Here is a 57220-nt window from a genome sequence, read left to right as displayed (position 1 = left end):
CGCGCCGGAGAGTTTCTCGATGTCGCTCAGGCCGACAGCAATGCCGAAACCGTCGCCGCTGCCTCGATAGCCGTGGCCGAAGCGCGCGCCATCAGCACGGAGATTTCCCTGGCCGCCGGCAGCACACTGTTCGAACTGGCGGGCAGTCAATCCACGCTGGCGGAACACGGCCTGGATCGCCACTGGCGCAACGCGCGCGTTCATACGCTGCACGACCCGGTACGCTGGAAGTTTCACGCCATCGGCAATTACTACCTCAACGACACTAATCCTCCCCTGCGGGGGACGATCTGATGGCGCGTAAAAAGATCCTCCTCAACGCGTTCAACATGAACTGCATCGGCCATATCAACCATGGCCTGTGGACCCATCCACGGGACACCTCGACGCAATTCAACAGCCTGGAGTACTGGACGGACCTGGCGAAACTGCTCGAACGCGGGTTGTTCGACGGCCTGTTCATCGCCGACATCGTGGGCGTGTATGACGTCTATCAGAACTCGGTGGACGTTACCCTCAAGGAGGCGATCCAGTTGCCGGTCAACGACCCACTGCTGCTGGTCTCGGCGATGGCAGGGGTCACGAAACACCTGGGCTTCGGCCTGACCGCCAACCTGACCTACGACGCGCCCTATCTGTTCGCCAGGCGCATGTCGACGCTGGACCACCTGAGCCGTGGCCGGGTGGGCTGGAACATTGTCACCGGCTACCTCGACAGCGCGGCGCGGGCCATGGGCCTCAGCGAGCAGAACGAGCATGACCGCCGTTATGATCAGGCCGACGAGTACCTGGAGGTGCTGTACAAGCTCTGGGAAGGCAGTTGGGAAGACGATGCCGTGATCAATGATCGCGAGCAGCGCGTCTACGCCCAGCCGGGCAAGGTGCATAAGGTCCGGCACCAGGGCGAGTTCTATCAGGTCGAAGGTTATCACCTCTGCGAACCGTCGCCGCAACGCACGCCGGTGCTGTTTCAGGCCGGCAGTTCGGAGCGCGGCCTGCAGTTTGCGGGACAGAACGCCGAATGCGTTTTCATCAGCGGGCAGAACAAGGCAGCGACCCGCGAGCAGGTCGACAAGGTGCGCGCCAGTGCCGTGCAGGCCGGGCGCAACCCGGACGACATCAAAGTGTTCATGGGCCTGAACGTGATCGTCGCGGCCACCGAAGCACTGGCTAGGGAGAAGCACGCCGAATACCGCCGCCATGCCAGTGCCGAAGCCGGCGTGGCGCACTTCGCCGCGTCCACGGGCATCGATTTTTCTGAGTACGAACTCGACGAACCCATTCAGTACGTGAAAAACAACGCCATTCAATCGGCGACCAGGAACCTGAAAAACAACGACTGGACGCGCCAGAAACTGCTCGACCAGCACGCCTTGGGCGGCCGTTACATCACCTTGATCGGCTCGCCCGAACAGGTCGCCGACGAACTGGAGTCCTGGATCGACGAAACCGGCCTGGACGGCTTCAACCTGACCCGCATCGTCACCCCGGAAAGTTACGAGGACTTCATTGATCTGGTGATCCCGGAGCTGCAACGCCGCGGCTCATACAAGACCGCTTACGAAGAAGGCAGCCTGCGCAAAAAACTGTTTCCGGAAGGCACCGACCGTTTACCGCAACGGCATGGGGGGGCGACACACCGGCCTATTTGATGAAGACATGCGCCCCACGCCGAAGCACTTGGCGTTGTACACAGTTTTTGTGGGAGCGAGCTTGCTCGCGAAAGCGATTGCCCAGACGCCTTGTTTTCTGCGGCTGCACTGGCCTATTCGCGAGCAAGCTCGCTCCCACAGGGCCTATGCGCTGCGGGGGATGCACACCGGCGTAGTTNTTTCTGTGGCTGCACTGGCCTATTCGCGAGCAAGCTCGCTCCCACAGGGCCGATGCGCTACGGGGATGCACACCGGCGTATTGATGACGACATGCGCCCCATGCTGAAGCGCTTGGCGTTGTACACAGTTTTTGTGGGAGCGAGCTTGCTCGCGAAAGCGATTGGCCAGACGCCCTGTTTTCTGCGGCTGCACTGGCCTATTCGCGAGCAAGCTCGCTCCCGCAGGATCGATAAGCGCAAGACGTGGGAACGAGACTTAGGGATTTTTAAAAGGACCACATCATGAGCAAAACCCTCGCTGCACTGGCCCTCGGCCTGTTGACCCTGACCGCTTACGCTGACGATAAACCCCTGAAAGTCGGGACCACGGCAGCCTTCGCGATACCGCTGGAAGCCGCTGTCGAAGAGGCTGGCAAGCAGGGCCTGAAGGTCGAGCTGGTCGAGTTCACCGACTGGATCGCGCCCAACGTCAGCCTCGCTGCCGGCGATATCGACGTGAATTATTTTCAGCACATCCCGTTCCTGACCAATGCCAACGAAGCCGCTGGCTTCGGTTTGGTGCCTTACGCACCGGGGATCATCAACAACGTAGGTCTGTACTCGAAAAAGTACAAAAGCTTCGATGAGCTGCCGACCGGCGCCACCGTGGCCATCGCCAATGACCCGATCAACAGCGGACGCGGCCTGCAACTGCTGGCCAAGGCCGGGCTGATCACGCTCAAGGAAGGTGTTGGTTACAAGGCCACCGAAGAAGACATCACGGCCAACCCGAAAAAACTCAAGCTCATACAGGTCGAAGCCGTGCAACTGGTGCGAGCCTACGACGATGCCGATCTGGTGCAGGGCTACCCCGCCTACATCCGTCTGGCCAAGACCTTTCCCGCTGACTCGGCGATCCTGTTCGACGGCCTGGACCACCCGGAATACGTGATTCAGTTCGTGATCAAACCTGATCACAAGGATGACCCGCGGTTGGCGAAATTCGTCGACATTTACCAACACTCGCCGGTCGTCCGCGCTTCGCTGGACAAGGTCAACGGCAAGCTTTATCAGGCCGGGTGGAAAGAATGACTGCGACCGCGCAACGCCAGCGGCCACTCGACACTGCGGGCGCAGGTCAACGGGCGCAACAGGCCGAGCTGCACCCGGAGCTGAATCGCGCGCATGTGCGCTTCATCAACCTGGGCAAGACCTATCACGGCAAGCAAGGCACGGTGGAGGCGCTGGGCAATATCGATCTGGCCGTCCAGCGCGGCGAGATCTTCGGCATTATCGGCCGCAGCGGCGCAGGCAAATCCTCGTTGATCCGCACCATCAATCGCCTGGAACAACCGAGCAGCGGTCGCGTATTGATCGATCAGGTGGATATCGGCGAGTTCGACGAAGACAAGCTGGTTGAGCTACGCCGACGCATCGGCATGATCTTCCAGCACTTCAACCTGATGTCGGCCAAGACCGTCTGGCAGAACGTCGAACTGCCGCTCAAGGTTGCCGGTGTGGCCAAGGAGCAACGCGCGCGCAAGGTCGCGCAGTTGCTGGAACTGGTGGGTTTGCAGGACAAGCACAAGGCGTACCCCGCGCAACTGTCCGGCGGGCAGAAACAGCGTGTCGGCATCGCCCGCGCGCTGGTACACGACCCGGCGATTCTGTTGTGCGACGAAGCCACTTCGGCGCTGGACCCGGAAACCACCCAGTCGATCCTCGGCCTGCTGCGCGAGATCAACCAGCGCCTGGGCCTGACCATCGTGCTGATCACCCATGAAATGGCGGTTATCCGTGATATCTGCCACCGCGTGGTGGTGCTGGAACAGGGGCGAGTCGTCGAGCAGGGGCCGGTATGGCAGGTGTTTGGCGACCCGCAGCACGACGTCAGCAAAACCTTGCTGGCTCCGCTGCAAACCGGGCTGCCGAAAGAGTGGGCAGAGCGCCTGAGCGATCAGCCGCAACGATCCGATGCGGCCCTGCTGCTGGACGTGCATTTCACCGGGGTCAGTGACGAAGGGCCGGATCTGGCCGCGCTGTTTGCCGCGCTGGGCGGCAAGGTGCAATTGCTGCAGGGCGGCGTCGAGCGGATTCAGGAGCGGCCCATCGGGCATCTCATTCTGTCGGTTGCCGGCTCGCCACACAGCCGGGAAGAACTGCTGGCGCGCGCCCGCACACTGGCGCCACGCGCGGAGGTATTGGGTTATGTGGGTTGATCGCTTGCTGCAAGGCACCCTCGACACGTTTCTGATGGTCGGTGTGTCGTCATTGATCGCACTGCTGCTGGGCATTCCGCTGGCAGTGATTCTGGTCACCAGTTCCAAAGGCGGCATCTACGAAGCACCGGGGATCAACCGGGTGCTGGGTGGCTTCGTGAACCTGTTTCGTTCGATTCCGTTTCTGATCCTGATGGTCGCGCTGATTCCGTTCACGCGGATGATCGTCGGCACCACGTATGGCGTATGGGCAGCCGTCGTGCCGCTGACCATTGCCGCCACGCCATTCTTTGCGCGGGTCGCTGAAGTGAGCCTGCGGGAGGTCGATCATGGTCTGATCGAGGCCGCGCAAGCGATGGGCTGTCGGCGCTGGCATATCATCTGGCATGTGCTGCTGCCGGAGGCGCGTCCCGGTATCGTCGGCGGCTTTACGATCACGCTGGTGACCATGATCAACTCATCGGCCATGGCCGGTGCCATCGGCGCAGGCGGGCTGGGCGATATTGCCTATCGCTATGGCTATCAGCGCTTCGACACGCAGGTGATGTTGACAGTGATTGTCTTGCTGGTAGCGGTCGTCGCGCTGGTGCAGCTGGGCGGGGACCGGCTGGCACGCAGCTTCGACAGGCGCTGAGCAGCCGCAACGCAGCGAGGGTATATTGGCGGTCTTCCTTTACCGGACCGCCCTTGATGAAACTCGATCCACAGACCCTTGCGCAGATCACCTCCGCGACCCTCGACAATTACAACCGCGTGGCCGACGACTTTCGCGAAGGCACCCGCGACCACGACGTCAGCCAGAACATCGACGCCCTGCTGCGGCATATCGAAGGACCGGCACCCTGGCAGATTCTCGATTTCGGCTGCGGGCCGGGCCGCGACCTGAAAACGTTTACCGCGATGGGCCATGTGGCGGTCGGGCTCGACGGGTCCGAACGTTTCGCCGAGATGGCCCGTGCCGAGACCGGATGCGAAGTGCTGCAACAAAACTTCCTCGAACTCGACCTGCCGCACGGCCGCTTCGATGGCGTTTTCGCCAACGCGGTGCTGTTTCACATCCCCAAACAGGAGCTGCCGCGCGTCCTGCGTCAGTTGCATGACGCGCTCAAGCCGGGCGGCGTGCTGTTCAGCTCCAACCCGCGTGGTGAGAATCAGGAAGGCTGGAACGGCGAGCGTTACGGCGCTTATCACGACCTGGAGTCATGGCGCACATTGCTGACCGAAGCCGGCTTTATCGAACTGGAGCATTACTACCGCCCCGCCGGATTGCCGAGAGAGCAGCAGCCGTGGCTGGCGAGTGTCTGGCGGCGTCAGTGATGTCCGGCGCTGTGCAGTCCGCGTGCTGTTACTTCTGACAGTATCGGCAAATACTCACGCGCCTTAGGATGGACTCCCATCCGCCTACGCAGGCGGCTGGCAATGGAATCCATTTGAACCGATCAAAGGAACTGATCATGGCGACCGAATTCGTGAAAAACGGCAACTTCAGCGACGATCTCAAGTACTGGGCAGCACCGGAGGGCTTTGATCCTGACTTCAAGCCTTGGCCCGCAGGGGATGGGCAGAGCATCAAACTGGATGCGACTGGAGTGACCGTAAGCCAATTTATCAATGCGCTGCCTGACTCTACCCTGCATATCGAGTTCGATGTGCATAGCGCAGACCTGAAATTAGACGAGGCGCTCTTTGTTATAGCCGTGGGAGGTTACAACAAAGAGGGCGCGCTGAATCTGACACCGGTCATTGGCCTCGCCACTGAAGAGTGGGAACATTTTTCAGGCGACGTTACGTTCGGAGAAGCGCTTGAAAAATGCTTCGTGAATCTGTCGGCGCCTTCGAACACGTTCCGCTTCTCGCTCTCAAACTCAAGGCTGGCTTCACCGTACGGCCCGGTACGGTTCGCCAACCTCAGCCTGTCCACGATCGACGTCAAAGACGCAGACGAGACCGACTGATTGCCGGGTGGGCAGCCCTGCCCCGCGTCACAGGCGGCAGGGCACGCCGACCTCAATGCGCTGGCTGCGCGTGCTCGCCGTCATCCTTGTCAGCTGCTTCGCGACGCTGTTCATCGGTCGGTTCCTTGATGCGATACCAGGCCACGTACAACGCTGGCAGGAACAGCAAGGTCAGCAGCGTGGCGATGATGATGCCGCCGATCATGGCGTAGGCCATCGGCCCCCAGAACACCTCTCGGGCGATTGGAATCATACCCAGGCTGGCCGCTGCCGCCGTCAACAGGATCGGACGACGGCGATGCTCGGTGGCTTCGACCACAGCGTCCCAAGGCAGATACCCACTGCGCTCATAGGCATCGATCTGGGTCACCAGAATCACCGAGTTGCGGATGATGATGCCGATCAGCGCCAGCACCCCGAGAATCGCCACGAACCCCAGTGGCGTCCCCGTCGGGATCAGCGCCAGCACCACACCGATTAGCCCCAGAGGCGCGACACTGGCCACCAGAAACATCTTCTGAATGCTGTGCAACTGAATCATCAGGAACGTCGCCATGAGGAACAGCATCAGCGGCGCAACGCTGGCAATCGGCCCCTGCGCCTTGCTGCTTTCTTCGACCGTACCGCCGGTTGCAACCTTGTAGCCGACCGGCAGACCTGCGGCAAACTTGTCGATTTCCGGTTGCAGCTGCTTGACCAGATCAGTCGGCTGAATTGCATCGCGGACGGCGCCTTTCACCGTGATGGTCGGCTTGCGATCGCGGCGCCAGACCAATGGCTGCTCCAGCTCGTAACCGACCGTGGCGAACGCCAGCAGCGGGATCGACGTGCCGGTCGGCGTCACGATCTGCAGGTTCTGCAGGGTTTCCGGTGTGCCGCGCTCGGCATCTTCAGCACGCCCGATCACGTTGATCAGGTAGATATCATCGCGCACCTGGGTCACGGTAGAACCACTGACCACGCTGTTCATCAGCTTGGCGACGTCTTCCGACGACAGACCCAACTGCCGGGCCTTGTCCTGGTTGATGTCGATGCGCAGGACCTTGCCCGGCTCGTTCCAGTCGTAGATCACTTCGCCCACATGCGGGTTGTGATCGAGCAGCGTAGCCAGTTCGATAGCGTGCTGGCGTACCTTGTCGATGTTCTCGCCGCTGACGCGATACTGCAACGGACGACCCACCGGCGGGCCCATTTCCAGCGCCTGCACATAGGACCCGATGCCGACGAAGTCATCACGCAGGCGTTTTTGCAGACGGGCAGTCAACGCGCCACGCTCCTCCAGGCCTTTACTGACAATCACCAGCTGGGCGTAGAACGGATTTTCCAGCTGCTGATCGAGCGGCAGGTAGAAACGCAACGCGCCCTGGCCGATGTAGGTGCTCCAGCGCTCGATGTCCGGATCGTCCTTGAGGCTCGCTTCAAAACGATCCACTACCTTGCGCGTCTCGTTGATCGAGGCGTTCTGCGGCAGGTTCAGGTCGACCAGTATTTCCGGGCGGTCCGAAGACGGGAAGAACTGGTTCTGCACGAACTGCATGGAGAACAGCGACGCGGCGAACAACCCTACCGTGATGGCAATCGCCAGCCAGCGATGACGCATGGCCCAGAGCATGCTGCCGTTGAATGCCCGGCCTATGCGGCCCGGCTCTTCGGATTTGGGCTTGATGTTGGCGCTCAGAATGTGCACGCCGATCACCGGCGCAAACAGCACGGCAACCACCCACGACACCAGCATCGCCACGGCAATCACGGCAAAAAGTGTGAATGTGTATTCCCCCGCCGAGCTGTTGTTCAGTCCGATCGGCACAAAGCCAGCCACAGTCACCAGCGTACCGGTGAGCATCGGGAACGCTGTCGAGGTGTAGGCGTACGTCGCGGCCTGCTCCTTGGATTCGCCCATTTCCAGCCGTGTGACCATCATTTCCACGGTAATCATGGCGTCATCCACCAGCAGGCCGAGGGCGATGATCAGCGCGCCGAGGGAAATCCGTTGCATGGTGATGCCGCTGTATTCCATGAACACGAACACCATCGCCAGTACCAGCGGAATCGAACACGCAACCACCAACCCTGCGCGAAACCCAAGACTGACGAAGCTGACCAACAGCACGATAATTACCGCCTCGAACAACGCGCTGGTGAAGCCGCCCACAGCCTTGTTCACCACCTCGGCCTGATCCGAGACCTTGTGCACACCAATGCCGACTGGCAGCTCCGCTGTGGTAGCGTCCATACGTTCGTGCAGCGCCTTGCCGAAGGACTGGATGTTGCCGCCCTTCTGCATCGCGATGGCCAGGCCGATCGCCGGTTTGCCATCGAAGCGGAACAGTGGCTTGGGCGGATCGGTGTAGCCGCGGGTGATGTCAGCAATGTCGCTCAGACGGTAAAAACGGTCATTGATGCGCAGATTGACCGCAGCCAGATCCTTCTCGGACGCGAACTGCCCGGAGGTGCGTACCGAGATCCGCTCCGGCCCGGCTTCGATAACACCGGCAGGCGTCACCGCGTTCTGCGATTGCAGGCTTTGCACCACCTGGCTCTGGTCGATGCCCAATGCTGCGAGTTTGCGTGTCGAGAAGTTCAGGTACACCACTTCGTCCTGCTGACCGATCATCTCGACCTTGCCCAGGCCAGGCACGTCGCGGATGTCGGCGCGAACCTTCTCGACGTAGTCCCGCAACTGACGCATCGAGAAACCGTCTGCGGTAAACGCATAGATCGAGCCGTATACATCGCCGAACTCGTCGTTGAACGACGGGCCTTGCAGCCCCTGCGGGAACTGGCCACGAATGTCATCGACCTTCTTGCGCACCTGATACCAGATTTCCGGTATCGCCTTGGCACTGGTGGTGTCACGCAGGTACACGAAGACTGTGGACTCGCCCGGTCGTGTGTAGCTCTTCACGTAGTCCAGCGAGTCCAGTTCTTCGAGCTTCTTCTCGATGCGGTCGGTGACCTGCTCGAGGGTCTCGTCCACCGTCGCGCCCGGCCAGCGGGTCTGGATAATCATGGTCTTGATGGTGAAGGACGGGTCTTCCTCGCGCCCAAGCTTCATGTAGGAAAACACGCCCATCAACAGCGCGACGAACATCAGGTACCAGACGAACGACTGATGCTTGATGGCCCACTCGGATAAATTGAAATTCCCTTTCATCGCGGGCTTTCCTCATCGACTTTGACTTTCTGGCCCGGCTTGAGGCTGTTGACGCCCGCGCTCACCACTTTTTCACCCGCTTTGACGCCATCGGTCAGCACGAAAGAGTCGCTGTCACGGCTGGTAATAGTGACGGCTCTGGGGTTGACCGTCTGGCTCTGCGGATCGACGATCCATATCTGGCGTTTGCCATCGACTTCCTGCAGGGCATTGATCGGCAGGCGCATGCGCGGTGTGATGGTCGAACTGAGCGTCACGCTGATGGCCGTGCCCAGGCGGAACGCCGCTGGCGTTTGCGCCAGCGACAGACGCGCACGACGAGTACGCGTCGTGCGGTCGGCCTGGGGTTCGATTTCACGAAGGGTGGCGGTGGTGTTCACTTCCGGATTCAGCTGACTGGCGACGGTGAATACCACGTCGGACGGCAATTGGTCGGCCAGTGTATCGGGCAGGTCGATCACCGCTTCCTTGATGTCCGGCCGCGCCAGGGTCACGACCTCCTGACCGGCTGTCACCACCTGCCCGGCTTCGACTTTCCATTCGGTGACCACTGCGTCGTGATCACTGCGCAGCTCGCTGTAACTCAATTGGTCGCGGGCCTGTTGAGCCGCGGCCTTGGCCTGTTCCTGCGATGAGCTGGCGGTCTTCAGATCGGTCAGGGCGATGTCCAGTTGCGCCTGGGCACCGACGCCGCGATCGAACAGTTCCTGCTGGCGGCGAGCATTGGCCTGGGCGTTGATGTACTGCGCCTGAACATTGGCCAGGTCGCCCTGCCGGGCACGCACTGTATTCTGTTGATCGGTCGGATCGAGGGTTGCGAGCAAATCGCCTTTCCTGACTTCAGCGCCGACGTCGACGTCGCGCCGGGCGATGCGCCCCGCGACCCGAAAGCCCAGCACACTTTGATAACGCGCCTGGATATTGCCGGCAAAGCGCCCGAAATCCTGGACGGACTCAGGTCGGGCTTCGACGAAGACGACAGGACGCACCGGTTCAGGAGGTGTTTCATCCTTGCCACAACCGCTCAATAGTAAGCCGCTCAACAAAAGGCTGCCCAGCGCTACGCATGACAGACGCTTCATGGCTGCACCTGTGCGTTCTGCTGCTTGGGCTGTTCGGCAATGTCGACCTGCATGTCCGGGTGTAACAACTGTCCGCCTGCCACCACGACTTTCTCTCCACTCTTGAGCCCGTCGCCGATGATGACTTTGGCGGTCAGGTAACGGGTGACGGTGACCTTGCGCAGATTGACCTTGCCCTGCTCGTCCACCACCCACACGGCAGGCTTGCCCAACTGCTCGCCGAGGTCCTTGGTCAGCGCCGCCCATGGCAACTCGACACTGGCATTGGCCGGTGCGCTTAGTGCCACGCTGACCACCGAGCCGAGGTCCATGCCTTCAGGCAGCGGGTCCAGCGCGATCTTGACCTGCAAGGTGCCGGTTTGCGCCGACACCGCCGGAGTCACTTCACGCACTTTGCCGCTGACCTTGATAGTCGGGTTATCGAGCAACGTGACCTGCACGGCCTGATCAGTGGGCGGCTTGACGAACAGGGACTCGTAGACGTTGAACACCGCATCGCGATCACCGTCGCGCGCCAGATCGAAAATCGGCATGGTGGCCTGCACCACTTGCCCGACTTCAGCCTGACGCGCGGTGATCACACCCGGTGCGTCAGCGACCAGAGCGGTGTAACCCAGTTGTTCACGGGCATTGGCCAATTGCGCCTGCGCCGCCTTCAACGAACTTTCACTGCCGCGCAAGGCGGCCTGTGCAGAGTCATATTCGCTGCGGCTGGTATAGCCCTTGGGCAACAACTTTTGTTGTCGGACGAAAGCAGCGCTGGCCTGATTCACGCGGGCCTGCTCGGCGGCCACAGCAGCAGCGGCCGAGTCGACATTGACCTGCAGATCCTTGGGGTCGAGCCGCGCCAGCACCTGCCGGGCAGTGACCCGGTCGCCCACATCGACATTACGCTGAATGATCTTGCCATTGACCCGGAATGAAAGCCGGGTCTGCACCCGCGCCTGAACATCACCGGTCAGGGCGACACTGGCGGCGAAGTCGGCACTTTTTACCGTCTGCACATAAACCCTGGGCAGTTCGGGCGCCGCCGGTTTTTCCTCGCCACAACCGGCCAGCGCCGCCAATGCAGCAGCCAGACCGAACGTAACCAGTCTTGAAATACGAACGGGCATGCAGACTCCTTGTGCAACTGCCGGATGCGGGCGTGATCAGGGCGAGAGAATAGCGTGAGTATGCGACTGTGTGCGAGAGGGAGGGTTCATTGGGGCTTGCGTTGTAGAAGCGCCGGGAGACGGCTTGAGCGAGTGGCGTCAGCGAAGAAATGTGGTCCGGCGGGTCGTAAGTGTATCGGCAGAGGAGAGCCGTGATCGATCCCTGATGATGGAGTAAAGGCTTCAGCCTGAACCGATTCGGGATGAGGGGCTACTGCCAGAAAGGTCAGTATCGGGGGGAAGGTGCCTGACAAGTGGTAGCAAATATCACAAGGCCGTTCGGATGACCGAAGCATTACTAATGTTCGACGTATTACTTGAGCGTCTCATGGCAGGGCCTTTAAGAAGCACAGGCACTGCTTTCTGGACCCGTTTGTCCATTATGGAACGAGCAATTGACCAGCCACGCAGCCCAGCCGTCGGGTAAGCAATAAGGATAGCGGCAATCCTCAGTGGGCGAATTGCTGGCGATTCAGGGTCAGTTTTTGTCAGAACGAAGGAAGTGGCCCATGCCGAAGTGGCAACCAGTGCAGACACTCCGGTGAATGCCGAGATTTTTTCCGCTGTATTCGCCGGTCTTCTTGTCTCCTGAACGGGAAAAGCCAGGTTATTGCTGGCGACAGCCTGAGGCTTCACTTTGACACCTTTTAGTACAGCTCTTATAGGTGCACGGACCGCCAGCAAACCAATAATGCCGCTCAGAATTGCAGCACCGATGTAGAGGGAAGTTTCCACATCCTCAAGAAAGCCATGCCCCGTCGGATCAGATCGATTGACCGGATCCCCCGCACAATACGCATAGGCATTTATTCCACCCTTGCCAAACGGACTCAGGCTATCGGGACTGTTGAAGCGCATCAGAACAGGGTTATAGGCGCGATAGCCGTTGCCCAGCAGATAATGACCGGTCAATGGATCGGGGCGCTCACCGTTGAAGCCTGGCAGTTGGTTCAACGCTTGCCCATGCCCATAGGGGGTGTAAGCGATAGGGTCAGACAAGCTGGCCGATACGGTGTGGAGCACGCTGTGCTGTTGGTCCGAGCCGATCAACAGCGTGGCGAGCGCTGACTGCGTGGCCAGCAACTGACGACCGTGATGCAGGAATCGAACGTGTTCTGCACCCTGAATCTCGCTGACCAAGGTGTCGGACTGATAGTACGAGCGGGCAATGGTCCCTGCCGCAGGCGTGCGAGCCGCGAGCCGGTCAAGCGCGTCGTAGCGGTAACGGCACAGAGTAGTTTGCTGGCGCATGGCGAGTAACCGGAGTGGTCTTGATTAGCGAGACAGGCCTCTTCAAGCACACAATGCATTGCAGGGACCGCAGCGGCTACTCGTAGAACTGCTAGGTTGCATCAGGGATGTCAGGGGTTCTGGACGCATTCCAGCGAGCGCTCCAGCTCGGCCTTGGCCATATTGATCAGATGCCTGCTGCTAAACAAACAAGGGTGGCGACTTTGACGCGGGTTAGCAGACCGGTAGAGAACACAGACCCGGCGCACTCGAAAGTGCCCCACGCAAAGCCGCCATAAAACGGTAATTGCGCTGCGTGTCTCTGGACAGGCTGCTAAACCCGATCGCTGAAAAACCAGCGACCGACGCAGCCTAGTGTGCGGATTTGGCAGGCGCAAGGGCCCGGGATTTTCTAGGAAAGGTCATACGCAGGAAAGAGAAAAGACTGAAAGAAAGGTCCTGCAGGACAGGTTTTTCGTGAGCGGAAGTAACCTGATTTGTTCAGAAGAGGACGCAGAGCGTCCAGAACGGCATTCCCACGCTGGAGCGTGAGGAACGATAGGCGCCCGGGAGATCTTCTATCGTTCCTCACGCTCCGCGTGGGAATGCCCTTCATGACGCTCCGCGTCATCTTCAAAACGCGTCGATCAACTGCCCTCGGTGCCGTGCGCTTCTTCGAAGAAGTAGTCCTTCCAGCTCGCCGCCTTGTTTTTCAACACGCCCAGCTCATGCAGTTTCTCGGCGTAGATAAAGGTGCGCTGCGGCGTGACGGTGAAGTCGATTTCCGGGTCGGCGACGATTTTCTCTACCAGTGGCAACGGCAGTTTCGATTGCTCGACGCGGATGTAGGTCTGCGCGGCAGCAGGCTTGTCGGATTTGATGATCTTCTCGGCTTCGGCCAGCGCGTCGTAGAACGCCTTGTAGGTCTTGGGGTTTTCGTCGTGGAATTTCTCGGTGGTGTAGAGCACGTTGAACGTCGCCTGGCCGCCCAGCACGTCATAGGAACTGAGCACCTTATGCACGTTGGGGTTCTCCAGTTCCTGGTACTGGAACGGCGGGCTGGAGAAGTGCGAGTTGATTTCCGAACCACCGGCAATCAGCGCGGAGGTCGCGTCCGGGTGCGCGAGGCTGACCGAGATGTTGTCGAATTTCTTGTAGTTGTCGTTACCGAACAGCTTGGCGGTTTCGATCTGCAATGTGCGCGACTGGAAGCCCACGCCCGCAGCCGGTACGGCGATGCGGTCCTTTTCGGTGAAGTCCTTGAGGGTCTTGACGCTGGGGTTGTTGGTCAGCAGGTAATTGGGCATCGAACCCAGCGAGGCAATCGCCTTGACGTTCTGCTTGCCCTTGGTGCGGTCCCAGACGGTCAGCATCGGCGGCACGCCTGCCGACACCACGTCAAGCGCGCCGGCCAGCAGCGCTTCGTTCATCGCCGTGGCACCGGAGATGCTGTTCCAGTCGACCTTGATATCCAGACCCTGCTCCTTGCCGTGTTTCTCGATCAGCTTCTGATCGCGCACCACGTCGAGGATCAGGTAGCCGATGCCGAATTGCTGAGCGATGCTGATCTTGCCTTCAGCCTGAGCGCCGCCACTGAGCAGCGCGCCAAACAAGCCAAGCGTCGCCGCCAGCACAGTCAGTGCCGGGCGTTGAAATGCAGTGTTCATGTGGTTCCCACCCTGATTATTCAAAAAAAGACGGCGTTTCAACGCTGCATGCCCCAGCGCTTGACGGTCAGGCGCTCGATGTTGGCGAACAGCAGGTTCTCGACCAGCAGGCCGATGAGGATCACCGCTGCCAGACCGGCAAAGACCTTGTCGGTATACAACTCGTTACGATTCTGGAAGATGTACCAGCCCAGACCGCCCTTGCCGGAGGACGCGCCAAACACCAGCTCGGCGGCGATCAGCGTGCGCCAGGCAAAGGCCCAGCCGATTTTCAGACCGGCGAGAATCGATGGCAGCGCAGCAGGAATCAGGATGTGCCAGACAAAGCGCAGGCCTTTGAGACCATAGTTGCGCCCGGCCATGCGCTGGGTTTCCGAGACACCGAGAAAGCCCGCATAAGTATTGAGCGCCAGCGCCCACAGCACCGAATGCACCAGCACGAAGATCAGGCTGTTCTGGCCCAGCCCGAACCACAGCAGCGCCAGCGGCAACAGGGCAATGGCCGGCAGCGGATTGAACATCGCAGTCAGCGTGCCGAGCAGGTCGCGGCCCAGTTGGGTGGACACTGCCAGGGTGGTCAGGGCGAACGCCAGCACGATGCCGATCAGGTAGCCCTGAATCAGTACGGTCAGGGAAATCCACACCTTGCCTGGAAGCTCGCCGGAGATCAGCCCGTCATAAAAGGCGGCCGCCGTTTGCAGAAAGCTCGGCAACAGCAGGTCGTTGTTCTGCAGACGTGCAGCCAGTTCCCAGATCACCGCCAGGGCGATCATGATGATGCATTTGCGCACCCAGCCCAGTTGCCAGATGCGCTGTGCCAGGGGCAGGTCGCGGGCCAGGTCTTCCTGAGTGAAAGGCTCCAGCGTGATTTCATATTCTTCGCGAGCGGGAGGTGCGAGGCTCATGATTCGGGTTTCCCGGTAATCGTGTAGAGAGGACGCGGAGCGTCCTGAAAGGCATTACCACGCGGAGCGTGGGAACGATCAAGGCAGTCGCCTAGTAAGCAATCCGGATGTCCTGAAAATTCAGATCCTGCTCCACCGGCCCGGCCTCGCCCTCATCGAACAACAAACGATGAATACGCTGCGCGGTCTGCTGAAAGCCAACGCCGCCCAGGCTTTTCAGGTCGTATTGATGGCTGTTGATTTCCGCCCGTACGCGGCCCGGATGCGGTGACAGCAGCAGGATGCGGTTACCGACCACCAGCGCTTCTTCGATGGAGTGCGTGACGAACAGCAACGTAAAGCGCACCTCTTCCCACAGCTCAAGCAGCTCTTCCTGCATCTTGCGTCGGGTCAGTGCATCGAGCGCGGCAAACGGCTCATCCATCAGCAGGATTTTCGGCTGCATGGCCAAGGCCCGGGCAATCGCCACGCGGGCTTTCATGCCACCGGACAAGGTGTGCGGGTAGGCATCGGCAAACGCACTAAGGCCGACCTTTTCCAGGTAGTAATGTGCACGCTCCAGCGCTTCGGGACGCTTCAGGGTGCGTGATGCCAGCAGCGGAAACATGACGTTCTCGATCACGGTTTTCCACGGCGGCAACTGGTCGAATTCCTGAAACACCACGATGCGGTCCGGGCCAGGTTCGGTGACCTGATGACCCGCCAGACGAATCTCGCCCTCGCTGGGCCGGATGAACCCGGCTACGGCTTTGAGCAATGTGGACTTGCCGCAACCGGATGGGCCGAGCAGCACGAAACGATCGGCCGGATCGACTTCGAAACTGACCTGATGCGTCGCCCGTACCACACGTTCTGGTGTGCGGTATTCGAGGCTGACGCCGCGAACTTGCAGCAAGGCTTCAGCAGTCGGCTGTTCAGCCGGTTGCGGTTGGGTGCTGGTGCTGGCCGTGTGGCCTTGCGCGACAGCATTCATGAACGGCTCTCCTGGATCAAAATGGCGCGGTGCCTTGAATGGTCGTGCGATGCAGTTTGCGACGCAGGTGCGCCGGGCAGCCGGCAGCCAGATGGATCAGGGAACGGTTGTCCCAGAACACCATGTCGTCGGCCTGCCACTGGTGCCGATAGATGTGCTCGGGCTTCACGCTGTGGGCGTAAATCTCGTTGAGAATCTGACGGCTCTCGTCTTCCGGCAGACCGAGGATGCGCGTCGTGAAACCCTCGCTGACGAACAGCGCCTTGCGCCCGTTTTCAGGGTGGGTGCGAACGATCGGGTGGCTGACTTCCACCACCTGAGCCAGTTGCTCGGCGGTCAGGGTCGGACGCCAGTTGGCGGCGTTATGGCCCTCGGCGTAGCGTGCGGTGTAACTGTGCACCGCCGAACGCCCTGCGACTGCATCGCGCAGGTGTTGCGGCAACGTTTCCCACGCCAGGTGCATGTCTGCAAACAGCGTATCGCCGCCTTCACTTGGCAGCTCCTGAGCGTAAAGCATCGAGCCCAGGCTCGGCAGCTCTTTGTAAGACAGGTCCGAATGCCAGTACTTGCCGGCATCGCCCAGGCCCACAGGCTTATCGTTCTCGACAATGTTGGAGACGATCAGGATTTCCGGATGGTTGGCCAACAGAAACTGCTTGAGCACATGGATCTGCAGCACCCCAAAACGCCGGCTGAAATCGATCTGCTGTTGCGGCGTGATCTGCTGATCGCGAAACACCACGACATGGTGATCCAGATGTGCCTGATGCACACGAGCGAAGTCGGCATCTTTCAACGGCCTGGACAGATCCAGCCCAACGATTTCAGCGCCCACCTTTTCGGTGAATGGACGCACTTCGAAGGATTGCGAAGCAGGTTGAGCGGACGATGAAGCGAGGGAGGCTGCTGGCATGAGAACTCCGACTCCAGGGCTGTGTGACTGAAAGACGAAACTCTATAGGTATAAGAAAGATAATTTAAATACCGTTAAGGAATATCCATAGTGCTGATTTTTTCACTGCCTCGCTGTGTAGCGTCAGCCAGCATAAATGTGTCACGACAGATACATCCAAGTGTAAGACCGCCTTGCTAGGGTCGGCGCCTCATCCGAATCGAGTGAAGCGCCCGCTATGCGATCCAATAAACCGGTTGCCCATGTAATGGTGTCGTCATTGATACTTTCGCTGCTTGCCGTCTCGGTTCAGGCAGCGAGCCGTGCCAATGACAATCGTATAAACGGTGTCGACCTGCTCTCCGGGTTCAACACCCTGTGGACGACCGGTGCGACCTGGGACACCGGCACGCCGACTGCCCTCGGTCAGAGCCTGCTGCGACGCAACCTGCAGATCGTGGTCGACCGCGCCAACTCGCGCACGCTCGCGCAGGAAACCGCCGCCTACTTCGATGACCGCCGCGACCAGAGCTACAGCGCCATCAGCGGCCTGGGCTCGCTGAGCGATGCTTACAAAGCCGGCGCGGGCGCGTTCACGACGATCACGCAATTCGACGACAGCAATAAAACCGTCAGGTACGACGACAAGGGCAATGGCGCAGGCAGTTCGTCCTCGGCGCTGGGCAAGGTGGTCGATCTGGTCGGTGCCGTGCGTAACGATGCCTCCACGACCCCGGCCAAGTCCCACTATCTGTATCCACGGCCATGGCGACAGAGCCTCGACGGACAGAGCCTGGCATTCGTCGTCGCGCCGTCCCTGCGCCCGGCCGAAAGCACCACGCCGGCCAGTGACTCGGGCTTCCCCAGCGGGCACACCAACGCTGCCTACCTGTCAGCCTACGCATTGGCCTACGCGATCCCCGAGCGGTTCAGCGAGTTGATGCTGCGTGCTTCGGAAATCGGCGACAACCGCATCGAAGCGGGCATGCACTCGCCCTTCGACGTGATGGGCGGGCGAATCACCGCGACCTATTTCGCCATCGACAACCTGTCCAATTCCGCCAACACGCAATTGCGCGCCGATGCTCGCGCGCAGGCGCTGGCCTACTTCACCGCTCAGTGCGGCGGCGACGTCAACAATTGCATGACGGCCATCGACCCGGCCACCGATCGCACTTCCCAGCATGCGCAGGACAAGGCGCTGTATACCACCCGCATGACCTACGGCTTCGACCCGGTCGGCCCGACCAATCTCGCGCCGGTCGTGCCGACCAACGCTGAAGTGCTGCTGGAAACACGTTTCCCGTACCTGGACGCCAGCCAGCGCCGCGAGATTCTGGCGACCACTGAGCTGTCGTCGGGCTACGCAGTGATCGATCAGTCAGGTGGCTACGGTCGCTTGAACCTGTATGCCGCAGGCGATGGTTACGGCGCGTTCAATTCCAACGTCACCGTCAACATGAACGCCAGCCTGGGCGGCTATAACGCCATCGACGCCTGGCGCAACGACATCAGCGGCAGCGGTGCGCTGATCAAGAACGGCACGGGCAACCTGATCCTGACCGGCAACAACACCTACTCGGGCGGCACGCTGATCAACGGCGGCACCCTGACCGGTCATGCCCAGGCCTTCGGCAGCGGCACGATCACCGACAACGCAACGCTGGTGGTCGATCAGTCCACCAACGACACCCTCGCCAACACCCTGACCGGCAACGGCGCGTTGATCAAACGCGGCGTCGGTTCACTGAACCTGACCGGCAACAGCAGCCTGTCCGGCGCGACCACCGTGCAGGCCGGTCGCCTGGCAGTGAATGGCAACCTCGGCAACTCCATCGTCAGCGTGCAGCAAGGCGCGACGCTGGGTGGCAACGGCACCGTCGGCGGCATCAACGTCGCTCAGGGCGGCGTAGTCGCACCGGGTAATTCGGTCGGGCAGCTGAACGTCAATGGTGACGTCAACCTGGCTCAGGGTTCGGTTTATCAAGTGGAATCGGACGCTAATGGCAATGCCGACCGCATCGTCGCCAGCGGCCGCGCGACGATCAATAACAGCACGCTGTCGCTGGTCGAAGGCGGTAACTGGCTGGCCGCCAGCCGTTACTCGATCATTTCCGCAGCCGGTGGCGTGAGCGGTGCATTTGCCGCCGTGCAAACCAACTTCGCGTTCCTTACCCCGACGCTGAACTACACCGCGACCGACGTAGGGCTGACGCTGGATCGCAACGCACAATCCTTCGCCAGCCTGGCGACCACGCGCAACGCCAAGGCGGTCGCGCAGGGTCTGGACAGCGCGGGCGCAGGCAACGCGCTGTGGCGTCAGGTGGTGCAGGACGACGCCTCGACGGCGCAGGCCACGTTCAGCGCGCTATCCAACGAGCTGCATGCATCGACCCAATCTGCACTGATCGAAGACAGCCGGCTGGTGCGCAATGCCATGAACGATCGCATGCAACAAGCGCAATCCACACAGGCATTCGGCAGCACCACACAAACCCTCGCCGGTGATGCCTCGCGTGGTGTGGTGTGGACCCAAGCCATCGGCGCGACCGGCCAGACCGACAGCAGCCGCGACGCCTCGGGCCTGGAAACCCGCACCAGCGGCCTGTTGTTCGGCGCCGACGTACCGTTCGACGACACCTGGCGTGTGGGTGCATTGGCAGGCTTCAGCAACAGCAGCTTCGACCTGCGCCACGCGTCTGGCTCGACCGACAGCGACAACTATCATCTGGGTGTCTACGGCGGCGCGAAATGGGGCCAACTGGGCCTGCGCCTCGGCGCGGTACGCACCTGGCATGAGCTGACCGCCAAGCGTACGCTGGACCTGCCGGGCTCGTCCGAGCACTTCAAGGAAGACTACAAGGCAGCGACCAATCAGGTCTTCGGCGAGCTGGGCTACTCCATCGAAATGGGCAATGCGCTGCTTGAACCCTTCGCCAACCTCGCCCATGTGCGCCTCGACACCGACGCCTTCGACGAGAACAGCAACGCCATCAGCCTGCAGAACAAATCCCAGGACAACCACATCACCTTCAGTACCCTGGGCCTGCGTGCAGCGACCCGCCTGAACGCTGGCAGCGTCGTGATCAAACCCAACGCCACACTGGGCTGGCGTCGCGCCTACGGTGACGTCACCCCGGAAAGCCGCTCAGCCTTCAGCGGCGGCAGCACCTTCGAACTCTCCGGCGCACCGATCGCCCGCAGCGCCGCCGTGCTCGGCGCAGGCGTCGACCTGGGGTTGAGCGATACGCTGAGCGTGGGCCTGAGTTACGACGGTCAGGTGAGTAACGATGCTTCGGATCAGTCGCTGAATGCTCGGGTGACGTTGGCGTTTTAAGGCTGAAGCGGCGGCTGCTCTCTGTAGGGGCGGAGAGTAGCCTGCAGGATTTCTAGACTCGGCATGTAGGACCCATCAGAAAATCCCGGGCTACTTTGACTTCATTATCGGCCTTCCCTATGGTGCAGCTACCAACCGGGGCAGTCAGGGAGACACCCAATGCAGCTATCGGGCATTGTGCCGTCGTGGCTCGATATAGAACGACGCATCAGCCGAAGCATGGGCTACCAGCCTGGAGCCAGCTTCCAGCGCAGACTCAACAATGAGCCGGTTTCAACATTACAGCTCAACCTCCGACGCGTCGGTAATATCAGAAGCGCGTTCAACCGCGCCGAACTGGAAGCGGCCCGCCGGCTTGGGCGGCGTTTCCTGGATATCGACATCGCCAGCATCATCAACGACCTGATAGACGTGGTCACCCAAATGGCCATGATCGTCGCGGGCAGCACGCTCGCAGGGGGCGCGATAGGTGCGGGAGTCGGCAGCTTTTTCTTTGGTGCAGGCGCGGTGCCCATGGGCATGGCGGGTGCCGCAATAGGCCTGGAGCTCAGCACTTGGATCCTGGGCATTCTCGGCCTGGCGTCCATTGCCGAATTCTTCGTCGACGGCCTTCCGCGGATTGTCGACTATTACGTGCGTGGCATCACTGTCGCCTGGGAAGGCACCCGTGGCGAGCCAGGCCTCAACCCCTTCGGCGGCGACGATCCGCAGGTTGTAGACCGCGCAGCACACCACATCGCCCAAGGCCACGAAGAAGTAGTGGTACTGCTACTGGGCGCCATCGTCGCCTACCTGACGCGCGGCCGAGGCAGCGCAAGCGTACTTGCCAATGAAATGCAAGCCAGCAAAAAAGGTGCGAAGCTCGGCCAATGGATGCTCCAGCACGAAGACGCCCTGACAAGACACCCCGACCTGCAACATGCCGGCCCTCGTAAAAGTGCACTGGACAAACAGGAACCGCCGCCTCCGCCTCCGCCGCCCAATCGACGTGCGGACGAGCCCGAACCGAAAAGAGCGTCGGGCATGGCGGAGCATGAGGTGCCATGTTTTAGATTAAGTGAAAAGCACCGCAACCTTGCTAAAGAGTTTGATGACCAGCTAGAAGCTCAGCAAAATGGGTTGAATGACTTGACGGTGAATGATTATCTGAAAGGGCGGAAAGCTTTTACGGATGGGGACGTTGTGCGAGACCCTCAGTTGGCTGCAAAGGCGCGCGAGGAATTTCGCAATGAACTAGAGGAAAAAATGCAAGACGAACTAATCTCGGGCGGAGCTATGCCCGAGTGGGCAGAAGCAACAGCCAAAAAAATGGCCTCAGAAAAAATGGCAACTCTGGCCGCACTGCATAATCCTGATTTATTTGCTGGAGGGAAAGACATAATTGGTGGTTTTGGTGATCGGAGGATCAACTCTAGCTTGGGTGCACAATGGCCAAGCCGTATTACAGGCTTGGATAGTGCCGCACAGGAGGTGCCAGAGGCGTTGCGTAGGTCTACCAATATGAATGCCAAACTTAAAAAATGTGAATAGAGGGAAAATTATGGACGAGCACTATGCTTTTTTTCTCAAAAAGTTCGGCCCGGCGATGGAACGCCGTGAAGTACCCGCATCAAGCATTGCCAAGTATAAACACAGACTCCCTGATCAGCTACTTGATTACTGGGCTGATCACGGCTGGAGCGGGTATGCGGAGGGACTTTTCTGGACGGTAAACCCTCAAGATTATGAAGAAATACTTGACCAATGGCTTTCAGACACCAAATTCTGCAGCCAAGACAATTACCACGTTATAGCTCGAAGTGCGTTTGGAAAACTTTACGTATGGGGTGAGAAAAACGGATTCAGCTTAACTATAACCAGCTCTATGGCACGTTATGTAGAACGGGAATCCAAGTTTAAAGGCGACGCACTCGATTTGGGAATAAGAGCATTTTTCTCTACAAAAAGCCCGAAGACCAATGGTTTTGAAGAACTATTCCTCCCCGCTCTTGAAACTCTCGGCTTACTTAAAGCGGATGAAATGTACGGCTTCGTTCCTGCTCTTGCCCTGGGAGGACCGATGGAACTGAAAAACTTGAAAAAAGTGAAAACTATCGAGCACTTAACATTCCTGTCTCAGCTCTCGCCACTTCAGGACTGGGGGTTTCCAGATGTCTAAATCCGGAAACCAGAGATTACCCTTCTTCATGACGCTGTCAGTTCGGACTGCATGATGGACGAAGACTTTGCTTTCTTTCTAGAAAAATTTGGCCCTGCGATTGAGCGAGATGAAGTTCTGAAGTCAAGCATCATCAGATATAAAAACAAACTACCTGACCAACTACTGACGTATTGGATAGATCATGGCTGGTGCGGATATGCAGATGGGATTTTCTGGACCGTGAACCCTCAAGATTATGAAGAAATACTTGAACACTGGCTTACTGACACAGATATCCATGGATTGGATAATTACCATGTTATCGCACGCAGCGCTTTCGGAAAGCTTTACGTATGGGGTGAAAGGAAAGGTAGCTGCTTGACTATTAACAGCTATGTAGCCAGATACACTCCTCGTACCTCTAAATTTACAGGCGAAAAACTCGATTTCGGAATAAAAGTTTTTTTCTCGTCAAAAAAACCTAATGAAAGCGACTTAGATGATCTATTCAAACCGGCTCTCGAAAAACTCGGGCCACTCAAAAGTGACGAAATGTACGGCTTCGTCCCAGCCCTGGCACTCGGCGGTCCGATGGAACTTAAAAATCTACAAAAAGTAAAAACCATCGAGCATCTAACTTTTCTGTCTCAGCTCTCCCCACTTCAGGATTGGGGATTTCCCGATCTTTGAATACAGCAATGAAATCAATTCTTCACCGCGCTCTTAGCATTGCATCGTGGACAAGCACAATGCCTTTCCTCAAAAGCCCTGACTCTATCCAGATTCAGCGAAACGGACTCAGCTCCATTTTCATTTCCCGACCTCCCGATCAGCCTCAGCAATCGAGGTCGGGAATGGGCTGCGTGCCTTTGCAAACCACCACAGGGCCCCCGTCCCGATAACGCTCGTCAGCATGGCCAAACTCAGGATGACCTGGCGAATGCCCAAAGGCGCTGCGAGCAGTGCCACCAGCAAACCCGCCAGAGGCTGCGACAGGTTGTTGAGCAACGTGATCACGCCCACCGTCTTGCCGAAGTCCTGAGGCGGTATCACCCGCTGCCGGAGGGTGCGCATGTAGACGTTGAACATCTTGTCGAAGCCGACGATCAACAGAAACCCCAGCGCATAGCCAATCAGGTTCGGGCTCAGGGCGCTGATAAATGCCCCGATCGCGATCATTAAATACCCGACACCGCCCAGCACCCGCAAAGGCAGCACCACACGGGCCAGGAAGAACAGGATCACGATAGTGGTCACTGCCCCCGCCGCCTGCAGCACTGCATAGTTATCCTTGCCTGCGCTGTACTCGCCGATGACCATGGCTGCCGAGGTCGCCAGCGTGACGCCGACGATCAGGTTGACCCCTACTGCCAGCGTGATGATCTTTTTCAATTCGGCCAGGCCACGGATATGCCCTAACGCAATCCGCAGTGGCTGCAGCCAGATGTCTTGATGCTGCTCGAACACTTCCAGCTTAAAACGGCCAAGACGTTGCCAAGCCAACATGCAGAGGTCTGCCAGCAGGAATAGTCCGGCGATCCAGAGCACAACCCAGTGCCAGGCCCACACCTCCAGCATCAGTGCCGCCACCAGCGGCCCGAGGACCAGCCCTGACTGGTCGGAGATCTGGGAATAGGACAACGTTTTGGTGTAGCTGTAGTGCTGAAAGATATGCGGCATGAGCACTTCGCGCGCCATGATGCCTTGCGTGGTCAGCACCCCGCACAATGCCGAGAGCACTACGAGCCACCCAATGCCACCAAAGAGTGCGTAGAGCACCATCGCCAGCACGCAGAGCAATGCCCGGTAGACCTGGCTGATATGCAGAATTCTGATAGGCGAATACTTGTCGCACAGCGCGCCGCATAACGGAAACGCGAGAAACCTCGGTAACGATTCGACGAAAAACGCCAGCCCCGCCCATGAAGCGCTGTTGGTGGTCTGGAACACCACCAGCGGCACTATGAACAACAGGATCTGATCCGCCAGCCTGGACAGGAAAAGCGAGATGAAGAAAGCGAGGTAATCCTTGCGCATGAAGAACTCCGTTCAGTACACGCAGCGCGTGCGTCAGTTATCATCCCTCAGGTCATAATCGGCTTGATACATCGATGCTGATGCGCTCTCTCCTGTCAGCTTGTGGAGAAATACTGATGAACTCATCGCCAAGGTATTCGGCCGTTCTGGCCACCCTGTTGATGGTCCTGCTCGCAGCTTGCAGCGCAGTGCCAGGCACTTCCATGAAAACTGTCGCCGTTGCCCAGTCAGACCCGGGCGAAGGCGGTGTTCCCGCATTTTACACATGGCCGGATAAAGTGCCGTCGACACCGGGCCAACTGCTGCGCTCGGAGCCGCTGACGGCCACGCAGAGCCTTGAGAGTGCCGGACAGAATGTCCGCATCCTGTACACCTCGACAGACGGGCTCAACAACCAGCCAGTCGCAGTGTCAGGAGCCTTGTTCATGCCCAAGGGTGAGCCGCCAAAGGGCGGATGGCCGCTGATGGCGTGGGCGCATGGCACGGTTGGCAGCGCGGACATCTGTGCGCCTTCCTTTGCCGGGCGCAGTGATCGCGACACGCGCTATCTGAATGAATGGCTCGGGCGGGGCTACGCGATTGTGGCTACTGATTACCAGGGTTTGGGCACGCCGGGGCTGCACCCGTTCGGGCTGAGCAGTCCGCTGGCGTATGGTGTGCTCGACAGCATTCGTGCGGTTCAGAAGGCGGACTTCAATCTGTCTTCGCAGGTGGTTGTGTTCGGGCAGTCGCAAGGTGGCCGTGCCGCTTTCGCAACAGCCGTCTACCAGAAGACTTATGCGCCCGAATTGAACATTGTCGGTGTGGTTGCGACAGGGACGCCGTATCCGATGGCTCAATCGCGTGAGAAACATGCCGGACCAGACACCTTCCGCGATCAGGTCACGCCATCGCTGGCCTATAACCTGTTGCGACTGAGTACTGCCGCGCTGATCGACCCGTCGCTGCATCCTGCCGATTACCTGAGCGACCGCGCAAAGCCCGCGTTCGAAACCAGTCAGCGTGAATGCCTGCAAGCCATCGAGCGCAAGGTGGTCGCGGATGGACTGACATTCAACAACAGTTTCAAACGCTCACCCGATAAGGCACTTGATCAGGTCAATCGCCAATCGGACTACCCGACGTTAAAGTCGGACATTCCGGTTTTTATCGGTACGGGAGGCAAGGATGTCATTTCACCTGTTCGCAGCCAGATCGCGCTGGTGAAAGACGCGTGCAAGGTCGGCGACCGCATCGAGTGGCATTACTACCCGCAGCTGGATCACTCGGGAGCGGTGAATGGCTCTCTGCCGGACTCGACGCGCTTTGTCGAGAAAGCGTTTTCGGGGGAGTTTATGGCGGGGAATTGTGGGGCGACGCAGAGCGTCGCACGACAGTGAGATGATCGTTCCTCACGCTCCAGCGCAGGAATGCCTTGCGTGACGCTCCGCGTCACAGATCTGTGCCGCGCCACATGCTCGAAAGAGGACGCAGAGCGTCCAGAACGGCATGCGACGCGGAGCGTCGCACGATAGTTAGATTACGCACGACACTCAGAGGGTCAGAACGCAGGCAGTACCGCGCCGTCGTACTTCTTGTTGATGAAGTCTTTGACTTCCTGGCTGGTCAACGCTTTCGACAGCTTTTCGATGGCGTCGGTGTGAGCGTTGTCTTCGCGGGTGACGAGGAAGTTCACGTACGGCGAATCGGCACCTTCGATGATCAGCGCGTCTTTCTTCGGATTGAGCTTGGCTTCCAGCGCGTAGTTGGTGTTGATCAAGGCAAGGTCAACCTGCTTCAACGCACGTGGCAGTACAGCCGATTCGAGTTCGCGAAATTTGAATTTCTTCGGGTTGGTTGCGATGTCTTTCGGCGTGGACAGGGCGTTGGTCGGATCCTTCAGGGTGATGAGGCCACCTTTTTGCAACAGCAGCAGTGCGCGGCCTGCGTTGCTGCCTTCGTTTGGAATGGCGATGGTTGCGCCTTCAGGCAAATCAGCCAGCGTCTTGTACTTGCTGGAGTAGCCGCCGAACGGTTCGACGTGTACGCCCACGCCAGTCACCAGATTGGTGCCTTTGCCCTTATTGAAGCCATCCAGATAAGGCTTGGTTTGAAAATAGTTGGCATCCAGGCGCTTTTCGCTCAATTGAACGTTTGGCTGCACGTAGTCAGTGAAGACCTTGATTTCCAGGTCCACGCCTTCTTTGGCCAGGGTCGGCTTGATCAGCTCAAGGATTTCCGCGTGCGGTACTGGCGTCGCGCCGACGACCAGCTTTTCACCTGCGTGAGCCAGGCCAATGGAGAACACAGCCGCCAGAGCGGTCAGCAAAAACGTCTTTTTCATGCAATGTCCTTAACGAAAATCCGAGAGCGTCATCCAGAAATGACACCTTATTATTCAATGGTTTGTCACAGCTATCCGAACCCTGCGACATCACGCTGACATTACCGGTGTTTTATATTCCGATAAAATACTTTTTAATCGAGTGCTTATGCTTTTTTGCATCAGCATCTACTCTACCTCATCAGGACCGTGCTGGGGCGCGCTCAAGCAGGACGCCGCGCCAGCTCTGAGGTGACTGTTTCAAGCAGTTGCCTGAGCGCGGACAGCTGCCTGCGATCACCACCATCGAGCAATAGCTGCGTCTGGCGCTCGATCAGCGTGAACGGATCGGCGATGTCCGGCAGATTGATATCTTCAGCCCGAATTTCATCACCGCTGCTGACCAGCAAGGCAAAGTGAATGACGTTCTCCAGTTCACGGGTATTACCGGGCCAGCTGTGAGCCTCCAGCGTGCGCTGCGCATCCTCGCTGATCAATTGCACCGGCAGATTCAGACGCTGGCTGTAGATCCCGACAAAATATTCGGCCAGCGGCAGGATGTTGCCCGGCTGCTCGCGCAACGCCGGCAGATCGAGGCGGCCCTCGCTGAGGTAGTGATAAAGCCGCTCGTGGAATTTGCCGGCAGCCACGGCCTGCGCCAGATCGATACTGGTGGCTGCGACCAGACGCACATCGACCGGGCTCGGCTGCTGCGCGCCCACTCGCGTGACTTCGTGATTCTCAAGCGCCGCGAGCAGCTTGACCTGAATCGGCAACGGCAGGTCGCCGATTTCATCCAGATACAAAGTGCCTCCGTTGGCCGAGCCAAACCAGCCTGCGCGGCTGCTGACCGAACCGCTGTGCGCTCCGGCGGCGTAGCCGAACAATTCGGCGTCGGCATAGGTCGGGCTGATCGCACCGCAGTTCACTGAAACGAACAAGCCCGAGCGATCACTGCCGCGATGAATATGCCGGGCCAGCAACTCCTTGCCGGTCCCGGACTCGCCACGGATCAGTACCGGTAGAGAACGGGGAGCCAGTTGCTCCATTTCTTCACGCAATCGGCGCGAGCGTGGGTCGATGAACACCAGCGCCTTGGCGCGAATGCTCAGTGGGCTTTTTTCCGCATCGGGAAAGGTCAGCAGCGGCTGGCCGAAGTTTTCGTGAAGGCTCATGACACACTCCCGCCTGAGCCCTTGCGATGGCTCAAGCGTTTAAAAAGACGGGACCCGGTGAGTCCGATAAACAGGCTGCCCGGTCATGCGCGACGACGCGCGTGTTGCTCCAGGCGGTTTTGCAGCCGGTACAGGTAGGCGAACCCCTGCTCCCAGCGCTGATGACCGGACTTGACGTTGATATGCCCGGCCTGACTCAGAAACCCGACTTCCGCGCCCCAGTGACGGGCCATTTCCATGGCGCGCTGGGAGCTGACCGCAGGGTCGTTGTCAGAGCTGACAATCTGCGTCGGAAACGGCAACAGATCAGCAGGGATCGGCGCGAAATTACGCAACGCAGGCGGGCAATTCGGACGCTCGACGTCCGCCGGTGCCACCAGTAGCGCGCCCTGCACCTGACGCAAGGTTTCCAGCGGCGCGAGTTGAGCCCAATGCGCGACGGTGACGCAACCCAGGCTATGAGCGATCAGGATCACGGGGGTGTCGTGCGCGGCAATCGTGCGCTGCAACTCGCCGACCCAGTCTTCACGACGAGGCTTGAGCCAGTCGGCCTGTTCCACGCGTGTGCTGTTGGGCAGGCTGTTCTGCCAGTGGGTCTGCCAATGATCATCAGGAGACCCCTGCCAGCCTGGCACGATCAGATACCGGATCGACTCGTTATGCATGGATTCGCCTCCTGCATGTATGCGTTCATGAGACGAGTATAGGGATGGAAGTTATATTCGCTAAGGAATAAGAAGCTATTTGTTAATTCCCAAAACGAATATAAGCCAATAGACAAAAAAAGAGGCCACTCCCTGCCTTCGAGGAACGGCCTCTAATAAAAATCACTTTCAGGGCAAAGACTATCCGTACTTCGTTACAGGATTACGACGGCCTCAGGTTGCAGGCACAGTACGCGGGCCCTGCTCGCCCGCAGGCAGCGGTACCGGCTCGTCGTACTGCGGGACTTCACGGGCAACGTTCCACACCACGATCGCAGCGACGATGTCGAAGATTGCCAGCACCACGAACAGCGGGCTGTAGCCGATTTTGGTGACCAGCACGCCGAACACCATGGTGAACGCCGCCGCCCCGAAAAAGCCGAACATTCCGCCCATCCCGGTCGCTGTGGCCACCTCGTTCTTGCCGAATGAATCCGAGGTGATCGAATACAGCGCGCCCGACAGGGTCTGGTGGGCAAAACCGCCGATGCACAGCAAGGCGATGGCGGTGTAGGGGCTTTCGACCAGCCCGATGCACGCCGGCCCGATCATGCAGGAGCAGCCGAACAGCATGACCATCTTGCGCGAGGTGAACAGCGACACCTTGCAGTACTTGTGGAACAGCGGGCTGAGGTAGCCGCCCAGTACGCAGCCAATGTCAGCCGCCAGAAACGGCAGCCAGGCGAACATCGCGACTTCCTTGATGTTCATGTGGCGCTCGGTCATCAGGTACAGCGGGATCCACGCATTGAAGGTCTGCCAGGCAGGCTCAGAGAGGATTCGCGCCGAAGCAATCGCGTAGAAATTACGGTTTTTGAACAGTCGCTTCCAACTGCCTTTCCGGGCAGGTGCATCCTTCAGACGCGCTTCCTGGCCGCTGAGGATGTAGTCGCGTTCGGCATCGCCCAGACGCTTCTGATCGCGCGGATGCTTGTACAACAGCAGCCACAGGCCGCTCCACACAATGCCCAGACCGCCAACAATCAGGAACGCCAGCTCCCAGCCACTCTGCAGAATGGCCCAGACCACCAGCGGGGGTGCAAGCAATGCGCCGAACGACGAGCCAATGTTGAACCAGCCGATGGCGACCGAGCGCTCTTTGGCCGGAAACCATTCGGTGGTCGCCTTGACGCCTGCCGGCAGCCCCGCGGCTTCGGTCAGGCCGAGCATGCCGCGGAAGATCGCCAGACTCTGCCAGCCGGTTGCGAATGCGGCGGCAGCGCAGGCGGCAGACCAGGCGATGGCGAAAATCGCAAAGCCCATCTTGGTGCCGATCGCGTCGATGATGTAGCCCGCAACGGGCTGCATGATGGCATAGCACAATTGCCAGGCGACCACGATGTGCGCGTACTGCTCGGTGGAGATGCTCAGCTCGCTCATGAGCGTCGGTGCTGCGACAGACAGCGTATTGCGTGCCAGGTAGTTGACGACCAGGCCGGCCGTGACCAGCCCCACCATCCACCACCGAATGCCTTTTATCTTCATCTCTTCACCCTGTTTATTTTTAGATTGGCGATGAGCGTCCCGCGGCCAAGGCCGTGAGGCGGCTGGTTTTATGTAACTTCAGGTTACGGTTTCTTCAGAAGACTTTTAGGCGCTTTCTGCCGACGATCATGCGTAAAAACGGATTTTTCGCACGAGGAGCATGCCTTTATGGCCTGAGAATTCAGACTGATCATGAGGTTGTTACTCTTTGAATTATTTTTGTGGTTGTAATTTTATTCGAGTCTTATGTTGTCGTACAACATGGAGAACTTATAGTCATTTGCCATTCCAGTGTCAAATGACAGAAACGCTCTGACCTTCATCAGCATGGGCTGGCGACGTGTTGAGAAGGGAGGGAGCGTTTTCGCGTTATACGACGACTGCGCAATTGGCGACTGCTGATAGCTCGTTTGGGCCTATGGGGCACTGCTCAGCGATTAGAGCGCGAACTATTTTCTGTGTGACGGCAAGAAACGCGTCCTGGCACTTGCACAACTGTCACAAATGCTCTCATTCTTGGTGACGGCGTCAGGCAATGGAGTTGCCCGGTGGTGCCTTGTCGGCACCGGCCTGCTGCCGAAGTCACCTTATGCCAGGAAGAGGCGTCCGCATGCCTGAGCCAAGCAGTCTCGCCAGCTGGACCCCCGCTCTGCGCAAGCAGCTCATTGCCTTGGGTATGGACAGCGATGCGTTGTGCCGAAGCGCGGGTATTGACCTCGCCAGGCTGAGTGAACCCGATGCGCAATTCTCGCCGGATGTCACCGCCGCGCTCTGGCAACGCGCAGTGCAAGCCAGCCTTGACCCTGCCCTGGGTTTGCGTGTTTCACGCTTTGTCAGCCCGACGGCGTTTCATGCGCTGGGCTACACGCTTGTCGCCAGCGGCTCGTTGCGCGAGGTTTTCGAGCGCATCGTACGTTACCGCTCGATGGCCGAGGACTCTCTGGAGCTGGATTTCAGAACAGTCGGCGAGCGTTATGAATTCCGCTTCGGTACGCCGCCATCCTGTCAGTCACCGGTTCATGAGCTGCTGGATGCATTTGCCGCCATTTACGTACGCACCTGCCGCAATCGGCTAGGCCGGGGCTATGCGCCGCTCGCCGTGCACCTGCAACGTCCGGCACCCGAGGATCCGCAGCCCTGGCACGACCTGTTTCGTTCACCGGTCACGTTTGCGGCGCAGGAGAACCTGCTGGAGTTTGGCGGTGATCAATTCGACAGCCATCTGGATGACGGGCCGGTACAGCTGAACGGCCAGGAATCCCAAGGAGATCCGTTACCGTCACTGATCTGGGAACAGCGCGTACGCTCGGCCATCGAAACCCTGCTGCCGGACGGCGAGCCCACCGCCCAAAGCATCGCCGAAGCCCTGCACCTGAGCACGCGCAGCCTGCAGCGCCATCTGGCCGACGAGGGCTGCTGCTATGACCTGCTGCTCAATCAATGCCGCCAGAACCTGGCGCTGCTGCACATGAACGATCAGCAAAGCTCGCTGAGCGAAATCGCCTACCTGCTGGGCTTTTCCGACACCGACTGCCTGAGCCGCGCCTTCAAACGCTGGACCGGGCTGACACCAGAACAGTACCGCAGCGGCGTGGTGCGTTGAGCATTGTCAGGGACACACCATCGTGCCCAGGCTGCGCGTCCACTCTTGATCAAGCGGCGCAGCGCACATCCATGACGCAGAGCGTCACGAAAGGCATTCCCACGCTGGAGCGTGAGGAACGATAGGTGTCTGGGGGATCGCGAGCGTAACGTGCCCGGAAGAACACCATCGTACCCATGCTCCGCGCAGGTATGTATTGGCTTCTAGTGTGCTTCGATCCGCGCCAGCTCGGGCAGGTCTCCCGACAACCCCAGCGCCTCGCGCACGAACAGCGATTTGGCTTCGGGCATGCGGTTGACCATTTTCAGGCCGGTATTGCGCAACCAGCGCAAGGGCAGCGGGTCGGCCTGGAACAGGCGTTCGAAGCCTTCCATCGCGGCCATCAGCGCGAGGTTGTGCGGCATGCGGCGGCGCTCGTAACGGCCCAGCACACGCAGGTCAGACCAACGCTCGCCACGCTTTGCAGCATGGGTCAGTACTTCCGCCAGCACTGCGGCGTCGAGGAAACCGAGGTTCACGCCCTGCCCGGCCAGCGGGTGAATGGTGTGTGCCGCATCGCCAATCAACGCCAATCCGCTGGCAACGTAACGCTTGGCGTGACGCTGACGCAGCGGCACGCACAGGCGGCTATCGGCAGACAGCACCTGGCCCAGTCGCCCTTCGAATGCCTGCTCCAGCTCGCGGCAGAACAGGTCATCCTCCAGCACCATCAGGCGCTCGGCTTCGGCAGGTGTGACTGACCAGACGATGGAGCACCAATGCTCGCCCTCGCGTTCCAGCGGCAGAAAGGCCAGCGGCCCGTCATCGGTGAAACGCTGCCAGGCGGTTTTTCTGTGGGGATCGGCGGTACGCACACTGGTGACGATGGCGTGATGCAGGTAATCCCATTCACGCGTCGGCGTTTCGGTCAGGCGGCGCACAGCGGAATTCGCACCGTCGGCGGCCACCACCAGCGGTGCGCGCAGCTGACGACCATCGGCCAAGGTCAGCAGCCAGTCATCGCCGGAGTGACGCATCTGTTCAAGCCGCGCATTGGCCAGCAGACCGATGTCGCTGGCATGCAGGCGGTCGAGCAGCGCGTCCTGCACCACACGATTTTCGATGATGTGACCCAGCACGTCGGCATGCACGCTGGAGGCCGAGAAGTGAATCTGCCCGGTGCCGCTGCCGTCCCAGACGTGCATATGCGCATACGGGCTGATGCGCCGGGCTGCGATGCCTTCCCACACACCCAGACGCTGAAGGATTCGCTGGCTGGCCGCCGACAGGGCGCTGACCCGCGGCTCGAAGCCCGACTGTTGATCAAATGGCTCGACGCTCAGCGGCCCACCGTCGACCACCAGCACATCAAGGCCGCTGCCCTGCAATGCCAAGGCAAGGGCACTGCCGACCATTCCGGCTCCGACAATCAGCACATCTGCGCGCGTTTCCATGGTCAAACCGTTCTCGCTTGCGGCCGAAGCCCTGTGTTTAAAGTGTGTGATTCACACATCGGATCGAGTCCCCAACCCCATGGCCTGGCGGGCAAACCAGCGCTTGGCGGCGGGCAGCAGGTCGAGGCCGAGCAACCCTACGTTACGCCCGGTGGCAACCGCCGACCGGGAGCTGCCGAACAGGCGTGTCACCTTGTCGGAGAAGCCCACGGTCAATTGCTGATCCTGACGCTGACGCTCACGGTAGAGCTGCAGAGTCGACAACTCACCGGGCGGCGCGGCGCTGTCCAGCAGCGTCCCGGCCAGTGCATCGGCGTCACGCAAGGACAGATTGAACCCCTGCCCGGCGACCGGATGCAGGCTGTGCGCCGCATTACCCAGAATCACCAGATGCGAACGCACCTGCTCTTCGGCCTCAATCAGCGCCAGGGGGTAGACATGCCGTGCACCGACCTGACGCAGCGTGCCCAGGCGATAGCCAAACACGCCCTGCAGCTCTTCCAGAAAACTGCGGTCGTCCAGCTCGGCCAGGCGCTGGGTATCGTTGCCCGGACGCGTCCAGACCAGCGCACAGCGGTTTTCCGGCAATGGCAGCAGCGCCATCGGCCCGTCCTCGGTGAAACGTTCGAACGCCTGCCCGCAGTGAGCTTCGCTCGGCGTGATATTGGCAATCAGCGCATGCTGATCGTAGGGCCGTTGCCGCACCCCGATACCCAACTGCTCGCGCAGACTGGAGCGGCCGCCGTCGGCCAGCACCGCCAGGTCACAGTCCAGCTCGCTGTCGTCACTCAGGCTCAGGCGATAACCGTCGGCCAATGGCTGCATGTGTTTGACCTCGGCCGGCACACGCCAACTGACCACATCACGATCCAGCCCGGCCCACAGAGCCTGACCGAGCCAAGCGTTTTCGACTACGTAGCCGAGCGCCGGAACGCCCTCTTCAATCGCAGACAGGCGAGTGGCGCCGAAGCGACCACGGTCCGACACCTGGATTTGCAGGATCGGCTCGGCGCGTCGGGAAATCTGCTGCCAGAGGCCAAGCCGTTCATAGATGCGTCGCGAGCCGAACGACAGTGCCGAAGAACGCGCATCGTAACTGGGCTGCCAAGCCTCACCCGGCGCGAAGGGTTCGATGAGCACGATTTTCCAGCCGCGCGCCTTGGCACCGGCCTGCAGCGACAACGCAAGGCTTGCACCGACCAGCCCGCCGCCGACGATGGCGATATTGAAGCGGCTCATGCGACCTGTTCCTGTGCAGCCGCCATCAGCGCCTCAATCTCGGCGACGGTCTTGGGCACGCCGCCGGACAGAATTTCACACCCCTGCCTGGTCACAACCACGTCATCCTCGATTCGCACACCAATACCTCGCCATTTCTTCGCGACTTCCAGGTTGTCGGGGGATATGTAAATCCCGGGTTCAACGGTCAGCGTCATGCCGACCTCCAGTACGCGCCACTCGCCGCCGACCTTGTATTCGCCTACGTCGTGCACATCCATGCCCAGCCAGTGCCCGGCACGGTGCATGTAAAACATCTTGTAGGCCTCGCTTTCAATCAGCTCGCCAACGTCGCCGCGCAGCAGGCCCAGTTCGACCAGCCCGGCGGTAATGACCTTGACCGTCGCCTCGTGTGCCTGGTTCCAGTGCTTGTCGGGGCCAATGGCCTCGAAGGCCGCATGCTGGGCCTTGAGCACCAGCTCGTAAATGGCTTTCTGCTCGGGGGAAAACCTGCCGTTCACCGGAAAGGTACGGGTGATGTCGCTGGCATAGCAGTCGATTTCGCAGCCGGCGTCGATCAACACCAGATCACCGTCCCTGAGCACCGCGTCGTTCTGCTGATAATGCAGGATGCAACCGTTGCGCCCCGAGGCAACGATCGAGCCGTAGGCAGGCATCTTCGAACCGCCCTTGCGAAACTCGTAGTCCAGTTCGGCTTCCAGGCTGAACTCGTGCAGCCCGGCGCGGCAGGCCTGCATCGCACGCACGTGAGCCCGCGCCGAAATATCTGCCGCGCAACGCATGACTTTGATTTCCGCAGCGGACTTGTACAGGCGCATGTCGTGCAGCAGATGGTCCAGCGCCACGAACTCCTTGGGCGGCTCGGCACCGAGGTGCGCTTTGGAGCGAATCACGTTGATCCAGTCCATCAGGTGCCGGTCGAATTCGGGATTGCTGCCCATCGCCGAATACACCCGGTCCCGGCCTTCGATCAGGCCGGGCAGGATTTCATCGATGTCATTGATGGGAAACGCATCGTCTGCACCGTACTCACGGATCGCGCCTTCCTGGCCTGCGCGCAGGCCTTCCCACAGCTCGCGCTCGGGATTGCGCTCGCGGCAGAACAAGACGTACTCGCCGTATTCACGACCGGGGATCAGCACCACCACCGCTTCCGGCTCGGGAAAGCCGCTCAGGTACTGAAAGTCACTGTCCTGCCGGTAGACGTGCTCGACGTCACGATTGCGAATGGCAACCGCAGCGGCCGGCAGGATGGCAATGCTGTCCGGCTCCATCTGAGCCATCAGAGCCTTGCGGCGGCGGGCGTATTCGGACTTAGGGATCTGAATCATGGGCAGCAGCGTCCTGATGGAGTCCACCGGCTCGCGCTATGGCACGCGCAGGCCGGTGTCGCAGTGATCGGCTATCAGTGCAGTGAAGGCTTGGGTTGCGGCGCGGACGGCTCGTTGAATTCAGTGAACAGCAGCAGCGGCGCTACGCGCATGTACTCCATGACTTCCATGTAGTCGGTTTCGCCGTCTTCGGACTCTTCCAGCGCGTCCTGAACCTGCGCAATCGCCGCCAGATCCTCAAGAACGGCCTTGGCCTCTGTACCCAGCGGCTTGTCACCGATGTTCAGACCGAAGCCTGTCAAAAATCCCTGACACCATTGGCCCAGCGCGGCAGCGCGCTCGGTCAGTGGTTCGTCGTCGCCCGGCAGCAACAGCACAACGGTCATGTCGTCGCCGGTGAGCTCGCCCTTGACCATCTCTTGCAGACCGATGAGCGCCTGACGGATATTGTCTTGCGGCTCGGTTTCCAGCAGTTGCGACGCGTCGGCGAACCAGCCTTCGTTGTCGAAACCGGCAGCTGCGCAACTGCGCCCCAGCAACAGGCCATGCAGCTCGGCAGGAGATACCTGGTGACCGCCACTGTTGAGCAGAGTGGCGAACGCTTTGTACGGAGAATTCTGAATGGGCATGGGTAGCTAGTCGCCAAACGGCGCAATGTCTAGAATGAAGGCCTTGTATCCTAGACTATCCGCGCGACAAGATCACCCGGACGGTGGTTCGAGCTTGAGCACAAGCATCGCGCCCCCTGCCATTCATCAGAAAGTATTCAGTGGAAAACAATGGAAGACACCGACCTGCAAGCGCTGATGAAACGTGTGGAGCTGCTCCTGAAGTATGCCGAGCAACTTAAAGGCCAAAACGCACTCTTATTAGCTCAGGAAAAGACCTGGCGCGAGGAACGTGCCCAACTGATTGAAAAAAACGAAATCGCCCGGCAGAAGGTCGAGTCAATGATTTCGCGCCTTAAAGCCCTGGAGCAAGACTCATGAGCAATGGCAACAGCGTTACCGTTCAGATCCTGGACAAGGAATATTCGATCATCTGCCCTCAGGAAGAGCGCACCAACCTGGTCAGCGCCGCCCGCTACCTGGATGGCAAGATGCGTGAAATCCGCAGCAGCGGTAAAGTCATCGGCGCCGATCGCATCGCCGTGATGGCCGCTCTCAACATCACTCACGATCTGCTGCACAAGGAACATCTGCCTGACGTACAGACCAGCGGTTCCACCCGCGAACAGGTCCGCGATCTCCTCGACAAGGTCGATCTGGTGCTGGCGACAGACACGCCCGGCACACCGGATTCAACTCGGGGCTGATTATTGCGGGGCATTTCTGTATACTCGCGCTGCTCCCTGGAGTGCTTGCCAGTCGGTCATGTCCCTGAGCCGATACGCACAACCACGGGGGTTGCACGTTGGGGTTGGTGTGCATGTCCGCTCGACGGAAAGCCTTAAAACCTCCTGCAATCTCCACCTTGAACTTTCGGGTTCAAGGGCTAAACCGACAGCGGTTCGTCGGGGAGTCCATATTCGGTCAGTTGCCAGCCCCGTTGTCTGGCAACGACGACCCCGCTCAAGCTTCAACCTCCTTTCCGGATCAGCCTGCATGACCTCCTGCTCATGATCAGCGCCCAGTCACTTACACGTCCGCAATTGCGCCGCCAGCTACGCAAGGCACGCAAAGCGTTGAGCCGCAGCCAGCAACGCGAAGCCGCACGGGATATTTACCGTCAACTGGCGCAGCACCCACTGTTTCGACGTGCCCGACATGTTTCGCTGTACCTGCCGATGGATGGCGAGATCGACCCGCGGCTGTTGCTGCACGAAGCCCAGCGCCGCGGCAAGGCAACCTATCTGCCAGTGCTCAACGCATGGCCGCGCACCCGCATGGTTTTTCAGCGCGTGCGTCCCGGCGAGACATTCATCCCCAACCGTTTCCGCATCCCCGAGCCGCGCATTGACCGGGCAAAACAGCGCACTATATGGGCGCTCGACCTGATTCTGATGCCGTTGGTAGGTTTCGATGACGAAGGCGGTCGCCTGGGCATGGGCGGAGGTTTCTACGACCGCAGCCTGGCGTACCTGGCGCGTAGAAAGACCTGGCGCAAACCGGTGTTACTGGGACTGGCTCACGAGTGTCAGAAAGTCGATCGACTGGCGCAGGCCAGTTGGGATGTACCGCTGCAAGGCACGGTATCGGATAAAGGCTGGTATGTGGCGCAGACACTCTGATCGTTCAGCCAACAGGGCAATCAACGATCAGAGTACAAGCAGGGTTCAATGCCTGCCGGGGACTTTTTGCTGCTGCTGAGTGATCTCGACTGGAGCGTCATCCTTGGTGGACCACAAGCTTTGTGCATAACCGGTTGTCACAACACCCAAGCCAAACAAAATAACCAGAATCCAGAGTAAATCAGGCTTGCGTTTCATTGACTGCCCTCCTTAGGCAAATCAATACGATGTCAGCATCGGTTTTTGTATAGGCCGTGCAGCAGCGTGGAACTTTAAAGGGCGGCATTTTGCGGTAACGTGAACCAGTACGCAAATAGTGGCGCGAACCGATTGTCGGTTTGTCATCAAGCCATTCGAAATACCGTGAACTTTTTGTCTGTGGAGTGAGCACAATGGCCTATTGGCTGATGAAGTCCGAGCCTGATGAATTCTCGATCAGCGATCTGCAACGACTGGGCAACGCTCGCTGGGACGGGGTGCGCAACTATCAGGCGCGTAATTTTCTGAGAGCCATGACCGAGGGCGACGCGTTCTTTTTCTACCACTCCAGTTGCCCGGAGCCGGGAATCGCCGGCATCGCTAAAATCGCCAGGTCAGCCTATCCGGACCCCACCGCACTGGACCCCGAGAGCCACTATCACGACGCCAAGGCCACGGAGGAAAAGAATCCGTGGAGTGCCATCGACGTCGAGTTCGTGGAGAACTTCAAGCGCGTGCTGGGGCTGGGCTATCTCAAGCAACAAAGCCAGCTGGAGCAACTGCCTCTGGTACAGAAAGGCAGCCGGCTCTCGGTGATGCCGGTCACCGCCGAGCAATGGGCGGCGATACTGGCACTGCGCTGACGGACGTTATTGAACGATGAAGTTATTGAACAGCAGGTCTTCGACAATCGGCTTGCCTTCTTCATCGTTCATAACGCGCTGAACCTGCTTGAGTGCTTCCTGACGAATGTTTTCCTTCGCTTCGGCGCTGCTCATGGAATCAACGGTCTGCTGAGTGAACAGCGAAACCAGTTGATTGCGGATCAGTGCATCATTGCGCTTCACGGCGGCCTCGGCGTCGGCACCGGTCACACGCAAGGAAATGTCAGCCTTGTAGACACGCAGCTTGGGGCCGCCATCGAGCGCGTAGTTACCCACGAACGGAGGCGTCAGCGAGACATAAGCCGCCTTGGGCGCACCACCTTCTTCCTTGGCTTCCTCTTGCGCCATGACAGGCAATGACAAGGCCAGCAACATCAGAATCCACGCTTTCACAGTTCACTCCTTAATACGGTTTGCCACGTAGCTTACAGCTTATGTGTGCTTATCAGGCAGGGCCATGCTTGTTGACCCGGGAACCCGCTTAACTGACTTTATCGGCCATTACCGGAAAAGGAATAGCCCGATGAAAGCCCTGTTATGCAAAGCCTTCGGCCCTGCCAGCACACTGGTGCTCGAAGACGTCCCCGGCCCCGCGATCAAAAAGAACGAAATTCTGCTTGAAGTGCGCGCCGCCGGGGTCAACTTTCCCGACACCTTGATCATCGAGGGCAAATACCAGTTCAAGCCCCCCTTCCCGTTCTCACCGGGTGGTGAGGCCGCAGGCGTAATAGCCGCCGTCGGGGAAAACGTCAGCCACCTGAAACCCGGAGACCGTGTCATGGCGCTCACCGGCTGGGGCAGCTTTGCCGAACAGGTCGCCGTTCCCCACTACAACGTACTGCCGATTCCGCAGGGCATGGACTTCACCACGGCGGCCGCATTCAGCATGACCTACGGCACCTCCATGCACGCGCTCAAACAACGCGCCAACCTGCAAGCGGGAGAAACCCTGCTGGTGCTCGGCGCATCCGGCGGCGTCGGCTTGGCCGCCGTGGAAATCGGCAAAGTCCTCGGCGCCCGCGTCATCGCCGCCGCCAGCAGCGCAGAAAAACTCGAAGTCGCCAGAAACGCAGGCGCGGACGAACTGATCAACTACAGCGAAACCAGCCTCAAGGACGAAATCAAACGTCTCACCAATGGCAACGGCGCCGACGTGATCTACGACCCGGTCGGCGGCGACCTCTTCGACCAGGCCATCCGCAGCATCGCCTGGAACGGGCGCCTGCTGGTCGTCGGCTTCGCCAGCGGCCGCATTCCGGAACTGCCCGTCAACCTGACCCTGCTCAAGGGCGCCTCGGTGGTCGGCGTGTTCTGGGGCTCGTTTGCGCAGCGACAACCGCAGGACAATGCGGCGAACTTCAAGCAGCTGTTTGCGTGGTTTGAAGAAGGGAAATTGAAGCCACTGGTGTCGACGATTTATCCGCTGGAAAGGGCTGGGGAGGCGATTGATTTGTTGGGTGGGCGCAGGGCTGTGGGGAAGGTGGTGGTTTTGGTTAACTGATACTTTGAGCCTGCCCTAATAAGCAATCCGTTAGAGTCAAGTTGAGAACCGTCAAGAAAAATATATATCTACACCACCTCAGCATTCTCGAAGAAATACTGTATCGCCATACACCAACAAGGACTTAATGTATGGCAGATCAAAACCCCGATGAAGAAAAACATCTCTATGTAGTACCTAACATGGGAGGAAACAAAAGCGTAAACACCAGTAATACTGGAGCTGGCAGTAACACAGGTGGCGGTATTGAAATAAATGTCAGCCCTCAGCATACCGCCCCCTCCGATACTAACCACGGATCCAGAACACGCCAAGGTGGCAATTGGTCGTTCGGCTTCAACAGTGGGACTGGTGTTGGCTTCAACGGAGGACTCAGCGGCGGCTTTGGTGGCTCAAGTAGTAAAAGAGCCAAAAAACGAGCCCGCGCCCGCGCTCAAGCCAGGGCAGAAGCTCAGGCTTCGGCACAGCGGCAAGCGGCAGAACACGCGGCTCATCTCGCAAGACTAGAAGCTGAGGCGCATGCTCGGGCAATGGCGGAAGCCGCCGAGCGAGAGCGCGTTGAAGCGCAGGTGCGCGCACAGGCCGAAAAAGATCAGGCACATCGACAGGCTCTTGAAACGCTGACAGCGTCCTATCCCTCGTTACAATCTGGATTGGCACAAAACTACTTACTGGCTTCTGCATCGCTGCCGAATGATCTTCAAAAAGAAATAGCGTCAGGTCATGATCTAAATGCTGATCCCCCACGCGACGAGCAGGCTCTTGAGCTTATACTTCAGAAAAAAACCAGGGTTAACTATTTACTTGCAATCAAACAACCGTTACTGGACGAGCGTCGCGCTCAGGCTCTGAGTCTCACCGGTCAAGAACTTGACCATGCTACACAAAAAGACCACCTGAACTATCTGGTGTACTACAGCCAGGGTGATCCGCCACGTGTGCAGCAGGCCCATGAAGCGTGGGTAAACGCTTTATCTCAAACCTACGAAGCAAAGCTTCTTGCCGAGTCGGTCACGCTGCTCAATGAACAATCAGCAGCGCTTTCCATGCGCCATGCTGAACTGTCGCTGGCCAATAAACCGGCGAGTCAGGAAGCACGACAGGCCGCTGGCATCGACAAGTTGTGGTCAGTTATTGCCCCCGCGTCAACCACCACCGCAGCACCAGGCATCAGAACCGTTGCGACCAACATCGCGAAGGATCAACTCATCAGGATTGCGACCAGAACATTGGGCAGCAATCTGGTTACGTTGCTGGCGATGTATCCACAACCGTTGGGCGACGCAGAACTGCCGCCCGCCGTTATCGCCACACCTCTGTCGCAGCTCAACCTGCCGCCGCATATCGATCTGCACTACCTTGCCAGCGTCAAGGGCACGCTGGATGTCCCTCATCGACTGACATCCGATGAAGCTGGCACAAGCGGCGCTGCACGCTGGGTAGCTACGGACGGTGTGAAAGTTGGTACCAAGGTTCGCGTAAGAACTTTCACCTATAACGCACAGAACAATTCCTACGAGTTTATCCGTGACGGGGAATCGACACCGGCACTGATATGGACGCCAATAGCACGACCGGCGGACAGCTCGACAAGCTCACCCGCAGGACCACCCGCTTTGCCGGTAGATCCAGGCAACGTGGTGACACCTTTTGTACCCGAGCTTGAAGCTTATCCGGCGATTGATCGAGATGATCCTGATGATTACATTCTCATATCGCCGATTGATTCAGGGCTGCCGAATAGCTACCTGCTGTTCAAGGACCCGAGGTCGATTCCGGGGGTTGCGAGTGGGTATGGTGAGCCGGTGACGGCTAGCTGGCTGAGGGGACCGACGGCAAGTCAGCCGACACCCATTCCTTCGAGCATCGCGGAAAAGCTGAGAGGACGACCATTCGCAAGTTTTGACAAGCTGAGGGAAGCGATCTGGTTAGAGGTATCAAAAGACCCGGAGTTGAGCCGACATCTTGGGGAATTAAGCCGTATTGAGGTATCAGATAAACGTGCACCTCTTGTCAGGGCAGCAGATAGGGTAGGTAAACGTGTGAAATATGAAATCCATCACAAACACTGGATTAGCGAAGGCGGAGCAGTTTACGACTTGGACAATTTGGTAATCATGACGCCGAAAGACCATATTCAAGCTCACAGGAAAAACCAATGAAACTCAAATCTCAATTGAGCGACTATACCGAAGCTGAGTTCATGGAAATCCTGAACGAACTTTTTAACGGCGTAAGCGCAACCAAAGAAAATGCTGAAGAATACGTCATTAGCCTTATCGATCACGTTGCAGAAGTGACTGAACATCCAGAAAAATCAGATTTATTGTGTTATCCACCCGAAGGCCGGGAGGATAGCGCCGCGGGGGTTATGAAAGAAATAAAAGAGTGGCGAGCAAAAAATGGCAAGCCGGGCTTCAAAGAGTAAGAGCCCCATACACAAACAGCTCTAACACTATAAAAAAGGAAATCATCCATGGAAGAATTACATCATCACCTCCAGCAATTACCTGGCTTTCTGCAAGCCGAGCTTGCGGCTCACGTCGGCGACTGGAACGGAACACGTTACATCGATATAACCGACAAACACATACACGCTATCAATCATCTGGTTGCCAGCAAACGCGCTCCCTTGCAACAGGACCACATCGACAATTCGTATTTTTTGTGGGGCACTGATCCCTGGGATAAATCGTCTCTTGAGTTAAACGCACAGATGCGGGGTATGCCAGGCGGGGTGCCTACTGATTTTTACTATATGACGGGAGACGCCCGTTTTCATATGGAGAGCATCCGCTTTCTAAACGAACTCAAAGGCAATCTCGAATCGCTGCATGCTCGGCTGATAGAACAGGAACGCGAGTATAACGAGCGCATGGCCCAAGAAGCCGCACAACGCCAAGCCGAAGAAGCAGCGCGCGCAAGAGCCGAGGCTGAAGCGGCAGCTCGACGACTCGCGGAGGAACAAGCAGCGCAGCAGCGGGCCATAGAGGCCGCGTTACAACTTGCACAGCGTCAGGTCGAAGAAGCCGAGCACGCATTGGCCCTACGCAACGCCGAGGAAGCTCGCGCTAAAGAGGCCGAATCCAACCGAGCGATAGAGATGACGTTCGGGCCTGAGGCGTCGCGAGAAATCGATAATGCGATCAAGGTGCTGAGGGGCACTATCGAAATCGCGATCACCGACTTCTCGAATACGATCAGCGCTCACGGGGCGTTCGACATGAGTCAGCTTGAAGCGATTCAAAATATGAGCGCGACTCACTAACCGCTCACCAACAGTGCGGGGACCAAGGCAATAATGCTTTGGTCCCCGCATTTCGCTAATGCGCCCTCCCTTACAACGCCTTCCTCACATTCTCCGGCAAATAATCAACATACCTGCGCATCGGATTTTTTTGGCATTGAGCGACAATACCCGGCGTCGCTTCCAGCAGCTCAAGAACCAGGGCCTGGCGCTCGTCCAGAGTGAGAAACTGCTCTACGACCGGACTGCTCGACAGGTACAGTTCTGTGCGCATCAGCGCATCCGGCTTGACGTCCTTGCGCCATTTGCGTCCCTCGAACATTTCCGTATTCAGCTGCCAGCACAACACCTGCTTCAGCTCGACATTGGCTGTCAGCGGCGGGTTGACATGTGGCCGCCCTGTGAAATTGAACGTGACCGTAACTGCTTCGCCCTCGGGGTGAGAGGCCGGCGGCTGCCAAGGTTCGAAGACCCACTGTTCGACAGCACTTCGGGTCAGGCTGATGAGCCTCGGATCGGGCGCCCCCAGCACTTCCAGGAAGCGCACGCCTCCATCGGCCTGAATGAAAACCCTGATGCTGACACTGCGTTTTACGGAGGAACGAAGCATTGATGTCGGATAGCCCGGCTCAGGCATATGCAACGGCACCGGATACGACGGCAACGCCTGTGCTCCCCCCGCCCAAAGCAACCCTGTAATCATCATGCAACCCAGCACGCGGCTCATTCGCTGCCCTCCGCTTGCTCGGCCAACCCGACCATCAATACCTTGACCGGCCCAGGCAGGTAATCCCCATACAGATGATCCGGATTGCTTCTGCAGTTGCTCACTACCGCAGGTATCGACGCTCCGAGCAATTCAAGCAACGCCTTCCGCTGGGGCTCGCTGCGCTGATGGGCAACATGGCTGCCGAACAGTGCCTGCCCGGTGTGCCAGAACACGTCGACCTTGCTCAGCGGTTCCTTGGGATAGTACTGGCGGGCGGATTTCACTTCGTCGTTCAGGTAGCCGCAGCGGATGTTGCCCAGGCCCACGGTCACTTCGGTATTGAAGCGCCGATAGCCGTGGGAATCAAAAATGACGGGCACGGTGATCGTGGTCATGGGCGGTGCGCCGACTGTTCCGACCCAGGGTTTATAGCGCCATTGGCGGAGTGCCTGCTCCACTGCTGCGGCGAGCTGCGGATGCCCGCTCTCGATCGCCCTAGCTTCACGAACCTGCCCGTCGGATTTGATCCACAGCTGGGCGCGGACCTTGCCTGCGTAGCGGGTCTTGACCAGCTCAGGCGGAAAAACCGGTGTCGGCGTGTATATCGGCACCAGAAATGGCTCTGCAGCGCCTGCGTGAGGGGCCAGTGATGCGGCAATCATGAACGCGGTCATTCTCATTGTTGTAGGGGCTCATCGTCGTGGTGCACCTCCAGGGCGCAGTGATGACGATGGTAAGAACCTGCCGACATATCAGTCAGCACACGACTTCCGATACGCCTGTAGGACCCATCCCAAATACTTGAAACACCTTTAAACATTTGCGCAATGTTCGTAAAAGAACAGCCGATCGCCTGCATTTCCTATAAGGAATCAGCCCGAAGGCACTGCTTTTTTCTGTAATGAAAATGTAATATTCGCATTCGCAAAAACAACAACAATCAGGAGCTTCTCCATGTTTGGGTTTTTCCGCCCTGCCAGGCATCAGGCACCCCTTCCCGAAGAAAAGGTCGACAGTACCTATCGCCGTCTGCGCTGGCAGATCTTCGCAGGCATCTTTATCGGTTACGCGGGTTACTACCTGCTGCGCAAGAATTTCTCGCTGGCGATGCCGTATCTGATCGACGAAGGCTATACGCGTGGCCAGCTGGGCGTGGCGATGTCTGCCATTGCGATTGCCTACGGCTTGTCGAAATTCCTCATGGGCATCGTTTCGGATCGCTCCAACCCGCGTTACTTCCTGCCGTTCGGCCTGCTGGTCTCTGCGGGGATCATGTTCATCTTCGGCTTCGCGCCGTGGGCGACGTCCAGTGTCACGATCATGTTCGTGCTGCTGTTCATCAATGGCTGGGCACAGGGCATGGGCTGGCCGCCGAGCGGGCGGACGATGGTCCACTGGTGGTCGCAGAAAGAGCGCGGCGGTGTGGTGTCGGTGTGGAACGTGGCGCACAACGTCGGCGGCGGTTTGATCGGCCCACTGTTCCTGCTCGGCATGGGCTGGACCAACGACTGGCATGCGGCGTTTTACGTGCCGGCGGCGGTTGCATTGCTGGTCGCGGTGTTCGCCTTCGCGACCATGCGTGACACACCGCAATCGGTCGGCCTGCCGCCTATCGAGCACTACAAGAACGATTATCCGGAAGGCTACGATGCCAGCCACGAAGAAGAATTCAGCGCCAGGGAAATCTTCATCAAGTACGTGCTGCGCAACAAATTCCTGTGGTACATCGCCATGGCCAACGTGTTCGTTTACCTGCTGCGCTACGGCGTGCTGGACTGGGCACCGACCTATCTGAAAGAAGCCAAGCACTTCACGGTCGACAAGACCTCATGGGCCTATTTCCTCTACGAGTGGGCGGGCATTCCGGGCACGCTGCTGTGCGGCTGGATGTCGGACAAGATCTTCAAGGGCAATCGCGGCCTGACCGGCATGGTGTTCATGCTTCTGGTGACCATCGCCACGCTGGTGTACTGGCTGAACCCTGAAGGCAATCCGACCGTCGACATGATCGCCCTGGTGTCCATCGGCTTCCTGATCTACGGCCCGGTGATGCTGATCGGCCTGCAGGCGCTGGAACTGGCGCCGAAGAAGGCAGCAGGCACGGCGGCAGGTTTTACCGGGCTGTTCGGCTATCTGGGCGGGTCGGTCGCGGCCAGCGCGGCAATGGGCTACACGGTTGACCACTTCGGCTGGGATGGCGGCTTCGTGCTGTTGATCGGCGCGTGCATTCTGGCGATGGTGTTCCTTGCGCCGACGCTGCGGCACAAGCAGGTCGCCAGCACGTCCCGCGACATCAAAGGCTGATCAGGCAGTCTCTGACTTGCAGCGCTTGAGCCGCGCCTCCAGATTCAGGTCTGGCATGGCGTGGCTACGCAGGGCCTTGGCGGTCTGCTCCACGTACTCGCGGGTGGTTCCATAGCGTCCTCTGGCGCTGGCGAGCACCTGGCTCAGCACGCTGTCCGGCAGGTTGCCTGCGTAGCTGGGCAGATGCCGCTCGAGCACGAAGCCCAGCGCCTGCACCTTCCGGCCATCTTCAAGGCGGCAATTGAGCCAGTGCGGGCGATACGAGGGGTACGGCATCTCGCGCTCCCACAAGGCCAGCAGCGATTTTTCCAGGCATTCATCCGGCAGACGATAGGCAAAGCCGGTGCATGAACCGCCACGATCCAGACCAAATACCAGCCCCGGTACTTCAGGCGTGCCACGGTGTTCGTGCGACCAGAGGTAAAGCCCGCGGTGGTAACCGTGCACTCGGGCGCGCTGGCTCTCCACGGCGGTGCACTCGGGACGCCAGATCAGTGAGCCGTAAGCGAACAGCCAGACCGGGCCGCCCTTGTGACGACGCATGGTGGCGTTCATGGATGCGAGCAACTGCTCGCGGGTAAGCTGTGGGCCCATATCGATAACGGGCGGGTACGTCAGGCCAAGGCCGTCATGCACTGCAACGGCCAACTCGTTGATTGGGTTCTCCATTTGCCTCCCTGACAGTCTGACTGTCAGTTTTTACCGAGCCCCGCCGACTCGCTCGTGGTTGAGCGGCATCAGGGTGTCGTGGTTCGGTTGTTGCCACAGGCCAAGGGCCTGCCGTTACTAAAGTTTGCCTGGCGACGAACAGGCGTCGCCATCGGTTGTAATCAGTTAAAGCAATTTACACTCCACTCATGCAGCCGTCAGTCCGGCATTACGGACGCGGTGCGTAGGCGAATACGTCTGCGCGCATCTGATGGGCATCCATTCCGGCGTCGACCAGAGCGTCCAGCGTTCCGTAGATCATCGCTGGAGAGCCGCTGGCGTAGACGTGGACGGCCGACAGGTCCTTGATGTCCTCGCAAACCGCCTCGTGCAGCAGACCGCAACGCCCCTCCCAGCCGCACAGGTCGCTGACAACCTTGTGCAGGAACAGGTTCGGCAGTTTCGCCCACTCATCCCAATGGCTGACCTGGTAGAAATCTTCGGGACGACGCACGCCCCAGTAAAGGTGCACGGGATGACTGAAGCCTGTGGAGCGACAGTGTTCCAACAAACTGTTCATTTGCGCCATGCCCGTACCGGCCGCGATCAGCACCAGCGGCCCGTCCGGCAGCTCTGCAAGGTGGGTGTCGCCAAAGGGCAGCTCGACCCGTGCCATGCGGTTGCGTTGCAGCTGCTCGATCAGACTGCGCGCACTGTCTTCACGAGCCAGCACGTGCAGCTCCAGGTCGCGACCGCTGTGCGGCGCCGATGCGATGGAAAACGCCGACTTCTCGCCGTTCTCGCGCTCGATCATCAGGTACTGCCCGGCGTGATAACGCGGTGGCTTGCCAGCCGGCGCGCGCAGGCCGACCCGCCAGACATCACCACCCACCTCGACACATTCGCTCAACTGGCAGGCAAAGCTGCGCACCGGCAGTTCACCCTTGGCCAGCACGCCATCCCACAGCACCACACACTCAGTCAGCGGCTCGGCCACACAGGTGTGAATTTCGCCGTGATCGAGCGTCTGCCCCGACTGCATCACACGGCCCTCGACCAGCAGAGCCGAACAGACATGGCAGTTGCCATTGCGACAACTCTGCGGGCACTCGTAACCCAGACGCTGTGCAGCATCGAGTATCCGCTCGCCCGGCAGGGTTTCCAGCACCGCACCTGATGGCTGCAAGGTTACGCGCATCAATCTATTCCCAACTGAGTCCAGATTTCATCCACCCGGCGTATGGTGGCTTCGTCCTTGACGATCGCCCTGCCCCACTCGCGACTGGTCTCACCTGGCCATTTGTTCGTGGCATCCAACCCCATTTTCGATCCCAGGCCGGACACCGGCGAGGCGAAATCGAGGTAATCGATGGGCGTGTTGTCGATCATGACCGTGTCGCGCTTGGGGTCCATGCGCGTGGTGATGGCCCAGATCACGTCATTCCAGTCCCGTGCATTGATATCGTCGTCGGTGACGATCACGAACTTGGTGTACATGAACTGGCGCAAGAACGACCAGACGCCCAGCATCACGCGCTTGGCATGGCCGGGATACTGCTTCTTGATGGTCACCACCGCCATGCGGTACGAGCAACCCTCGGGCGGCAGGTAGAAATCGACGATTTCCGGGAACTGCTTTTGCAGAATCGGCACGAACACTTCGTTCAGCGCGACGCCCAGAATCGCCGGCTCATCAGGCGGACGACCGGTGTAGGTGCTGTGGTAAATCGGCTTGATGCGGTGCGTGATGCGCTCGACGGTCAGCACCGGAAAGCTGTCGACTTCGTTGTAATAGCCGGTGTGGTCGCCGTAAGGCCCCTCGTCGGCCATCTCGCCCGGATGAATCACCCCTTCGAGCACGATCTCGGCGCTGGCCGGGACTTGCAGATTGCTGCCACGGCACTTGATCAGCTCGGTGCGCGAGCCACGCAGCAGCCCGGCAAAGGCATATTCGGACAAGCTGTCCGGTACCGGCGTCACGGCCCCGAGAATGGTCGCCGGGTCCGCGCCCAGTGCGACGGCGACCGGATAAGGCTCGCCAGGATGCTTGACGCACCAGTCGCGGAAGTCCAGCGCACCACCGCGATGGCTGAGCCAGCGCATGATGATCTTGTTGCGACCGATGACCTGCTGGCGATAGATGCCGAGGTTCTGGCGCTCCTTGTTCGGACCTTTGGTGACGGTCAGGCCCCAGGTGATCAGCGGCGCGACATCACCCGGCCAGCAGGTCTGCACGGGCAGCATGCCGAGGTCGACGTCATCGCCTTCGATGACGACCTCCTGGCACGGTGCATCCTTGACGACCTTTGGTGCCATGGCGATGACCTTGCGGAAGATCGGCAGCTTGGACCAGGCGTCCTTCAAACCCTTGGGTGGCTCAGGCTCTTTGAGAAACGCCAGCAGCTTGCCGATTTCACGCAGCTCACTGACCGCTTCGGCGCCCATGCCCATGGCTACGCGCTCCGGCGTGCCGAACAGGTTGCCCAGCACCGGGATATCAAAACCAACCGGTTTTTCGAACAGCAGGGCCGGGCCCTTGGCACGCAAGGTACGGTCACAGATTTCAGTCATTTCCAGCACAGGCGAGATCGGCATCTGGATGCGTTTCAACTCTCCGCGCTGCTCAAGCTGCTGCACGAAATCCCTAAGATCTTTGAATTTCATTAACCCGGCCATTTTATCCAATAGACGCACATCGTACCTGCTCCAGCCCTTCAAGGCAGCTAATCGGCGGCATGCAGGCAAAAAAAATGGTGCCCCGAAGGGCACCATTTTTTGTTTCAGCCTGCCCGTTACTTGCGTTTCATGGACAGGAAGAACTCGTCGTTGGTCTTGGTCTGCTTGAGCTTGTCGATCAGGAACTCGATAGCCGCGACTTCGTCCATCGGGTGCAGCAGCTTGCGCAGAATCCACATGCGCTGCAGCTCGTCATCAGCGGTCAACAGCTCTTCACGGCGTGTGCCGGAGCGGTTGATGTTGATGGCCGGGAACACGCGCTTCTCTGCGATCTTACGATCCAGAGGCAGCTCCATGTTGCCAGTACCCTTGAACTCTTCGTAGATCACTTCATCCATCTTCGAACCGGTTTCAACCAGTGCGGTGGCGATGATGGTCAACGAGCCGCCTTCTTCGATGTTACGCGCAGCACCGAAGAAACGCTTTGGCTTCTCGAGTGCATGAGCGTCGACACCACCGGTCAATACCTTGCCGGAGCTCGGGATGACGGTGTTGTAGGCACGAGCCAGACGGGTGATGGAGTCGAGCAGGATAACGACGTCTTTCTTGTGCTCGACCAGGCGCTTGGCCTTCTCGATCACCATTTCGGCAACCTGTACGTGACGGGTTGGCGGTTCGTCGAATGTCGAGGCAACCACTTCGCCGCGCACGGTGCGCTGCATCTCGGTCACTTCTTCCGGGCGCTCGTCGATCAGCAGAACGATCAGATGCACTTCCGGGTTGTTACGCGTGATGTTCGACGCGATGTTCTGCAGCATGATGGTCTTGCCCGCCTTCGGCGGAGCAACGATCAGACCACGCTGGCCTTTACCGATCGGTGCGCACAGATCGATCACACGACCGGTCAGGTCTTCGGTGGAGCCGTTACCGGCTTCCATCTTCATGCGGATCGTCGGGAACAACGGCGTCAGGTTTTCGAACAGAATCTTGTTCTTGGCGTTTTCCGGACGGTCGTAGTTGATCGTGTCGACCTTGAGCAGAGCGAAATAACGCTCGCCTTCCTTGGGTGGACGGATCTTGCCAACGATGGTGTCGCCGGTACGCAGGTTGAAGCGGCGGATCTGGCTGGGGGAGACATAGATGTCATCCGGGCCGGCCAGGTAGGAAGCGTCTGCAGAGCGCAGGAAACCGAAGCCGTCCTGGAGAATCTCCAGCACGCCATCACCGGATATTTCCTCGCCACTTTTGGCGTGCCGTTTGAGCAGGGAGAAAATGACGTCCTGCTTGCGCGAACGGGCCATATTCTCAATGCCAGCCTGTTCGGCCATTTCGAGCAATTCGGTAATCGGCTTTTGCTTGAGTTCAGTCAGGTTCATATGGGGAATGACGTAATCATGTATGGAGGGGGAAATTAAGCTTTTGGCTTAATGAGGCCGCGCCGCAGAGAAGGCGACAGGATCGCGTACTAAATCGAAAGGAGAGCGTCGGCGACGGCTAGCAGGGGGCAACGGAGAAGCCGTTGCGGGGCCGAATGTACCACCTGATTTTCCAGGCGTCTAGTACGACACCCGAAAAAAACCCCGCGATTTGCGGGGCTTTGAAACGCCTCAGATGTTGGCGTCGAGGAACGCAGCCAGCTGCGACTTCGACAGGGCGCCGACTTTGGTCGCTTCAACATTGCCGTTCTTGAACAGCATCAGCGTAGGGATACCGCGAACACCATGCTTGGCAGGAGTGTCCTGGTTTTCATCGATGTTCAACTTGGCAACAGTCAGCTTGCCTTCGTAGGTGCTGGCGATTTCGTCCAGAACCGGGGCAATCATTTTGCAAGGGCCACACCATTCAGCCCAATAGTCAACAAGCACAGGACCCTGAGCCTTGAGTACTTCGGCTTCAAAGGTGGCGTCGGTGACGTGTTTGATAAGGTCGCTACTCATGGAAGTCTCCGAGTTCATAGGCTAAAAACGACGCTCATCATAGCGGGCCTCAGGTGATTCAGGAAGCGAAGGTTCATTGAGTCTGACTATGATGAGCCATGACTGCAGTTATGGCCGGCGTTCAGTTGGCGGGCGAAACGAACACGATACCGGTGCGCAGTGCCGCGCCACGAATATGGTCCTGCATGGCCTTTTGCGCAGGCCCTGACGCATGTCGGGCCAGCGCGCGAAGGATCTTGCGGTGCTCCTGCCAGGTTTCCATGACCCTGGCCGCCCGGATGAACGGCATCTTCTGGCTTTCCAGAAAGATGTCGGCCCCGGCAGTCACGATCCCGAGCATCGCCTGATTGCCGCTGGCGACCAGAATGTGCCGATGAAACTCGAAGTCGAGCCGCGCCGCAGCCTCGAAGTCACCGGCACGCAACTCCAGGCGCATGGCTTCGACGTTGTCCTCCAGCACATCCCGCTCGTCGGCGGTCAGGGTCACCGCTGCCATTCCCGCAGCAAAACCTTCCAGTGCATAGCGCAACTGAAAGGTGTCGGCCGGGGAAACCTGAGCTTCATAAGGCCAGGAAAAACCACCTGTGCGCTGTTCTGGTTCAGAAATCGACTGCACGAAGACGCCTTTGCCGGGCTGGACACTGACCACTCCGAGTGCGCTGAGCGATGACAAGGCTTCACGCAGGGACGCCCGACTGACCCCCAGCAAAACCGCCAGATCGCGTTGCGACGGCAGGCTCTCGCCGGGCTTGTACCCTTGCTCGGCGATCAATTTGCGAATGGCCCGGAGGGCTGATTCGGGTACTGCGAGTGAAGTGTGCGGCATCACTGTTCAGGCCAGTCAGTCCAGTAAAAATCCCTTTTATCGCCATCTCGAACATTCGGCAAGCGACGCCCAGCACTGGGGCAGCAAGGCTTTAAAGCGCGCCAAAGCAGGGCGAGGCCTCCTCCAACTGGTCAGACCAGTAAGACCATAAATGCGCTGCAAACCTTGATTCATGGCAGGTAATGACCGAATGGCATGCGCTGTGCACTGGAGACAGGCCAACACCTTTCGTTTCGCCCGGAGACTTCATATGACCAAGCGTTACAGCGCCCTGCTTACTGCACTGTTTGCCAGTCTGATGCTGAGCCAGACACCCGCCCACGCCAACGGCCTGGACGACGTTGTAGCGCGCGGCACCCTCAAGGTGGCCGTTCCGCAGGACTTCCCGCCATTCGGCTCGGTCGGCCCCGACATGAAACCGCGCGGCCTGGACATCGACACCGCACAACTGCTGGCCGACAAGCTGAAGGTCAAGCTGGAACTGACCCCGGTCAACAGCACCAACCGCATTCCGTTCCTGACCACCGGCAAGGTCGACCTGGTGATCTCCAGCCTGGGCAAGAACCCGGACCGCGAAAAAGTCATCGACTTCTCACGCGCCTACGCACCGTTCTACCTGGCGGTATTCGGTCCACCTGATTCGCCGGTCAAGGACATCGCTGACCTGAAAGGCAAGACCATCAGCGTCACCCGTGGTGCTATCGAAGACATCGAGCTGTCGAAAGTGGCTCCGGAAGGCGCGGTCATCAAGCGCTTCGAAGACAACAACTCCACCATCGCAGCCTATCTGGCCGGTCAGACCGACCTGATTGCCAGCGGCAACGTGGTGATGGTCGCGATCAGCGAGCGCAATCCCAAGCGCATCCCGGCACTGAAAGTGAAACTCAAGGACTCGCCCGTGTATGTCGGCGTGAACAAGGGTCAGCCGGAACTGTTGGGCAGGGTCGATGAGATTCTGAATGCCGCCAAGGCTGACGGCTCGCTGGAAAATGCTTCCCAGAAATGGCTGAAGCAACCGCTGCCTGCCGATCTCTGATCACTGCTTTCCGGTAACAGGATTCACCAATGGCTTATCACTTCGACTTTACACCGGTCCTGCAGAGCATCGATCTGCTGTTGCGCGGGGCTTTGTTCACGCTGGAACTGACGGCCATTGGCACCCTGCTGGGCGTCAGTCTCGGTATTGTCGGTGCCGTCGTGAGGGCCTGGAAGATTCAGCCTTTTGCGACGATCTTTGCCATCTATGTCGAGCTGATCCGCAACACACCGTTTCTGGTCCAGCTGTTCTTCATTTTCTTCGGTCTGCCGTCGCTGGGCGTGCAGATCACGGAATGGCAGGCAGCGGTGCTGGCGATGGTCATCAACCTGGGTGCCTACTCGACCGAAATCGTGCGGGCGGGTATCCAGGCGATTCCCAAGGGTCAGCTTGAAGCGTCGGCTGCGCTGGCAATGAACCGTTACGAAGCCTTTCGCCACGTAGTGCTGGTTCCGGCGCTGGGCAAGGTCTGGCCGGCACTGAGCAGCCAGATCATCATCGTCATGCTGGGCTCGTCGGTCTGCTCGCAGATTGCCACTGAAGAACTGAGCTTCTTTGCCAACTTCATTCAGTCACGCAACTTCCGCTCGTTCGAAACCTACATTGTGACCACGCTGATCTACCTGGCCATGGCGCTGCTGATCCGGCAACTGCTGGCCTGGATCGGGCGTCGCTACATCTCGAGGAACAGCTGATGGATTTCACCCTCTGGGACATCGTGCGCAATCTGCTGATCGGCCTGCAATGGACCGTGGCCTTGTCGCTGGTGGCCTTCATCGGCGGCGGGCTGATCGGCTTGCTGATCATGGGCATGCGCACCTCGGAGAAATCCGGCCCGCGCGTGACCGCGAAACTCTATATAGAACTGTTTCAGGGCACGCCGCTGTTGATGCAGTTGTTCCTGGTGTTCTTCGGCGTCGCCCTGATGGGCATGAACATTTCGCCCTGGGCTGCGGCGGCACTGGCCTTGACGCTGTTTACCAGCGCCTACCTTGCGGAAATCTGGCGTGGCTGTGTCGAATCGATTTCCAAGGGCCAGTGGGAAGCATCCGCGAGCCTGGCGCTGACCCCATTCGAGCAGATGCGTTACGTGATTCTGCCGCAGGCGTTGCGCATCGCGGTCGCGCCGACGGTCGGCTTTTCCGTGCAGGTGGTCAAAGGCACTGCAGTGACGTCGATCATCGGTTTCACCGAACTGACCAAGACCGGCAGCATGCTGGCCAACGCTACGTTCGAACCTTTCATGGTCTATGGCTTCGTTGCTCTGGGCTACTTCATCCTGTGCTACCCCTTGTCGCTGTGCGCGCGCCATCTGGAAAGGAGACTGCATGCCTCTGCTTAGAATTTCCGCCCTGCATAAATACTATGGCGATCATCACGTACTCAAAGGCATCGATCTGTCGGTCGAAGAAGGCCAGGTCGTGGCGATCATCGGTCGCAGCGGCTCGGGCAAAAGCACCCTGTTGCGCACGCTCAACGGTCTGGAGTCGATCAACGATGGTGTGATCGAGGTCGATGGCGAATACCTGGACGCCGCGCGCGCCGACCTGCGCACGCTGCGCCAGAAGGTCGGCATGGTGTTCCAGCAGTTCAACCTGTTCCCGCACCTGAGCGTGGGTGAGAACGTCATGCTTGCGCCGCAGGTCGTGCAGAAAGTACCGAAGGCCGAGGCCGCCAAACTGGCGAGGAAGATGCTCGAACGCGTCGGGCTGGGCGAGAAGTTCGACGCCTTCCCGGATCGCCTGTCCGGTGGTCAACAACAACGCGTAGCGATTGCCCGCGCGCTGGCGATGTCGCCCAAGGTATTGCTGTGCGACGAAATCACCTCGGCACTGGACCCGGAGCTGGTCAACGAAGTGCTCAGCGTGGTGCGCCAGTTGGCAGCCGATGGCATGACCCTGATCATGGTCACCCACGAAATGCGCTTCGCGCGTGAAGTGGGCGACAAGCTGGTGTTCATGCACCAGGGCAAGGTGCACGAAGTGGGCGATCCGAAAGAACTCTTCGCCAACCCGAAAACCCCGGAACTGGCGAACTTCATCGGCACAGTGGAGCACGCCTGAGGCTGGACCTGGAAGCAGAGCGTCCGGAACGGCATGCGCACGCGGAGCATCGATAGTGGTCTTGCGCGCACCTATCGTTCCTCACGCTCCGCGTGGGAATGCAGTTCGTGACGCTCTGCGTCACAGCTACATGCTGTGGGCTGGACAGAAATCTTCGTGGGAGTGAGCTTGCTCACGAAGACTTTGGTCCAAACACCATATCTCCGGGGGCTGCACCGGCCTCTTCGCGAGCAAGCTCGCTCCCACGAAGACTTGTGTGTAACGCTGAGCGCGGAGCATATTGCGGGCACTCATCGTTCCTCACGCTCCGCGTGGGAATGCAGTTCGTGACGCTCTGCGTCCCAGCTACATGCTGTATCGGGCTGGACAGAAATCTTGGTGGGAGTGAGCTTGCTCACGAAGACCTTGGTCCAAACGCCATATTTTCAGGGGCTGTACCGGCCTCTTCGCGAGCAAGCTCGCTCCCACGAAAACTTGTGTGTAACGCTGAGCGCGGAGCATGTTGCGGGCACTTATCGTTCCTCACGCTCCACGTGGGAATGCATTTCGTGACGCTCCGCGTCACAGCTACATGCTGTATCGGACTGGACAGAAATCTTGGTGGGAGTGAGCTTGCTCACGAAGGCGTTGGTCCAAACACCATATCTCCGGGGCTGCACCGACCTCTTCGCGAGCAAGCTCGCTCCCACGAAGACTGTGTATTACGCTGAGCGCGGAGCATGTTGCGGGCACTTATCGTTCCTCACGCTCCGCGTGGGAATGCATTTCGTGACGCTCCGCGTCACAGCTACATGCTGTATCGGGCTGGACAGAAATCTTGGTGGGAGTGAGCTTGCTCACGAAGACTTTGGTCCAAACGCCATATTTTCAGGGGCTGCACCGGCCTCTTCGCGAGCAAGCTCGCCCCCACGAAAACTTGTGTGTAACGCTGAGCGCGGAGCATGTTGCGGGCACTCATCGTTCCTCACGCTCCGCGTGGGAATGCATTTCGTGACGCTCCGCGTCACAGCTACATGCTGTATCGGGCTGGACAGAAATCTTGGTGGGAGTGAGCTTGCTCACGAAGACTTTGGTCCAAACGCCATATTTTCAGGGGCTGCACCGGCCTCTTCGCGAGCAAGCTCGCTCCCACGAAGACTTGTGTGTAACGCTGAGCGCGGAGCATGTTGCGGGCACTCATCGTTCCTCACGCTCCGCGTGGGAATGCATTTCGTGACGCTCCGCGTCACAGCTACATGCTGTATCGGGCTGGACAGAAATCTTGGTGGGAGTGAGCTTGCTCACGAAGACCTTGGTCCAAACGCCATATTTTCAGGGGCTGTACCGGCCTCTTCGCGAGCAAGCTCGCTCCCA

General features: G+C 59.1%; 53 protein-coding genes and 1 other RNA gene (1 of these 54 cut by a window edge). 27 read left to right on the top strand and 27 right to left on the bottom strand.

Annotated features, from left to right (window positions below):
- The 7 genes from AO388_RS12290 to AO388_RS12255 form a co-directional block, all read left to right on the top strand.
- On the top strand, window positions 1-294 hold the final stretch of the coding sequence (locus tag AO388_RS12290) for an SfnB family sulfur acquisition oxidoreductase (protein ID WP_024661616.1). Its footprint begins 912 nt before the window's first position; the window shows 294 of its 1206 coding nt (coding positions 913-1206); the start codon falls outside the window, past its left edge; the stop codon is at window positions 292-294.
- Entirely contained in the window at window positions 294-1652 is a 1359-nt protein-coding gene (locus AO388_RS12285) for an LLM class flavin-dependent oxidoreductase (RefSeq protein WP_058416531.1), read from the top strand. Before AO388_RS12290 ends, AO388_RS12285 begins: the two co-directional genes overlap by 1 nt.
- 461 nt (window positions 1653-2113) lie before the next feature.
- A complete protein-coding gene (locus AO388_RS12275; protein WP_003432321.1) occupies window positions 2114-2902 on the top strand; it encodes a MetQ/NlpA family ABC transporter substrate-binding protein in 789 nt (262 codons plus the stop codon).
- Window positions 2899-4029: a methionine ABC transporter ATP-binding protein gene (locus tag AO388_RS12270; protein ID WP_058416529.1), complete on the top strand. Its 1131-nt coding sequence runs from the start codon at window positions 2899-2901 to the stop codon at window positions 4027-4029. Before AO388_RS12275 ends, AO388_RS12270 begins: the two co-directional genes overlap by 4 nt.
- Window positions 4019-4663 (top strand): methionine ABC transporter permease, encoded by a 645-nt coding sequence (locus tag AO388_RS12265; protein ID WP_003365907.1) that lies wholly within the window; start codon window positions 4019-4021, stop codon window positions 4661-4663. Before AO388_RS12270 ends, AO388_RS12265 begins: the two co-directional genes overlap by 11 nt.
- Window positions 4664-4719: 56 nt before the next feature.
- The gene (locus tag AO388_RS12260) at window positions 4720-5346 is read left to right on the top strand and encodes a class I SAM-dependent methyltransferase (protein WP_003365905.1); all 627 of its coding nucleotides are present in this window, start codon (window positions 4720-4722) and stop codon (window positions 5344-5346) included.
- Between the two features lie 137 nt (window positions 5347-5483).
- The gene (locus AO388_RS12255) at window positions 5484-5984 is read left to right on the top strand and encodes a hypothetical protein (protein WP_003432318.1); all 501 of its coding nucleotides are present in this window, start codon (window positions 5484-5486) and stop codon (window positions 5982-5984) included.
- Window positions 5985-6036: 52 nt separating this feature from the next.
- On the opposite strand, the gene AO388_RS12250 is transcribed toward AO388_RS12255, so the two are convergent.
- The 8 genes from AO388_RS12250 to AO388_RS12215 form a co-directional block, all read right to left on the bottom strand.
- The gene (locus AO388_RS12250; RefSeq protein ID WP_044308748.1) at window positions 6037-9138 is read right to left on the bottom strand and encodes an efflux RND transporter permease subunit; all 3102 of its coding nucleotides are present in this window, start codon (window positions 9136-9138) and stop codon (window positions 6037-6039) included.
- Window positions 9135-10220 carry an efflux RND transporter periplasmic adaptor subunit gene (locus tag AO388_RS12245; protein WP_058397811.1) on the bottom strand — a complete coding sequence of 362 codons (1086 nt, stop codon included), beginning with the start codon at window positions 10218-10220 and terminating at the stop codon, window positions 9135-9137. Before AO388_RS12245 ends, AO388_RS12250 begins: the two co-directional genes overlap by 4 nt.
- On the bottom strand, window positions 10217-11335 hold the full coding sequence (locus AO388_RS12240; protein ID WP_003432315.1) for an efflux RND transporter periplasmic adaptor subunit: 1119 nt from the start codon (window positions 11333-11335) through the stop codon (window positions 10217-10219). Before AO388_RS12240 ends, AO388_RS12245 begins: the two co-directional genes overlap by 4 nt.
- 306 nt (window positions 11336-11641) lie before the next feature.
- Window positions 11642-12625, bottom strand: a complete 984-nt coding sequence (locus tag AO388_RS12235; protein ID WP_096105869.1) for an RHS repeat-associated core domain-containing protein — start codon at window positions 12623-12625, stop codon at window positions 11642-11644.
- A 626-nt stretch (window positions 12626-13251) separates the two neighbouring features.
- Window positions 13252-14271: an ABC transporter substrate-binding protein gene (locus AO388_RS12230; protein ID WP_058416528.1), complete on the bottom strand. Its 1020-nt coding sequence runs from the start codon at window positions 14269-14271 to the stop codon at window positions 13252-13254.
- A 38-nt stretch (window positions 14272-14309) separates the two neighbouring features.
- On the bottom strand, window positions 14310-15176 hold the full coding sequence (locus tag AO388_RS12225; protein ID WP_058416527.1) for an ABC transporter permease: 867 nt from the start codon (window positions 15174-15176) through the stop codon (window positions 14310-14312).
- A 91-nt stretch (window positions 15177-15267) separates the two neighbouring features.
- Complete coding sequence (locus AO388_RS12220) at window positions 15268-16149, bottom strand: ABC transporter ATP-binding protein (protein ID WP_058416526.1); 882 nt, start codon at window positions 16147-16149, stop codon at window positions 15268-15270.
- A 16-nt stretch (window positions 16150-16165) separates the two neighbouring features.
- Complete coding sequence (locus tag AO388_RS12215; RefSeq protein WP_058416525.1) at window positions 16166-17062, bottom strand: TauD/TfdA dioxygenase family protein; 897 nt, start codon at window positions 17060-17062, stop codon at window positions 16166-16168.
- A 217-nt stretch (window positions 17063-17279) separates the two neighbouring features.
- Here AO388_RS12215 and AO388_RS12210 point away from each other — a divergent pair, with 217 nt between their 5' ends.
- The 4 genes from AO388_RS12210 to AO388_RS12195 all read left to right on the top strand — a co-directional run bounded on the left by AO388_RS12210 (window position 17280) and on the right by AO388_RS12195 (window position 23208).
- Window positions 17280-20378, top strand: coding sequence for an autotransporter domain-containing protein (locus AO388_RS12210; protein ID WP_058416524.1), 3099 nt, complete (start codon window positions 17280-17282; stop codon window positions 20376-20378).
- A gap of 159 nt (window positions 20379-20537) precedes the next feature.
- On the top strand, window positions 20538-21908 hold the full coding sequence (locus AO388_RS12205) for a DUF6861 domain-containing protein (protein ID WP_044308756.1): 1371 nt from the start codon (window positions 20538-20540) through the stop codon (window positions 21906-21908).
- 10 nt (window positions 21909-21918) lie between these two features.
- The gene (locus tag AO388_RS12200) at window positions 21919-22536 is read left to right on the top strand and encodes a GAD-like domain-containing protein (RefSeq protein WP_057425626.1); all 618 of its coding nucleotides are present in this window, start codon (window positions 21919-21921) and stop codon (window positions 22534-22536) included.
- Window positions 22537-22590: 54 nt separating this feature from the next.
- Window positions 22591-23208: a GAD-like domain-containing protein gene (locus AO388_RS12195; protein WP_024661533.1), complete on the top strand. Its 618-nt coding sequence runs from the start codon at window positions 22591-22593 to the stop codon at window positions 23206-23208.
- Between the two features lie 120 nt (window positions 23209-23328).
- Here AO388_RS12195 and AO388_RS12190 read toward each other — a convergent pair whose 3' ends face one another.
- On the bottom strand, window positions 23329-24555 hold the full coding sequence (locus AO388_RS12190; protein ID WP_058416523.1) for an MFS transporter: 1227 nt from the start codon (window positions 24553-24555) through the stop codon (window positions 23329-23331).
- Between the two features lie 116 nt (window positions 24556-24671).
- Here AO388_RS12190 and AO388_RS12185 point away from each other — a divergent pair, with 116 nt between their 5' ends.
- The gene (locus tag AO388_RS12185; RefSeq protein WP_058416522.1) at window positions 24672-25934 is read left to right on the top strand and encodes a lipase family protein; all 1263 of its coding nucleotides are present in this window, start codon (window positions 24672-24674) and stop codon (window positions 25932-25934) included.
- A 161-nt stretch (window positions 25935-26095) separates the two neighbouring features.
- Here AO388_RS12185 and AO388_RS12180 read toward each other — a convergent pair whose 3' ends face one another.
- The 4 genes from AO388_RS12180 to AO388_RS12165 form a co-directional block, all read right to left on the bottom strand.
- Window positions 26096-26878: a MetQ/NlpA family ABC transporter substrate-binding protein gene (locus AO388_RS12180; protein ID WP_058416521.1), complete on the bottom strand. Its 783-nt coding sequence runs from the start codon at window positions 26876-26878 to the stop codon at window positions 26096-26098.
- Window positions 26879-27081: 203 nt separating this feature from the next.
- Entirely contained in the window at window positions 27082-28032 is a 951-nt protein-coding gene (locus AO388_RS12175) for a sigma 54-interacting transcriptional regulator (RefSeq protein ID WP_058416520.1), read from the bottom strand.
- An 83-nt stretch (window positions 28033-28115) separates the two neighbouring features.
- Entirely contained in the window at window positions 28116-28697 is a 582-nt protein-coding gene (locus AO388_RS12170) for an alpha/beta hydrolase (protein WP_003365875.1), read from the bottom strand.
- Between the two features lie 213 nt (window positions 28698-28910).
- A complete protein-coding gene (locus AO388_RS12165) occupies window positions 28911-30194 on the bottom strand; it encodes an MFS transporter (RefSeq protein WP_003365873.1) in 1284 nt (427 codons plus the stop codon).
- 637 nt (window positions 30195-30831) lie between these two features.
- Here AO388_RS12165 and AO388_RS12160 point away from each other — a divergent pair.
- Window positions 30832-31824: an AraC family transcriptional regulator gene (locus tag AO388_RS12160; RefSeq protein WP_003432292.1), complete on the top strand. Its 993-nt coding sequence runs from the start codon at window positions 30832-30834 to the stop codon at window positions 31822-31824.
- 203 nt (window positions 31825-32027) lie between these two features.
- Here AO388_RS12160 and AO388_RS12155 read toward each other — a convergent pair whose 3' ends face one another.
- The 4 genes from AO388_RS12155 to AO388_RS12140 form a co-directional block, all read right to left on the bottom strand.
- Window positions 32028-33257 carry a 2-octaprenyl-3-methyl-6-methoxy-1,4-benzoquinol hydroxylase gene (locus AO388_RS12155; protein ID WP_003432291.1) on the bottom strand — a complete coding sequence of 410 codons (1230 nt, stop codon included), beginning with the start codon at window positions 33255-33257 and terminating at the stop codon, window positions 32028-32030.
- Window positions 33258-33308: 51 nt separating this feature from the next.
- Entirely contained in the window at window positions 33309-34496 is a 1188-nt protein-coding gene (gene ubiH / locus AO388_RS12150; RefSeq protein ID WP_003365867.1) for a 2-octaprenyl-6-methoxyphenyl hydroxylase, read from the bottom strand.
- A complete protein-coding gene (gene pepP, locus AO388_RS12145; RefSeq protein ID WP_003432287.1) occupies window positions 34493-35827 on the bottom strand; it encodes a Xaa-Pro aminopeptidase in 1335 nt (444 codons plus the stop codon). The genes ubiH and pepP overlap by 4 nt, the downstream gene beginning before the upstream one ends.
- Window positions 35828-35901: 74 nt before the next feature.
- Window positions 35902-36456, bottom strand: coding sequence for a YecA/YgfB family protein (locus tag AO388_RS12140; RefSeq protein ID WP_003432285.1), 555 nt, complete (start codon window positions 36454-36456; stop codon window positions 35902-35904).
- 150 nt (window positions 36457-36606) lie between these two features.
- On the opposite strand from AO388_RS12140, the gene AO388_RS12135 reads away from it, so the two are divergent.
- The 4 genes from AO388_RS12135 to AO388_RS12125 all read left to right on the top strand — a co-directional run bounded on the left by AO388_RS12135 (window position 36607) and on the right by AO388_RS12125 (window position 38057).
- A complete protein-coding gene (locus AO388_RS12135; protein WP_002551573.1) occupies window positions 36607-36816 on the top strand; it encodes a TIGR02449 family protein in 210 nt (69 codons plus the stop codon).
- Entirely contained in the window at window positions 36813-37142 is a 330-nt protein-coding gene (locus tag AO388_RS12130) for a cell division protein ZapA (RefSeq protein WP_003317331.1), read from the top strand. Before AO388_RS12135 ends, AO388_RS12130 begins: the two co-directional genes overlap by 4 nt.
- A 30-nt stretch (window positions 37143-37172) precedes the next feature.
- Window positions 37173-37351: non-coding RNA, 6S RNA (gene ssrS / locus AO388_RS26785), on the top strand.
- Between the two features lie 94 nt (window positions 37352-37445).
- Complete coding sequence (locus AO388_RS12125) at window positions 37446-38057, top strand: 5-formyltetrahydrofolate cyclo-ligase (RefSeq protein WP_058416519.1); 612 nt, start codon at window positions 37446-37448, stop codon at window positions 38055-38057.
- A gap of 45 nt (window positions 38058-38102) precedes the next feature.
- Here AO388_RS12125 and AO388_RS29355 read toward each other — a convergent pair whose 3' ends face one another.
- Entirely contained in the window at window positions 38103-38255 is a 153-nt protein-coding gene (locus AO388_RS29355; RefSeq protein ID WP_003317333.1) for a hypothetical protein, read from the bottom strand.
- 194 nt (window positions 38256-38449) lie between these two features.
- On the opposite strand from AO388_RS29355, the gene AO388_RS12120 reads away from it, so the two are divergent.
- On the top strand, window positions 38450-38899 hold the full coding sequence (locus AO388_RS12120) for an EVE domain-containing protein (RefSeq protein ID WP_003365859.1): 450 nt from the start codon (window positions 38450-38452) through the stop codon (window positions 38897-38899).
- Window positions 38900-38905: 6 nt separating this feature from the next.
- On the opposite strand, the gene AO388_RS12115 is transcribed toward AO388_RS12120, so the two are convergent.
- The gene (locus AO388_RS12115; protein ID WP_003365857.1) at window positions 38906-39313 is read right to left on the bottom strand and encodes a flagellar basal body-associated protein FliL; all 408 of its coding nucleotides are present in this window, start codon (window positions 39311-39313) and stop codon (window positions 38906-38908) included.
- A 130-nt stretch (window positions 39314-39443) separates the two neighbouring features.
- On the opposite strand from AO388_RS12115, the gene AO388_RS12110 reads away from it, so the two are divergent.
- The 4 genes from AO388_RS12110 (at window position 39444) to AO388_RS12090 (ending at window position 43689) form a co-directional block, all read left to right on the top strand.
- The gene (locus AO388_RS12110; RefSeq protein WP_058416518.1) at window positions 39444-40421 is read left to right on the top strand and encodes an NADPH:quinone oxidoreductase family protein; all 978 of its coding nucleotides are present in this window, start codon (window positions 39444-39446) and stop codon (window positions 40419-40421) included.
- A gap of 530 nt (window positions 40422-40951) precedes the next feature.
- The gene (locus AO388_RS12100; protein ID WP_003432271.1) at window positions 40952-42583 is read left to right on the top strand and encodes an S-type pyocin domain-containing protein; all 1632 of its coding nucleotides are present in this window, start codon (window positions 40952-40954) and stop codon (window positions 42581-42583) included.
- On the top strand, window positions 42580-42849 hold the full coding sequence (locus tag AO388_RS12095) for a bacteriocin immunity protein (protein WP_054081233.1): 270 nt from the start codon (window positions 42580-42582) through the stop codon (window positions 42847-42849). The genes AO388_RS12100 and AO388_RS12095 overlap by 4 nt, the downstream gene beginning before the upstream one ends.
- 48 nt (window positions 42850-42897) lie before the next feature.
- Complete coding sequence (locus AO388_RS12090; protein WP_058416517.1) at window positions 42898-43689, top strand: hypothetical protein; 792 nt, start codon at window positions 42898-42900, stop codon at window positions 43687-43689.
- 70 nt (window positions 43690-43759) lie between these two features.
- Here AO388_RS12090 and AO388_RS12085 read toward each other — a convergent pair whose 3' ends face one another.
- Both AO388_RS12085 and AO388_RS12080 read right to left on the bottom strand, forming a co-directional pair.
- Window positions 43760-44395, bottom strand: a complete 636-nt coding sequence (locus AO388_RS12085) for a hypothetical protein (protein WP_003432260.1) — start codon at window positions 44393-44395, stop codon at window positions 43760-43762.
- Window positions 44392-45057: an energy transducer TonB gene (locus AO388_RS12080; RefSeq protein WP_368984993.1), complete on the bottom strand. Its 666-nt coding sequence runs from the start codon at window positions 45055-45057 to the stop codon at window positions 44392-44394. Before AO388_RS12080 ends, AO388_RS12085 begins: the two co-directional genes overlap by 4 nt.
- A 274-nt stretch (window positions 45058-45331) precedes the next feature.
- On the opposite strand from AO388_RS12080, the gene glpT reads away from it, so the two are divergent.
- On the top strand, window positions 45332-46681 hold the full coding sequence (gene glpT, locus AO388_RS12075) for a glycerol-3-phosphate transporter (RefSeq protein ID WP_054081231.1): 1350 nt from the start codon (window positions 45332-45334) through the stop codon (window positions 46679-46681).
- On the opposite strand, the gene AO388_RS12070 is transcribed toward glpT, so the two are convergent.
- The 6 genes from AO388_RS12070 to AO388_RS12045 all read right to left on the bottom strand — a co-directional run bounded on the left by AO388_RS12070 (window position 46682) and on the right by AO388_RS12045 (window position 52768).
- Window positions 46682-47350, bottom strand: a complete 669-nt coding sequence (locus AO388_RS12070) for a gamma-glutamylcyclotransferase (protein ID WP_003365840.1) — start codon at window positions 47348-47350, stop codon at window positions 46682-46684.
- A gap of 208 nt (window positions 47351-47558) precedes the next feature.
- Complete coding sequence (locus tag AO388_RS12065; protein WP_003432257.1) at window positions 47559-48527, bottom strand: CDP-6-deoxy-delta-3,4-glucoseen reductase; 969 nt, start codon at window positions 48525-48527, stop codon at window positions 47559-47561.
- Complete coding sequence (ubiD, locus tag AO388_RS12060) at window positions 48527-49993, bottom strand: 4-hydroxy-3-polyprenylbenzoate decarboxylase (protein WP_058416516.1); 1467 nt, start codon at window positions 49991-49993, stop codon at window positions 48527-48529. The genes AO388_RS12065 and ubiD overlap by 1 nt, the downstream gene beginning before the upstream one ends.
- Window positions 49994-50121: 128 nt before the next feature.
- Complete coding sequence (gene rho, locus AO388_RS12055; protein WP_002551560.1) at window positions 50122-51381, bottom strand: transcription termination factor Rho; 1260 nt, start codon at window positions 51379-51381, stop codon at window positions 50122-50124.
- A 231-nt stretch (window positions 51382-51612) separates the two neighbouring features.
- Window positions 51613-51942, bottom strand: a complete 330-nt coding sequence (gene trxA, locus AO388_RS12050; RefSeq protein WP_003365837.1) for a thioredoxin TrxA — start codon at window positions 51940-51942, stop codon at window positions 51613-51615.
- A 121-nt stretch (window positions 51943-52063) separates the two neighbouring features.
- Window positions 52064-52768: a FadR/GntR family transcriptional regulator gene (locus AO388_RS12045; RefSeq protein ID WP_003365835.1), complete on the bottom strand. Its 705-nt coding sequence runs from the start codon at window positions 52766-52768 to the stop codon at window positions 52064-52066.
- Between the two features lie 250 nt (window positions 52769-53018).
- On the opposite strand from AO388_RS12045, the gene AO388_RS12040 reads away from it, so the two are divergent.
- From AO388_RS12040 to AO388_RS12025, 4 genes are read left to right on the top strand one after another with little or no spacing between them, the layout of a single operon-like run.
- Window positions 53019-53804: a transporter substrate-binding domain-containing protein gene (locus AO388_RS12040; protein ID WP_003365833.1), complete on the top strand. Its 786-nt coding sequence runs from the start codon at window positions 53019-53021 to the stop codon at window positions 53802-53804.
- A 29-nt stretch (window positions 53805-53833) separates the two neighbouring features.
- Window positions 53834-54499, top strand: a complete 666-nt coding sequence (locus AO388_RS12035; RefSeq protein WP_003365831.1) for an amino acid ABC transporter permease — start codon at window positions 53834-53836, stop codon at window positions 54497-54499.
- The gene (locus AO388_RS12030; protein WP_032609283.1) at window positions 54496-55146 is read left to right on the top strand and encodes an amino acid ABC transporter permease; all 651 of its coding nucleotides are present in this window, start codon (window positions 54496-54498) and stop codon (window positions 55144-55146) included. Before AO388_RS12035 ends, AO388_RS12030 begins: the two co-directional genes overlap by 4 nt.
- Window positions 55133-55867 (top strand): amino acid ABC transporter ATP-binding protein, encoded by a 735-nt coding sequence (locus tag AO388_RS12025; RefSeq protein WP_003432251.1) that lies wholly within the window; start codon window positions 55133-55135, stop codon window positions 55865-55867. Before AO388_RS12030 ends, AO388_RS12025 begins: the two co-directional genes overlap by 14 nt.
- The last annotated feature ends 1353 nt before the right edge of the window (window positions 55868-57220 follow it).

Source organism: Pseudomonas sp. ICMP 10191 (genome assembly GCF_001467335.1).
GTDB classification, from domain to species: domain Bacteria; phylum Pseudomonadota; class Gammaproteobacteria; order Pseudomonadales; family Pseudomonadaceae; genus Aquipseudomonas; species Aquipseudomonas cerasi.
Note: the sequence above shows the minus strand (reverse complement) of the source record. Positions and strands in the feature narration are given on the sequence as shown.

Coding starts and splice junctions, on each gene's coding strand:
- AO388_RS12285 (WP_058416531.1), top strand. CDS start 294: ATGGCGCGTAAAAAGATCCTCCTCAACGCGTTCAACATGAACTGCATC.
- AO388_RS12275 (WP_003432321.1), top strand. CDS start 2,114: ATGAGCAAAACCCTCGCTGCACTGGCCCTCGGCCTGTTGACCCTGACC.
- AO388_RS12270 (WP_058416529.1), top strand. CDS start 2,899: ATGACTGCGACCGCGCAACGCCAGCGGCCACTCGACACTGCGGGCGCA.
- AO388_RS12265 (WP_003365907.1), top strand. CDS start 4,019: ATGTGGGTTGATCGCTTGCTGCAAGGCACCCTCGACACGTTTCTGATG.
- AO388_RS12260 (WP_003365905.1), top strand. CDS start 4,720: ATGAAACTCGATCCACAGACCCTTGCGCAGATCACCTCCGCGACCCTC.
- AO388_RS12255 (WP_003432318.1), top strand. CDS start 5,484: ATGGCGACCGAATTCGTGAAAAACGGCAACTTCAGCGACGATCTCAAG.
- AO388_RS12250 (WP_044308748.1), bottom strand. CDS start 9,138: ATGAAAGGGAATTTCAATTTATCCGAGTGGGCCATCAAGCATCAGTCG.
- AO388_RS12245 (WP_058397811.1), bottom strand. CDS start 10,220: ATGAAGCGTCTGTCATGCGTAGCGCTGGGCAGCCTTTTGTTGAGCGGC.
- AO388_RS12240 (WP_003432315.1), bottom strand. CDS start 11,335: ATGCCCGTTCGTATTTCAAGACTGGTTACGTTCGGTCTGGCTGCTGCA.
- AO388_RS12235 (WP_096105869.1), bottom strand. CDS start 12,625: ATGCGCCAGCAAACTACTCTGTGCCGTTACCGCTACGACGCGCTTGAC.
- AO388_RS12230 (WP_058416528.1), bottom strand. CDS start 14,271: ATGAACACTGCATTTCAACGCCCGGCACTGACTGTGCTGGCGGCGACG.
- AO388_RS12225 (WP_058416527.1), bottom strand. CDS start 15,176: ATGAGCCTCGCACCTCCCGCTCGCGAAGAATATGAAATCACGCTGGAG.
- AO388_RS12220 (WP_058416526.1), bottom strand. CDS start 16,149: ATGAATGCTGTCGCGCAAGGCCACACGGCCAGCACCAGCACCCAACCG.
- AO388_RS12215 (WP_058416525.1), bottom strand. CDS start 17,062: ATGCCAGCAGCCTCCCTCGCTTCATCGTCCGCTCAACCTGCTTCGCAA.
- AO388_RS12210 (WP_058416524.1), top strand. CDS start 17,280: ATGCGATCCAATAAACCGGTTGCCCATGTAATGGTGTCGTCATTGATA.
- AO388_RS12205 (WP_044308756.1), top strand. CDS start 20,538: ATGCAGCTATCGGGCATTGTGCCGTCGTGGCTCGATATAGAACGACGC.
- AO388_RS12200 (WP_057425626.1), top strand. CDS start 21,919: ATGGACGAGCACTATGCTTTTTTTCTCAAAAAGTTCGGCCCGGCGATG.
- AO388_RS12195 (WP_024661533.1), top strand. CDS start 22,591: ATGGACGAAGACTTTGCTTTCTTTCTAGAAAAATTTGGCCCTGCGATT.
- AO388_RS12190 (WP_058416523.1), bottom strand. CDS start 24,555: ATGCGCAAGGATTACCTCGCTTTCTTCATCTCGCTTTTCCTGTCCAGG.
- AO388_RS12185 (WP_058416522.1), top strand. CDS start 24,672: ATGAACTCATCGCCAAGGTATTCGGCCGTTCTGGCCACCCTGTTGATG.
- AO388_RS12180 (WP_058416521.1), bottom strand. CDS start 26,878: ATGAAAAAGACGTTTTTGCTGACCGCTCTGGCGGCTGTGTTCTCCATT.
- AO388_RS12175 (WP_058416520.1), bottom strand. CDS start 28,032: ATGAGCCTTCACGAAAACTTCGGCCAGCCGCTGCTGACCTTTCCCGAT.
- AO388_RS12170 (WP_003365875.1), bottom strand. CDS start 28,697: ATGCATAACGAGTCGATCCGGTATCTGATCGTGCCAGGCTGGCAGGGG.
- AO388_RS12165 (WP_003365873.1), bottom strand. CDS start 30,194: ATGGTGGGGCTGGTCACGGCCGGCCTGGTCGTCAACTACCTGGCACGC.
- AO388_RS12160 (WP_003432292.1), top strand. CDS start 30,832: ATGCCTGAGCCAAGCAGTCTCGCCAGCTGGACCCCCGCTCTGCGCAAG.
- AO388_RS12155 (WP_003432291.1), bottom strand. CDS start 33,257: ATGGAAACGCGCGCAGATGTGCTGATTGTCGGAGCCGGAATGGTCGGC.
- ubiH (WP_003365867.1), bottom strand. CDS start 34,496: ATGAGCCGCTTCAATATCGCCATCGTCGGCGGCGGGCTGGTCGGTGCA.
- pepP (WP_003432287.1), bottom strand. CDS start 35,827: ATGATTCAGATCCCTAAGTCCGAATACGCCCGCCGCCGCAAGGCTCTG.
- AO388_RS12140 (WP_003432285.1), bottom strand. CDS start 36,456: ATGCCCATTCAGAATTCTCCGTACAAAGCGTTCGCCACTCTGCTCAAC.
- AO388_RS12135 (WP_002551573.1), top strand. CDS start 36,607: ATGGAAGACACCGACCTGCAAGCGCTGATGAAACGTGTGGAGCTGCTC.
- AO388_RS12130 (WP_003317331.1), top strand. CDS start 36,813: ATGAGCAATGGCAACAGCGTTACCGTTCAGATCCTGGACAAGGAATAT.
- AO388_RS12125 (WP_058416519.1), top strand. CDS start 37,446: ATGATCAGCGCCCAGTCACTTACACGTCCGCAATTGCGCCGCCAGCTA.
- AO388_RS29355 (WP_003317333.1), bottom strand. CDS start 38,255: ATGAAACGCAAGCCTGATTTACTCTGGATTCTGGTTATTTTGTTTGGC.
- AO388_RS12120 (WP_003365859.1), top strand. CDS start 38,450: ATGGCCTATTGGCTGATGAAGTCCGAGCCTGATGAATTCTCGATCAGC.
- AO388_RS12110 (WP_058416518.1), top strand. CDS start 39,444: ATGAAAGCCCTGTTATGCAAAGCCTTCGGCCCTGCCAGCACACTGGTG.
- AO388_RS12100 (WP_003432271.1), top strand. CDS start 40,952: ATGGCGGAAGCCGCCGAGCGAGAGCGCGTTGAAGCGCAGGTGCGCGCA.
- AO388_RS12095 (WP_054081233.1), top strand. CDS start 42,580: ATGAAACTCAAATCTCAATTGAGCGACTATACCGAAGCTGAGTTCATG.
- AO388_RS12090 (WP_058416517.1), top strand. CDS start 42,898: ATGGAAGAATTACATCATCACCTCCAGCAATTACCTGGCTTTCTGCAA.
- AO388_RS12085 (WP_003432260.1), bottom strand. CDS start 44,395: ATGAGCCGCGTGCTGGGTTGCATGATGATTACAGGGTTGCTTTGGGCG.
- AO388_RS12080 (WP_368984993.1), bottom strand. CDS start 45,057: ATGAGAATGACCGCGTTCATGATTGCCGCATCACTGGCCCCTCACGCA.
- glpT (WP_054081231.1), top strand. CDS start 45,332: ATGTTTGGGTTTTTCCGCCCTGCCAGGCATCAGGCACCCCTTCCCGAA.
- AO388_RS12070 (WP_003365840.1), bottom strand. CDS start 47,350: ATGGAGAACCCAATCAACGAGTTGGCCGTTGCAGTGCATGACGGCCTT.
- AO388_RS12065 (WP_003432257.1), bottom strand. CDS start 48,527: ATGCGCGTAACCTTGCAGCCATCAGGTGCGGTGCTGGAAACCCTGCCG.
- ubiD (WP_058416516.1), bottom strand. CDS start 49,993: ATGAAATTCAAAGATCTTAGGGATTTCGTGCAGCAGCTTGAGCAGCGC.
- rho (WP_002551560.1), bottom strand. CDS start 51,381: ATGAACCTGACTGAACTCAAGCAAAAGCCGATTACCGAATTGCTCGAA.
- trxA (WP_003365837.1), bottom strand. CDS start 51,942: ATGAGTAGCGACCTTATCAAACACGTCACCGACGCCACCTTTGAAGCC.
- AO388_RS12045 (WP_003365835.1), bottom strand. CDS start 52,768: ATGCCGCACACTTCACTCGCAGTACCCGAATCAGCCCTCCGGGCCATT.
- AO388_RS12040 (WP_003365833.1), top strand. CDS start 53,019: ATGACCAAGCGTTACAGCGCCCTGCTTACTGCACTGTTTGCCAGTCTG.
- AO388_RS12035 (WP_003365831.1), top strand. CDS start 53,834: ATGGCTTATCACTTCGACTTTACACCGGTCCTGCAGAGCATCGATCTG.
- AO388_RS12025 (WP_003432251.1), top strand. CDS start 55,133: ATGCCTCTGCTTAGAATTTCCGCCCTGCATAAATACTATGGCGATCAT.